This window comes from Pseudarthrobacter sp. lyk4-40-TYG-27 (assembly GCF_030209295.1).
In the GTDB taxonomy this organism is placed as follows: Bacteria; Actinomycetota; Actinomycetes; order Actinomycetales; family Micrococcaceae; genus Arthrobacter.
In genome coordinates this window covers 1-53,246 of record NZ_JARVSH010000014.1, presented here as the reverse complement: position 1 = coordinate 53,246, position 53,246 = coordinate 1, and the positions used below count along the sequence as shown (strand labels likewise).

General features: G+C 67.9%; 50 protein-coding genes. 30 read left to right on the top strand and 20 right to left on the bottom strand.

What is annotated here, in order from left to right:
• The first annotated feature begins 337 nt into the window (after window positions 1-337).
• From QRM96_RS19725 to QRM96_RS19715, 3 genes are read left to right on the top strand one after another with little or no spacing between them, the layout of a single operon-like run.
• Window positions 338-1,096: a LamB/YcsF family protein gene (locus QRM96_RS19725; RefSeq protein WP_133831988.1), complete on the top strand. Its 759-nt coding sequence runs from the start codon at window positions 338-340 to the stop codon at window positions 1,094-1,096.
• Window positions 1,097-1,098: 2 nt separating this feature from the next.
• On the top strand, window positions 1,099-2,748 hold the full coding sequence (locus tag QRM96_RS19720) for a 5-oxoprolinase subunit B/C family protein (protein ID WP_285320655.1): 1,650 nt from the start codon (window positions 1,099-1,101) through the stop codon (window positions 2,746-2,748).
• Window positions 2,741-4,489 (top strand): acetyl/propionyl/methylcrotonyl-CoA carboxylase subunit alpha, encoded by a 1,749-nt coding sequence (locus QRM96_RS19715; protein WP_285320654.1) that lies wholly within the window; start codon window positions 2,741-2,743, stop codon window positions 4,487-4,489. The genes QRM96_RS19720 and QRM96_RS19715 overlap by 8 nt, the downstream gene beginning before the upstream one ends.
• Here QRM96_RS19715 and QRM96_RS19710 read toward each other — a convergent pair.
• A complete protein-coding gene (locus QRM96_RS19710) occupies window positions 4,486-5,490 on the bottom strand; it encodes a prenyltransferase/squalene oxidase repeat-containing protein (protein ID WP_285320653.1) in 1,005 nt (334 codons plus the stop codon). The two genes, QRM96_RS19715 and QRM96_RS19710, sit on opposite strands and share 4 nt — an antisense overlap.
• 68 nt (window positions 5,491-5,558) lie before the next feature.
• Here QRM96_RS19710 and QRM96_RS19705 point away from each other — a divergent pair, with 68 nt between their 5' ends.
• From QRM96_RS19705 to ppsA, 8 genes are all read left to right on the top strand, one after another.
• Complete coding sequence (locus QRM96_RS19705; RefSeq protein WP_018762093.1) at window positions 5,559-6,236, top strand: GntR family transcriptional regulator; 678 nt, start codon at window positions 5,559-5,561, stop codon at window positions 6,234-6,236.
• A 211-nt stretch (window positions 6,237-6,447) separates the two neighbouring features.
• On the top strand, window positions 6,448-7,161 hold the full coding sequence (locus QRM96_RS19700; RefSeq protein WP_018762092.1) for a DUF969 domain-containing protein: 714 nt from the start codon (window positions 6,448-6,450) through the stop codon (window positions 7,159-7,161).
• Window positions 7,158-8,129: a DUF979 domain-containing protein gene (locus QRM96_RS19695; RefSeq protein ID WP_018762091.1), complete on the top strand. Its 972-nt coding sequence runs from the start codon at window positions 7,158-7,160 to the stop codon at window positions 8,127-8,129. Before QRM96_RS19700 ends, QRM96_RS19695 begins: the two co-directional genes overlap by 4 nt.
• 34 nt (window positions 8,130-8,163) lie before the next feature.
• Window positions 8,164-9,261, top strand: a complete 1,098-nt coding sequence (locus QRM96_RS19690; RefSeq protein WP_285320652.1) for a DUF2891 family protein — start codon at window positions 8,164-8,166, stop codon at window positions 9,259-9,261.
• A gap of 196 nt (window positions 9,262-9,457) precedes the next feature.
• Window positions 9,458-9,718, top strand: a complete 261-nt coding sequence (locus QRM96_RS19685; protein ID WP_018762089.1) for a hypothetical protein — start codon at window positions 9,458-9,460, stop codon at window positions 9,716-9,718.
• 227 nt (window positions 9,719-9,945) lie between these two features.
• Window positions 9,946-10,755 (top strand): slipin family protein, encoded by an 810-nt coding sequence (locus QRM96_RS19680; protein ID WP_018762088.1) that lies wholly within the window; start codon window positions 9,946-9,948, stop codon window positions 10,753-10,755.
• Between the two features lie 94 nt (window positions 10,756-10,849).
• Window positions 10,850-11,668 (top strand): pyruvate, water dikinase regulatory protein, encoded by an 819-nt coding sequence (locus QRM96_RS19675; RefSeq protein ID WP_026264675.1) that lies wholly within the window; start codon window positions 10,850-10,852, stop codon window positions 11,666-11,668.
• Between the two features lie 142 nt (window positions 11,669-11,810).
• Window positions 11,811-14,231 (top strand): phosphoenolpyruvate synthase, encoded by a 2,421-nt coding sequence (gene ppsA / locus QRM96_RS19670; protein WP_285320651.1) that lies wholly within the window; start codon window positions 11,811-11,813, stop codon window positions 14,229-14,231.
• Window positions 14,232-14,271: 40 nt separating this feature from the next.
• Here the strand turns inward: ppsA and QRM96_RS19665 are convergent, their stop codons facing one another.
• Both QRM96_RS19665 and QRM96_RS19660 read right to left on the bottom strand, forming a co-directional pair.
• Window positions 14,272-14,778 carry a DinB family protein gene (locus tag QRM96_RS19665; RefSeq protein ID WP_109863600.1) on the bottom strand — a complete coding sequence of 169 codons (507 nt, stop codon included), beginning with the start codon at window positions 14,776-14,778 and terminating at the stop codon, window positions 14,272-14,274.
• A 34-nt stretch (window positions 14,779-14,812) separates the two neighbouring features.
• Window positions 14,813-16,489 carry an FAD-binding dehydrogenase gene (locus tag QRM96_RS19660; RefSeq protein ID WP_285320659.1) on the bottom strand — a complete coding sequence of 559 codons (1,677 nt, stop codon included), beginning with the start codon at window positions 16,487-16,489 and terminating at the stop codon, window positions 14,813-14,815.
• Window positions 16,490-16,613: 124 nt separating this feature from the next.
• Here QRM96_RS19660 and QRM96_RS19655 point away from each other — a divergent pair, with 124 nt between their 5' ends.
• Window positions 16,614-17,510 carry a diacylglycerol/lipid kinase family protein gene (locus QRM96_RS19655; protein ID WP_285320650.1) on the top strand — a complete coding sequence of 299 codons (897 nt, stop codon included), beginning with the start codon at window positions 16,614-16,616 and terminating at the stop codon, window positions 17,508-17,510.
• Between the two features lie 65 nt (window positions 17,511-17,575).
• Here QRM96_RS19655 and QRM96_RS19650 read toward each other — a convergent pair whose 3' ends face one another.
• From QRM96_RS19650 to QRM96_RS19630, 5 genes are all read right to left on the bottom strand, one after another.
• Window positions 17,576-17,833 (bottom strand): hypothetical protein, encoded by a 258-nt coding sequence (locus tag QRM96_RS19650; protein WP_109863597.1) that lies wholly within the window; start codon window positions 17,831-17,833, stop codon window positions 17,576-17,578.
• 98 nt (window positions 17,834-17,931) lie between these two features.
• Window positions 17,932-18,372 carry a hypothetical protein gene (locus QRM96_RS19645; RefSeq protein WP_240617818.1) on the bottom strand — a complete coding sequence of 147 codons (441 nt, stop codon included), beginning with the start codon at window positions 18,370-18,372 and terminating at the stop codon, window positions 17,932-17,934.
• A gap of 258 nt (window positions 18,373-18,630) precedes the next feature.
• Complete coding sequence (locus QRM96_RS19640) at window positions 18,631-19,152, bottom strand: hypothetical protein (RefSeq protein ID WP_018762080.1); 522 nt, start codon at window positions 19,150-19,152, stop codon at window positions 18,631-18,633.
• Between the two features lie 143 nt (window positions 19,153-19,295).
• Complete coding sequence (locus QRM96_RS19635; RefSeq protein WP_285320658.1) at window positions 19,296-20,426, bottom strand: alkaline phosphatase family protein; 1,131 nt, start codon at window positions 20,424-20,426, stop codon at window positions 19,296-19,298.
• Window positions 20,427-20,428: 2 nt separating this feature from the next.
• The gene (locus QRM96_RS19630) at window positions 20,429-21,694 is read right to left on the bottom strand and encodes an alkaline phosphatase family protein (RefSeq protein ID WP_018762078.1); all 1,266 of its coding nucleotides are present in this window, start codon (window positions 21,692-21,694) and stop codon (window positions 20,429-20,431) included.
• 340 nt (window positions 21,695-22,034) lie between these two features.
• On the opposite strand from QRM96_RS19630, the gene QRM96_RS19625 reads away from it, so the two are divergent.
• Complete coding sequence (locus QRM96_RS19625; protein ID WP_109863594.1) at window positions 22,035-23,420, top strand: OFA family MFS transporter; 1,386 nt, start codon at window positions 22,035-22,037, stop codon at window positions 23,418-23,420.
• Window position 23,421: 1 nt separating this feature from the next.
• Window positions 23,422-23,565 (top strand): MFS transporter small subunit, encoded by a 144-nt coding sequence (locus QRM96_RS19620; RefSeq protein WP_018762076.1) that lies wholly within the window; start codon window positions 23,422-23,424, stop codon window positions 23,563-23,565.
• A 134-nt stretch (window positions 23,566-23,699) separates the two neighbouring features.
• Here QRM96_RS19620 and QRM96_RS19615 read toward each other — a convergent pair whose 3' ends face one another.
• Genes QRM96_RS19615 through QRM96_RS19605 form a run of 3 tightly spaced genes read right to left on the bottom strand, consistent with a single transcriptional unit; the run spans window position 23,700 to window position 26,454 of the window.
• Window positions 23,700-24,131: a DUF2177 family protein gene (locus tag QRM96_RS19615; RefSeq protein ID WP_018762075.1), complete on the bottom strand. Its 432-nt coding sequence runs from the start codon at window positions 24,129-24,131 to the stop codon at window positions 23,700-23,702.
• Window positions 24,128-25,996 (bottom strand): AMP-dependent synthetase/ligase, encoded by a 1,869-nt coding sequence (locus tag QRM96_RS19610; protein ID WP_285320649.1) that lies wholly within the window; start codon window positions 25,994-25,996, stop codon window positions 24,128-24,130. Before QRM96_RS19610 ends, QRM96_RS19615 begins: the two co-directional genes overlap by 4 nt.
• Entirely contained in the window at window positions 25,993-26,454 is a 462-nt protein-coding gene (locus QRM96_RS19605; protein ID WP_018762073.1) for a MarR family winged helix-turn-helix transcriptional regulator, read from the bottom strand. The genes QRM96_RS19610 and QRM96_RS19605 overlap by 4 nt, the downstream gene beginning before the upstream one ends.
• 140 nt (window positions 26,455-26,594) lie before the next feature.
• Here QRM96_RS19605 and QRM96_RS19600 point away from each other — a divergent pair, with 140 nt between their 5' ends.
• The 3 genes from QRM96_RS19600 to QRM96_RS19590 all read left to right on the top strand — a co-directional run bounded on the left by QRM96_RS19600 (window position 26,595) and on the right by QRM96_RS19590 (window position 29,264).
• On the top strand, window positions 26,595-27,464 hold the full coding sequence (locus QRM96_RS19600; RefSeq protein ID WP_018762072.1) for a DUF1295 domain-containing protein: 870 nt from the start codon (window positions 26,595-26,597) through the stop codon (window positions 27,462-27,464).
• A 129-nt stretch (window positions 27,465-27,593) separates the two neighbouring features.
• Window positions 27,594-28,181, top strand: a complete 588-nt coding sequence (locus QRM96_RS19595; RefSeq protein WP_240617817.1) for a hypothetical protein — start codon at window positions 27,594-27,596, stop codon at window positions 28,179-28,181.
• Between the two features lie 66 nt (window positions 28,182-28,247).
• Complete coding sequence (locus tag QRM96_RS19590; RefSeq protein ID WP_285320648.1) at window positions 28,248-29,264, top strand: squalene cyclase; 1,017 nt, start codon at window positions 28,248-28,250, stop codon at window positions 29,262-29,264.
• Between the two features lie 27 nt (window positions 29,265-29,291).
• Here the strand turns inward: QRM96_RS19590 and QRM96_RS19585 are convergent, their stop codons facing one another.
• A complete protein-coding gene (locus QRM96_RS19585) occupies window positions 29,292-30,023 on the bottom strand; it encodes a YoaK family protein (protein ID WP_109863589.1) in 732 nt (243 codons plus the stop codon).
• Between the two features lie 165 nt (window positions 30,024-30,188).
• Here QRM96_RS19585 and QRM96_RS19580 point away from each other — a divergent pair, with 165 nt between their 5' ends.
• On the top strand, window positions 30,189-30,455 hold the full coding sequence (locus tag QRM96_RS19580) for a hypothetical protein (RefSeq protein WP_285320647.1): 267 nt from the start codon (window positions 30,189-30,191) through the stop codon (window positions 30,453-30,455).
• Between the two features lies 1 nt (window position 30,456).
• Here the strand turns inward: QRM96_RS19580 and QRM96_RS19575 are convergent, their stop codons facing one another.
• The gene (locus tag QRM96_RS19575) at window positions 30,457-31,683 is read right to left on the bottom strand and encodes an amidohydrolase (RefSeq protein WP_285320646.1); all 1,227 of its coding nucleotides are present in this window, start codon (window positions 31,681-31,683) and stop codon (window positions 30,457-30,459) included.
• A 248-nt stretch (window positions 31,684-31,931) separates the two neighbouring features.
• On the opposite strand from QRM96_RS19575, the gene QRM96_RS19570 reads away from it, so the two are divergent.
• The 9 genes from QRM96_RS19570 (at window position 31,932) to QRM96_RS19530 (ending at window position 42,392) form a co-directional block, all read left to right on the top strand.
• Window positions 31,932-33,188, top strand: coding sequence for a virginiamycin B lyase family protein (locus tag QRM96_RS19570; protein ID WP_285320645.1), 1,257 nt, complete (start codon window positions 31,932-31,934; stop codon window positions 33,186-33,188).
• A gap of 531 nt (window positions 33,189-33,719) precedes the next feature.
• On the top strand, window positions 33,720-34,781 hold the full coding sequence (locus QRM96_RS19565) for a LacI family DNA-binding transcriptional regulator (RefSeq protein ID WP_026264666.1): 1,062 nt from the start codon (window positions 33,720-33,722) through the stop codon (window positions 34,779-34,781).
• Between the two features lie 323 nt (window positions 34,782-35,104).
• On the top strand, window positions 35,105-36,547 hold the full coding sequence (argH, locus tag QRM96_RS19560) for an argininosuccinate lyase (protein WP_285320644.1): 1,443 nt from the start codon (window positions 35,105-35,107) through the stop codon (window positions 36,545-36,547).
• Window positions 36,548-36,613: 66 nt separating this feature from the next.
• A complete protein-coding gene (locus QRM96_RS19555; protein ID WP_285320643.1) occupies window positions 36,614-37,531 on the top strand; it encodes an amino acid ABC transporter permease in 918 nt (305 codons plus the stop codon).
• Window positions 37,528-38,295, top strand: coding sequence for an amino acid ABC transporter ATP-binding protein (locus QRM96_RS19550; protein ID WP_285320642.1), 768 nt, complete (start codon window positions 37,528-37,530; stop codon window positions 38,293-38,295). Before QRM96_RS19555 ends, QRM96_RS19550 begins: the two co-directional genes overlap by 4 nt.
• A gap of 29 nt (window positions 38,296-38,324) precedes the next feature.
• A complete protein-coding gene (locus QRM96_RS19545) occupies window positions 38,325-39,197 on the top strand; it encodes an ABC transporter substrate-binding protein (RefSeq protein ID WP_018762061.1) in 873 nt (290 codons plus the stop codon).
• Window positions 39,194-40,054, top strand: coding sequence for a polysaccharide deacetylase family protein (locus QRM96_RS19540; RefSeq protein ID WP_285320641.1), 861 nt, complete (start codon window positions 39,194-39,196; stop codon window positions 40,052-40,054). Before QRM96_RS19545 ends, QRM96_RS19540 begins: the two co-directional genes overlap by 4 nt.
• On the top strand, window positions 40,051-40,959 hold the full coding sequence (locus QRM96_RS19535) for a polysaccharide deacetylase family protein (RefSeq protein ID WP_285320640.1): 909 nt from the start codon (window positions 40,051-40,053) through the stop codon (window positions 40,957-40,959). The genes QRM96_RS19540 and QRM96_RS19535 overlap by 4 nt, the downstream gene beginning before the upstream one ends.
• Window positions 40,956-42,392: an MmgE/PrpD family protein gene (locus QRM96_RS19530; RefSeq protein WP_285320639.1), complete on the top strand. Its 1,437-nt coding sequence runs from the start codon at window positions 40,956-40,958 to the stop codon at window positions 42,390-42,392. Before QRM96_RS19535 ends, QRM96_RS19530 begins: the two co-directional genes overlap by 4 nt.
• On the opposite strand, the gene QRM96_RS19525 is transcribed toward QRM96_RS19530, so the two are convergent.
• Together QRM96_RS19525 and QRM96_RS19520 are read right to left on the bottom strand one after the other, a co-directional pair.
• Window positions 42,385-42,867: a MarR family winged helix-turn-helix transcriptional regulator gene (locus QRM96_RS19525; RefSeq protein WP_285320638.1), complete on the bottom strand. Its 483-nt coding sequence runs from the start codon at window positions 42,865-42,867 to the stop codon at window positions 42,385-42,387. The two genes, QRM96_RS19530 and QRM96_RS19525, sit on opposite strands and share 8 nt — an antisense overlap.
• The gene (locus tag QRM96_RS19520; RefSeq protein WP_285320637.1) at window positions 42,867-43,283 is read right to left on the bottom strand and encodes an SRPBCC family protein; all 417 of its coding nucleotides are present in this window, start codon (window positions 43,281-43,283) and stop codon (window positions 42,867-42,869) included. The genes QRM96_RS19525 and QRM96_RS19520 overlap by 1 nt, the downstream gene beginning before the upstream one ends.
• Before the next feature lie 360 nt (window positions 43,284-43,643).
• Between QRM96_RS19520 and QRM96_RS19515 the strand changes: the two genes are divergently transcribed.
• Window positions 43,644-44,717, top strand: coding sequence for a N5-glutamine methyltransferase family protein (locus QRM96_RS19515; protein WP_285320657.1), 1,074 nt, complete (start codon window positions 43,644-43,646; stop codon window positions 44,715-44,717).
• A 50-nt stretch (window positions 44,718-44,767) separates the two neighbouring features.
• Here the strand turns inward: QRM96_RS19515 and QRM96_RS19510 are convergent, their stop codons facing one another.
• The 5 genes from QRM96_RS19510 to QRM96_RS19490 all read right to left on the bottom strand — a co-directional run bounded on the left by QRM96_RS19510 (window position 44,768) and on the right by QRM96_RS19490 (window position 50,303).
• On the bottom strand, window positions 44,768-46,309 hold the full coding sequence (locus QRM96_RS19510) for an HD domain-containing phosphohydrolase (RefSeq protein WP_285320656.1): 1,542 nt from the start codon (window positions 46,307-46,309) through the stop codon (window positions 44,768-44,770).
• A gap of 60 nt (window positions 46,310-46,369) precedes the next feature.
• Window positions 46,370-47,125 carry a hypothetical protein gene (locus QRM96_RS19505; RefSeq protein ID WP_285320636.1) on the bottom strand — a complete coding sequence of 252 codons (756 nt, stop codon included), beginning with the start codon at window positions 47,123-47,125 and terminating at the stop codon, window positions 46,370-46,372.
• Window positions 47,126-47,208: 83 nt separating this feature from the next.
• A complete protein-coding gene (locus tag QRM96_RS19500; protein WP_285320635.1) occupies window positions 47,209-47,958 on the bottom strand; it encodes an SDR family oxidoreductase in 750 nt (249 codons plus the stop codon).
• A gap of 65 nt (window positions 47,959-48,023) precedes the next feature.
• On the bottom strand, window positions 48,024-49,682 hold the full coding sequence (locus tag QRM96_RS19495) for a thiamine pyrophosphate-binding protein (protein ID WP_285320634.1): 1,659 nt from the start codon (window positions 49,680-49,682) through the stop codon (window positions 48,024-48,026).
• A 117-nt stretch (window positions 49,683-49,799) separates the two neighbouring features.
• Complete coding sequence (locus tag QRM96_RS19490; protein WP_285320633.1) at window positions 49,800-50,303, bottom strand: Lrp/AsnC family transcriptional regulator; 504 nt, start codon at window positions 50,301-50,303, stop codon at window positions 49,800-49,802.
• 93 nt (window positions 50,304-50,396) lie between these two features.
• Between QRM96_RS19490 and hisC the strand changes: the two genes are divergently transcribed.
• Window positions 50,397-51,488, top strand: coding sequence for a histidinol-phosphate transaminase (gene hisC, locus QRM96_RS19485; RefSeq protein WP_285320632.1), 1,092 nt, complete (start codon window positions 50,397-50,399; stop codon window positions 51,486-51,488).
• Window positions 51,489-51,530: 42 nt separating this feature from the next.
• Window positions 51,531-52,943 carry an amino acid permease gene (locus tag QRM96_RS19480; RefSeq protein ID WP_285320631.1) on the top strand — a complete coding sequence of 471 codons (1,413 nt, stop codon included), beginning with the start codon at window positions 51,531-51,533 and terminating at the stop codon, window positions 52,941-52,943.
• Window positions 52,944-53,246 lie beyond the last annotated feature (303 nt).

The following is a 53,246-nucleotide window of genomic DNA, read 5'->3' as shown; positions in this document are numbered from 1 at the left end:
AACCCCGCAACCCCCGCTCACATCTGAGCGGGCGTTGGGGGAGAAGCTGCAGGATGTGAGCGGGCGTTGGGGTTGGAGCTGCAGGAAGTGAGCGGGCGTCGGGTCCTCCGGTAACGCCCGCTCACCCGTGACGGGTAGCCCGCAACAACTGAGCTGGCGTTTTGGTTGAGGCTGCAGGATCTGAGCGGGCGTTGGGGTTTGACCTGCAGGATCTGAGCGGGCGTTGGGGTTGGAGCTGCAGGATCTGAGCGGGCGTTAGTAAAGGTCGATCGGATTGTTGAACAATCCTGATTTATAGGGCATTCTTGGAGTACCACCAATCCGAGACGGAGATCACATGCCCAGCATCGACTTGAACAGCGACGTCGGCGAATCGTTTGGAAACTGGTCCTTCGGCGATGACGCCGCCATTTTCGAAAGTGTTTCCAGCGCCAACGTGGCCTGCGGCTTCCACGCAGGCGATCCCGTGGGCATCATGGCCACCTGCCAGGCCGCCGCCAAGGCCGGCGTCACGGTGGGCGCCCACCCCGGCTACCGCGACCTGGCCGGCTTCGGCCGCCGGTTCGTGGACATGACCCCGGCGGAACTGACCGCTGACGTGGTCTACCAGATCGGCGCCGTCCAGGCCGTAGCCCTCGCCGCCGGAACCGCAGTCCGCTACGTCAAACCCCACGGTGCGCTGTACAACACCATCGTCAACCACCCCCGGCAGGCCGGCGCCGTGGTGGCCGCCATCCTTGCCGTGGACCCCACCCTTCCCCTCATGGTCCTGCCGAACTCCGAGATCCAGCGCCAGGCCGACGCCGCCGGGCTGCGCACGGTCACGGAGGCCTTCGCCGACCGTGCCTACAACCCTGACGGCACCCTGGTCTCCCGGCGCGAACCCGGAGCCGTGCTGCACGAGGTGAAGGACGTCGTCGAGCACGTCCTGCGCCTGGCCACCGATGGCGTGGTCCGCGCCGTGGACGGTTCACTGGTCCCGGTCAAAGCGGAAAGCATCTGCCTGCACGGCGACACCGCCGGCGCTGTGGCAATGGCCGCCGCCGTCCGCGCCGCCCTGGCCGATGCCGGCATCACCATCCAAAGCTTCGCGTAGCCATGGCTGCCACACAACAGCGCCCGGCCACGGCGCCGGTCCTTACCGCGATCAGGCCTGCAGGAGACCGGGCAATCCTGGTTGAGCTCTCCTCCCTGGACGCGGTGCTCAGCCTCCAGGCACAACTTATGGCGCACCCCAGGCCGGGCCAGATCGACGTCATTGCCGCCGCCGGGACAGTGCTGATCACCGCTGATTCGCCGCATGCCCTGCAGGAGCTGGCCGCGCACGTTCGCGGCCTGGACCTTGACGCGCCCGCGGAGGCCGACAGCACACTGGTCACCATTGAGGTGGTGTACGACGGCGACGACCTGGACGAGGCCGCGGCGCTCACCGGCCTCGGCCGCGAAGGAGTTGTGGCAGCCCACACAGGCCAGCTGTGGACGGCAGCCTTCGCCGGATTCGCTCCGGGCTTCGCCTACCTCACCGGCGAGAATTCCACCCTTGACGTGCCGCGCCGGCGCTCCCCGCGAACCGCGGTACCCGCCGGGGCGGTGGCCCTGGGTGGACAATACTCGGCGATCTATCCCCGGCAGTCACCGGGCGGATGGCAGCTGATCGGACGGACCGACGCCGCACTCTGGGACCTTGAACGGGAAAACCCGGCGCTCATCCGCCCGGGCGATACCGTCCGTTTCGCCGCCGTCCGGGCTCAGGCCACCGTTCGGCGGCACACCGAAACTGCTGCCAGCGCGGAGGCTCACGAGGAACATGCCTCGGCGGGCCTGGCCGTGCGAAAGCCTGGCCTCCAGGCCACCATCCAGGACCTCGGCCGGCCGGGCTACGCAGCCCTGGGTGTCAGCAGCTCCGGTGCCATGGACCGGGGTGCCCTGCGCCGCGCCAACCGCTTGGTGGGCAACCCGGAGGACGCCGCGGGAATCGAAACCCTCTTCGGCGGCCTGGAACTCGAAGCCCTGACCGACCAGGTCCTCGCCGTCACCGGCGCCAGCGCGCCATTGGAGGTGACGTCGTCGAACGATGCCCAAACGACGACGGCGGTGCGGCATCCGGCGTGCGACGCCCCGTTCGCGCTGCTGGCAGGGGAGCGGCTCACAGTGGGTGCGCCCACGGCAGGTCTGCGCTGCTACCTGGCCGTCCGTGGCGGGGTCGCGGGCCCGGCCGCACTGGGCAGCCGATCCACCGACACCATGTCGGGGATCGGTCCCGAACCGCTCACCGCAGGAACCATCCTGCCCGTGCATGCCGCCAAACCGGGCAGCATTGTGGGCAACCCCGAAATCTCACCCCTCCCGGACCAAGGCCACGCCACAGTGCTCCGCGTGGTTCCTGGACCGCGGCAGGACTGGTTCAACGAAGAAACCTTGCAAAGCTTCCTGTCCCAGGAGTGGACCGTGACACCCAAGTCCAACCGGATCGGCCTGCGCCTGGACGGACATGGACTGACACGGAGCAAGGAGGGTGAACTGGCGAGTGAAGGCACTGTCCGCGGCGCCGTGCAGGTGCCCCCGGAAGGCCAGCCGGTCCTTTTCCTCTCCGATCATCCGGTGACCGGCGGGTATCCGGTGATTGCCGTCGTCGTCCACGCTGACCTGGACAAAGCCGCCCAACTTCCGCCGGGTGCCACGGTGCGGTTCACCGCAGCATCCCCGGCAGACCAGCCCGAAACACCGAAGGAAAGCTTCCATGCGTAAAGTCCTCATTGCCAATCGCGGCGAGATTGCCGTCCGGATCGCCCGGGCCTGCGACGACGCGGGCCTGGAGAGCGTTGCCGTCTACGCCGATCCGGATGCCGATGCGCTGCACGTTTCCGCCGCCACCGAGGCGTACTCGCTGGCCGGTTCCCGGCCGCAGGAAACCTACCTGGACATTGAAAAGATCCTGGCGATCGCGGCCACAAGCGGTGCCGACGCCGTCCACCCCGGATACGGCTTCCTGTCCGAGAACGCCGGGTTCGCCCAAGCCGTGATCGACGCCGGCCTGACCTGGATCGGGCCCTCGCCGGACACCATCCGGCTGCTCGGCGACAAGGTCAGCGCCCGCGAGGTTGCCGTCCGCGCCGGTGCCCCGCTTGCACCGGGAAGCGACGGCCCGGTGGCCAACGCCGCAGAAGTCCGTGCGTTCGCGGAACAGGTTGGCCTTCCGGTAGCCATCAAGGCGGCCTTCGGCGGCGGCGGACGCGGCCTGAAAGTGGTCCGGAACCTTGCCGACATCGAGGAAAGCTTCGACTCTGCGGTACGCGAATCCCTTGCAGCCTTCGGCCGCAGCGAATGCTACGTGGAGAAATTCCTGGACCGCCCCCGGCACGTGGAGGCGCAGGTCATCGCGGACACACACGGCAACGTGGTGGTGGTCGGCACCCGCGACTGCTCGCTGCAGCGCCGGCACCAGAAGCTCGTCGAGGAGGCCCCGGCGCCATTCCTTACGCCGGACCAGCGGGCCGCCATCCATGCCTCGGCCAAGGCCATCTGCCGGGAAGCCGGATATGTGGGCGCCGGCACCGTGGAGTACCTGCTGGATGGCTCCGGTTTCCTGAGCTTCCTGGAAGTCAATACCCGGCTCCAGGTGGAGCATCCCATCACGGAGGAAACCTCCGGCGTGGACCTGGTGGCTGCCCAACTGTCCATCGCGGCGGGGGAGGTGCTGCCCATTCTTGACGACCCCGAGCCGCACGGCCACGCGTTTGAGTTCCGGATCAACGCCGAGGACCCGGGCCGCGGATTCCTGCCGTCCCCGGGCACCGTGGATTCCTTCGAGGTGCCCACCGGGCCGGGAATCCGGCTGGATAACGGTGTGCGGGCCGGGTCAACAGTGCCGGGACAATTCGATTCGCTGCTCGCCAAACTGGTGGTGACCGGCGCGGACCGGCAACAGGCCCTCCGCCGCGCCCGCCGCGCCCTGCGCGAGTTCCGTGTTGGCGGGCTGGCCACCGTCCTGCCGTTCCACCGCGCCGTGGTGGAGGCTCCAGACTTCACCGGCACCGATTCCCTGGGCGTTTACACCACCTGGATCGAGAGTGAATTCGCCGCCGAGCTGGAAGCGGACCCCGCGTTCAGCCCCGCCGCACCCGAGGAACCGCGCCGCACCATCGGCATCGAAGTGGACGGCAAGCGGATGGAGCTCGGACTTCCTGCCGTGCTGCTGGATTCGCTGCTCAACGGCGGCGGCCGCGGCCGTCCCGCCGCGGCGGAGGGGAGCGCAACTGCTCCGGCCGGGAAGAACGACGGCGACCTGCTGGCCACCATGGCCGGCACCGTGGTCAAGTGGCTGGCTGAGCCCGGAACACTCGTCGAGGAAGGCGAGGCGGTGCTGGTGCTGGAAGCCATGAAGATGGAAACGGCCGTGGCCGCCCACCGTGCCGGTACGGTCGGGGAGCTGTACGCGGTGCCCGGAGACGCCGTCGGGCCCGGACAGGCGCTCACCACCATCGGTTAGGCGGCCGGCGGTTCACCTGGCGACGGCATGCGCGCGAACACCCGGCAGACCGCGAGGCTGAACCAGAGCTGGAGGTCGTGGAACCGGTCCCGGAGCAGATGGCCGGTGAAGAGCCCCGAGGGTTCCTGGTGAGCGGACAGCCAGTCGCGCGCCCTGTCGGTCTTTTCCGATTGGAGGTTGGGACTGATGACACTGATTGCGTCGAGGGCGGACACGAGGTCCGTCATCCAAAAGGGAAAGCTGAACTCGGTCCAGTCGGAGACGCGGCCCTTGTCCGGGTAGGCATCCGGCTCGAAGAAGCGGCCCGCAAGCAGCGCCGCAGCGTGTTGTGCGGAGGCACCGGCGCGGTGCCCAGGATGGGCCGCATACGCCCTGAGGACTACCCCGGTGATCAGGTGTGAGAAGGGCCGGGCCGGGTCGCCGGTGATGGTCCGCTGGTCGTCGAGCGCGTCGAGGTTTCTTCCCCGGGTGCGGAACGGAAGGGCCCAGCCGCCGTCGTCCTGCCGCGACGCCTCAAGCCAACTGAAGGCACGTTCCACCCGGGGGTCTCCGCTGTAGCCCGCCTTGCTGAGGAGCCCGATGAGGGCCGCCGTGTAGTTGGGAGACACTTGGTTGCCGTAAATCCCCCGAAGATCACCTTCGGCGGACTGGCGTGAGAGGACATAGTCGGCCGCTGCCGCGAGGGCGGGATGCCGGTGCGTGAGCCCGAACATCTCCACCAGGAACCCGAGTTGCCGGTAGGTTTCCAGCAGGTCGTAATCCGTCCGCGCCCGGGGCCGTCTCCCCGGGTAGGTCCACGACCCGTCCGCCGCCTGGCGCCGCAGGATCCGGCGCGGGATCGGAAGGTCCCAGAGTGCCGCTTCAGGCGTTCCCGCCGGGCCGGCGGCAGGGCCTGACGGTGGCGGGGGGAGTTCTTTGGCAGCCCAGTAACGCACAGCCGGGTGCCCGCTCGACAGCAGCGGACTGATCGGGTCGAAGCGCAGGCCGTGCAGCCATGTCATGGTCACCATGATGGCGGAATACGTCAGGCGCGGACAGGGTACCCGTGCCCTGCCGATATCGTGGTGCCATGACGTTTGACGAGGTGCTGGCCGATCTTCAAGCCCAGGCCAGGACCACCAAGCACGCCGAAACCGGGCTGTGGGTGGCCGCACAGCTTCGCAGCCGCATTGAGGCCGGCCAGCTCAAGCCCGGCTCCAAGCTCGCCGAGGAAGCCCTCCGCGAGGCCCTCGGCGTGTCCCGGAACACCCTCCGGGAGGCGTTTGCAGCCCTGCACTCGGAACATATCGTCACCCGCATTCCCAACCGCGGCGTGTTCGTCGCGCACCCCACGGCCGAGGACATCCGCGAGATCTACCGGGTCCGCCGCTTCCTGGAGCCGTCAGCGGTCCTGTGGTCCGGCACGGTCTCCACGGAGCCCCTGGCGGCAATCGTCAAGGCAGCGAGGGCTGCCGCAGCCGACGGCGACATCCCGGGCATGGCCGGCGCCAACCAGGACTTCCACCGCGCCATCGTGGACCGCGCCGGCAGCGAACGCCTGAACAGCCTCATGGACCAGGTGCTGGCCGAGATGCGGCTGGTATTCCATTCCATGGCCGCCAATCCCGCCTTCCACGAACCCTACGTGGAAGACAACGCGAAGATCGTCGAGCTCCTGGAGGCCGGGGAACTGGCCGCGGCAGCGGACTTCCTGGCCGGCTACCTGGAGCGCGCCGAAGCGCAACTGCTCGCCGCCGTCGGCCGCTGACCTGATCCTTTCCGCAGGAGGGGTTGCGGGATTGTTGAACAAAACGCTATGCTGTGGATCACACCGTTGTCCTGCAGCACACACAATCCTGCAGCCCTAACGTGACCGGGGCTCCCGCCCCTCGGCGCCGCCCCACCGACTAAACCTGGGCACGGACGCGCCGGCCCCCACTTTCGCAGACCCGTCACGGGTCCCCTGGGAAGGGATAATCATGCTTGTACTCATCGGGGTGCTGCTGGTGATCGTTGGCTTCGCCATCCGCCTGAACCCCCTGATTGTCGTCACCGTCGCGGGCATCGTCACCGCGCTGCTGGGCGGCATGAACCCCGCGCAGATCCTCGAGTCGTTCGGCACCGGCTTCGCCAGCAGCCGGTCAGTCACCATCTTCGTGGCGGTGCTGCCCGTGGTGGGCATTATCGAGTTCTTCGGGCTGCAGGAGCAGGCCAAAACCCTCATCGGCCGGCTCGCCAAACTGACCGCCGGACGCGTCCTGATCGGCTACCTGGCCGTCCGCCAGATCACCGCCGCCGTGGGCCTGACCAGCATCGGCGGCCACGCACAGACCGTCCGCCCGCTGGTGTTCCCCATGGCGGAGGGCGCAGCGCTGCGCCGCTACGGCCACGTGCCGGAAAAGATCAGCGAGAAGATCAAGGGCCACGCCGCCGGCGCCGACAACGTTGGTGTGTTCTTCGGCGAGGACGTGTTCGTGGCGGTCGGCTCCATCCTGCTGATCACCACGTTCGTGGACACCACCTACCACCTGCACCTGGAACCGCTCCAGCTGGCGCTCTGGGCCATCCCCACCGCCATCGCCGCTTTCCTCATCCACGGCTTCAGGCTGCTGCGCCTGGACAAGCAACTGGACAAGGAATACCGCGAGTTTGAGCTCACCGCCCAGAAGGAAACTGCAGGAGAAGCCAAATGATCAACGTTGAAGCCGTTTACTGGCTGGTCGGCATTCTGTTCGTCGCATGGGCGTCGCTGATCGCCGCCGACACCAACCACCCCCGCCGCTGGGGCAGCTCGGCCTTCTGGGGCCTGCTGGGCCTGTGCTTCTTCTACAGCACCTGGGTCCAGGCAGGAACCGCACCCGCCTGGATCCTGGGCGTCGCCGTCCTGGTCCTGGTGGTACTGGCATCCACCGGCCTGCTGGGCCACGGCAAGCACCGCACCTCCACCGGGCCCGAGCGCGAGGCCTACGCCAAACGCTTCGGCAACAAGCTCTTTATCCCCGCCCTGACCCTGCCCCTGGTCACTGTGATCCTGGTGCTCGCTGCTCCTGTGCTGGTGATCGGCGGCACTCCGCTGCTGGATCCCAAGAACACCACGCTCGTGGCGCTGGCCATCGGCGCCGTAGCCGCCGTCGTCGTCGCCCTTGTCATCCTCAAGCCCAAGAACCCGGCCACGCCCCTCTTCGAAAGCCGCCGGATCCTCGAATCCATCGGCTGGGCCGCATTGCTGCCGCAGATGCTCACCACGCTGGGCATCCTCTTCACCAAGGCCGGCGTCGGTACCGCGGTGGGCACCCTGGCGTCAGGGCTGCTGCCCAAGGGCTCGCTGATCGCGGGCGTGCTGGTGTACTGCATCGGCATGTTCCTCTTCACCGTGCTGATGGGCAACGGCTTCGCGGCCTTCCCGATCATGACCGCCGCCATCGGCTGGCCCGTACTGGTGCAGACCTTCCACGGTGACCCCGCCATCATCTTCGCGATCGGCATGCTCGCCGGCTTCTGCGGCACCCTCTGCACGCCCATGGCAGCCAACTTCAACCTGGTGCCGTCCGCGCTGCTGGAGATGAAGAACAAGTACGGCGTCATCACGGCCCAGGTGGGCACGGCCATCCCGCTGCTGGCAGTCAACATCGTGCTGATGTACTTCCTGGCCTTCCACTAAACCCTCCGCTCATCCCGGCTTTCAAAGGAGCATGATGGACAACGATCTTCGCGTACAGGCGGCCCCGGACTACGCCGCCGTGGTGCTGGGCAACCTTTCGGAGCCCTACCCGCACTCGGCACACCACACCCAGGTGTCCGCCGACGACCGTCCCACGCCGGAGCAGATCCACCCCGCGTTCTACACCTCCTTCGACTGGCACTCCTGCGTCCACATGCACTGGCTGGGGACCAGCCTGCTGGGGGCCGCCTCCGGGTCGCCTTCGTCCGGGGCTGCTCCGCAGGGGGCGTCCGACGGCGGGACGGCGGCTTGGGTGGACGGCCCGACTGCCGCGTCGCTGCGGGAAGCCCTGGGCGCCAACCTGATCCCGGCCAAGCTGGCGGTGGAACGGGACTACCTGCTGGCCAACCCGTCCTGGGAACGTCCGTATGGCTGGGCGTGGCTCACGCGGCTTGCGGCCACCTGTTCCGCGTCCTCCGATGCGCAGATCCGCGAATGGGGCTCCGCCCTGGAGCCGCTGGTGGATGCAGTGGCGGAACTCAGCGTGGCGTGGATGGCCAAGGCGCAATACCCCGTCCGGCACGGGCTGCACACCAACGCGGCCTTCGGCGTGGGCTACATGCTCGATGCCTTCCGATCCTTGGGCCGCGAGGACGCCGCGACGGCGTGCGAGGAAGCGGCGCGCGGCTGGTTCGCGGATGACCGCGGCTGGCCGGGGGACTGGGAGCTCAGCGGCCAGGACTTCCTCTCCGCCGGCCTCAGCGAGGCGGACCTGATGCGCCGGGTGCTTTCCGCGGACGAGTTCGCAGGCTGGTTCGCGGGGTTCCTGCCGGAGCTCTCCACGGCGTCGCGGATCTTGCAGCCGGTGAGCGTGACGGATGAGACCGACGGCTACCTGGTGCATCTGCACGGACTGAACCTGACCCGGGCCGGCCAGGTGGCGCGCATCATCGCCGCCCTGCGCGAATCCTCCAAGCCCGAGGCATCCGCCGCGGCGGCCGTCCTCAGCGAGGCACTCGATCCGCTGTTGAAGGCCGGGCTCTCCGGGCTGGAGAGCGGCGACTTCATGTCCACGCACTGGCTGGCGAGCTTCGCCTGGGACGCGCTGGGATCCGTGGCGGCGCTGGACTGATTCTTCGCTGGCCAGGGCCGCTTTGCCGGTAGGTCCGTCGCCGGCTGACCAGTCACACTCCGTCCAAAGCCTCCGGACCCTGCATGCTGTGCCATGGCGCGTTAGTCTTGCTGCACCACGCCGGCGTGCGTGACCTGGGAGCAGCGGGCAGGGTTGTAATGAGCTGACTGTCCGCCCATGAGCCCGGAGGAAACCGATGCGCCAGCACGTCAGTACATGCCTGCCAGACCCTGCCGTGGCAGGGGACACCGCCACCCTCAAGCCCCGGCGGAAGCGGACCAGGCACCCCCGGCTTGCGGTGGGGGACCGGGTCAGTTTTGCCGAAGGAACCTTGGCCGGCACCGGGGTCGTGGACGCCGTGACCTCCGATTATTCGATCATCTGGGTGTGGACCGATGAAGGCCAGGGCCGCAGGATGTTCTTGCAGGGGTACGGAAGCATCGTTTCTGCGGTTTAGGTTCGACGCCGAAGCCCGGGCGGCCGCGGACGTCCGGCCACGAGCCACACAACTCCGCCCACCACGCCCCAAGGCAACCACAAGGCGGCGCCTGTCGCATTCACACGTCCAGTATGCTCCGGTTCCAAGCTCCCTGACGCCTTTGGTGGGACAATAAGTGCAGGGCCCCTGTCACGGCGCCAGCCAGGTGCCGGCACGGCCCGCGCAAAGACCAGGAGGGGATCCCGATGGACCCCACCACCGTGACTGTCATCGTCCTCGTTATCCTGCTTCTCGTTGCTGCGCGGATGTCCATCCGGATCGTCCGCCAATACGAGAAGGGCGTACTGTTCCGGCTTGGCAGGGTGGTCGGCGTAAGAGACCCCGGCCTGCGGTTGATCATTCCTGTTATCGACCGGCTGCCGCTGGTAAGCCTCAGGATCGTGACCATGCCCATCCAGTCGCAGGGCATCATTACCCAGGACAACGTCAGCGTGGACGTGTCAGCGGTGGCCTACTACCGGGTGGTGGACGCCGTGAAATCCGTCATCGCCATCGAGAACGTGGCCGCGGCCATCGACCAGATCGCCCAGACCACGTTGCGGAAGGTGGTTGGCCGCCATACCTTGGACCAGACCTTGTCCGAGACCGAACGGATCAACGGCGACATCCGCGAAATCCTCGACGTGCTCACCGTCGAATGGGGCGTGGAAGTCACCCTGGTGGAGCTCAAGGACATCCAGCTGCCCGAAAGCATGAAGCGTGCCATGGCCCGCCAGGCAGAAGCCGAACGCGAGAAGCGAGCGAAGATCATTGCCGCCGAAGGCGAGGCCATCGCCGCTTCAGCGCTCGGCGATGCGTCCGACACCATGATGGCGCACCCACTCGCGTTGCAGCTCCGCAACCTGCAGTCCCTGGTGGAAATCGCCGTCGACAAGAACTCCACGGTGGTGTTCCCCGCCCCGCTGATGAGCACCATCGGTGAACTCTCCGCCTTCCTGGCCCGCGAGAACCAGGCAGCGTCCGCCGCCGGGCCGTCCCCTGTGAAAGCGGCCTGACCGGCGAACCGGCCCGCGTACAACCAACGCGTCGGCCGGGCCCGCGCCAGTCCAGACTTCGGGTCCGCACCACAGCGGCCGCTAAAGTCGTGCCATGACCACTGCTGCTCTACGCCCTGTCTACTTCCTCTCGGACAGTACGGGCATCACCGCGGAAACGTTGGGCAATACGTTGCTGACCCAGTTCCCGGTGGCCGACTTTGACCGTGTCACCATCCCCTTCATCACCACGGCCGAGCAGGCACGGGCGGTGGTGCGCACCATCGACGGCCTTGCCGCCACCGGGCCCCGGCCGCTGGTCTTCTCCACCGCCGTCAGCAGCGAAATCCGGCAGATCCTGGCCGGCTGCAAAGGCGTGATCGTGGACCTGATCGGCACGCACGTGGGCGTGCTGGAACAGGCGCTCGGCGCGCCTGCCAGTGGCGAACCCGGCAGGGCGCACGGCCTGGGCAACGCCGCGCGCTACCAGTCCCGGATGGCGGCTGTGGAGTACGCGATGGAGCACGACGACGGCCAGAGCCTGCGTGCCCTGGAGAAGGCGCAGGTGATCCTGGTGGCCCCGTCCCGGTGCGGCAAGACGCCCACCACCATGTATTTGGCACTCCAGCACGGGATCTTCGCCGCCAACTTTCCGCTCGTCGACGAGGACTTCCAGCGGGACGGCCTGCCGAAGCCGCTGCAGCCCTTCGTGTCCAAGTGTTTCGGCCTGTCGTCCAACCCGCTGCGCCTGAGCCAGATCCGCACCGAACGGCGGCCCAGCTCGCCCTACGCATCCTTGCGTCAGTGCGGCTTTGAGTTGCGCAGCGCCGAGCAGCTGTACGTATCCCACCGGATCCCGTACCTGAACTCCGCCACCGTGTCCGTGGAGGAGATGGCGGCCACCATCCTGCAGCGGATGAATCTCAAGCATTAGCAACAATTCACAAACGTGGCGTGGCGCACATGATGTGGAAAGTGCGCGGCAGACCTGCCACTGTTGACAAGGTTTTTCTTCCGGCCGGCACTACCGTGGCGGCCAGCAATGCCTAAGCCACCTCTGCAAAGGAGCAGTAAACATGACCACAGACGTTCTTTGGTTCTCCGAACTCGGGCTTGAGGACTTGGACAAGGTGGGCGGCAAGAACGCCTCCCTGGGCGAGATGGTGCAGAACCTGACGTCCGCCGGCGTCCAAGTCCCGGACGGATTCGCCACCACGGCGGACGCGTACCGCCGGTTCCTGTCCGATTCCGGCCTGGACCAGAAGATCGCCGACCGGCTCGTTGGCCTGGACACCGATGACGTGACGGCGCTGGCGGCTGCCGGCCAGGAGATCCGGTCCCTGGTCCGCGACACGCCGTTCCTGGCGGATTTCGAGGCGCAGGTCCGCGAGGCGTACCAGCAGCTGGTGGACAAGCACGCCGGCTCGCAGGATCTTTCTTGGGCGGTGCGCTCCAGCGCCACGGCAGAAGACCTTCCCGACGCCTCGTTCGCCGGGCAGCAGGAGACGTTCCTTAACGTCCGCGGCATCGAGAACATCCTGCAGGCCATCAAGGACGTCTTTGCCTCGCTCTACAACGACCGCGCCATCGCCTACCGCGTGCACCACAAGTTCGAGCACGCCGAGGTGGCACTCTCGGCGGGCATCCAGCGCATGGTGCGTTCCGACGTCGGCGCTTCCGGGGTCATGTTCACCATGGACACCGAGTCCGGCTTCCAGGACGCCGTGTTCGTCACCTCCTCCTACGGGCTGGGGGAAGCAGTGGTCCAGGGCGCCGTGAACCCCGATGAGTTCTACGTGTACAAGCCCGCCCTGGAAGCCGGCCGGCCGGCCATCCTCAAGCGGGGCCTGGGCGAGAAGGCCCTCCAGATGACCTACACCACCAACAACGAGATCGGCCGCACCATCGACTTCGTGCCGGTGGAGGAGTCCCAGCGCTCGCGCTTCAGCCTCACGGACGACGACGTCGAGCAGCTGGCGCGCCACGCCGTCGCCATTGAGAAGCATTACGGCCGCCCGATGGACATTGAGTGGGGCAAGGACGGCATCGACGGTGGACTGTACATCCTGCAGGCCCGCCCGGAAACCGTGCAGTCCCGCCGGGCCCCCGGCAGCATGAGCCGGTTCCGCCTGAACGCGACCGGCCCGGTGCTGGTGGAGGGCCGCGCCATCGGCCAGCGGATCGGCGCCGGCAAGGTCCGGATCCTCACCGCGATCGACCAGATGGCCTCGTTCCAGACCGGCGACGTCCTGGTGGCGGACATGACCGACCCTGACTGGGAACCGATCATGAAGCGTGCCTCCGCGATCGTCACCAACCGCGGCGGACGCACCTGCCACGCGGCCATCATCGCCCGCGAGCTGGGGATTCCCGCCGTCGTGGGCACCGGCAACGCCACTGACGCGCTGGCCGACGGCCAGGAGGTGACCGTCTCCTGCGCCGACGGCGAGACCGGCACCATCTACGAGGGCCTGCTGGACTTCAGCGTCGAGGAGACCGGGGTCACCGATCTGCCCGAGGCGCCGGTGAAGGTCATGATGAACGTCGGCACGCCGGAACAGGCGTTCACTTTTGCGCAATTGCCCAACCACGGTGTGGGGCTGGCCCGGCTGGAGTTCATCATCAACCGGCAGATCGGCATCCACCCCAAGGCGCTCCTGAACCTGGACAGCCAGCCGGAGGAGGTGGCCGCCGAGATCCGCGGGCGGATTGCCGCGTACGACAGCCCCCGCGACTACTACATCAAGCGACTGGCAGAGGGCGTGGCCACCATTGCCGCCGCCTTTGCGCCTGAACCGGTGATTGTTCGCATGTCCGACTTCAAGTCCAACGAGTACGCCAACCTCATTGGCGGCCCGGCGTACGAACCGCACGAGGAGAACCCGATGATTGGGTTCCGCGGCGCGTCCCGCTACCTGGAACCATCCTTCCGGGACTGCTTCGACCTTGAATGCGGGGCCCTGTCCTTCGTCCGCAACGAGATGGGCCTGACCAACGTCAAGCTGATGATTCCGTTCGTGCGGACACTGGACGAGGCACGCGGCGTCATCGACCTGCTCGCCGAGAACGGCCTGCGCCGCGGCGAAAACGGCCTTGAGGTCATCATGATGTGCGAACTGCCTTCCAACGCGCTGCTCGCCGACGACTTCCTGGAGTACTTCGACGGCTTCTCCATCGGCTCGAACGACATGACCCAGCTGACCCTGGGCCTTGACCGTGACTCGGCCATCGTGGCCAACAGTTTCGACGAGCGGGACGCGGCAGTGAAAAAGCTGCTCAGCATGGCCATCAAGGCCTGCCGGGCGCACGGCAAGTACGTGGGCATCTGCGGCCAGGGCCCCAGCGACCACCCGGACTTCGCTGAATGGCTGGTGAAGGAAGGCGTCAACTCCGTCTCCCTGAACCCGGACACGGTGGTGGACACCTGGCTGCGGCTCGCGGGCGCGGCGGAAGACTCGTCCGCCGGGGCAGTGGCTGCCGCGGCCGGCGCAGCCTGACCAGAGCGCCGGAAGGTGCATGGGCGGTCCCGCCGCGGTGTCATCGCCGGGACGGGACCGCCAGCACCTGCTCGCGCAGGATGTCCGCGTGGCCGCAGTGCTGGGCCAGTTCCCGCAGCATATGAAGGTACACCCAGCGCAGCGGAAGCGGGCCCCGCCGGTTGCCGGTGAGCACATCGTCCAGGCCCAGCCCGGCCGCGGCCGCCCGGGAAGCGGCGCACGCCTCCCGGTGGGCTGACCGGACGGAGGCCACCGTGTCGGCGTCGTCAAGCATGAACGATTCGTCCGGGGTGGCCGGGATGCCGATCTCACTGCGCGCGCGGCCCGTGACGGCTTCGTCGAACCAGACCTTCTCCACGAAGGTGGCGTGCTTCACCAGGCCCAGCAGCGTGGTGCGGGACGGAACCAGCCGGCGCCGGGCCTGCTCTTCGGTCAAGCCGTCCAGGCAGTCGTCGAGCGCAGCCCGGTGCTCGTCCAGGAAGAACTCGAACTGGGCACGCAGCGGCTCGGAAATCACGTCGTCCATGGAACGGGGGAGGATGGCCATACGCCGACCCTAGCAAGCCGGAAAGGATGCGCGGCTACAACGCCCGGGCAAGGGAACGCCCCACCGTCCTGCCGGTGAAAATGCAGCCGCCCAGGAAGGTGCCCTCGAGGGCGTTGTATCCGTGGGCGCCGCCGCCGCCGAACCCGGCGGCCTCCCCGGCGGCGTACAGCCCGGGAATGGGGGCGCCTTCCTGGCCGAGGGCCTGCCCGGACAAATTCGTCTGGATGCCGCCGAGCGTTTTCCGGGTGACGACGTGGAGCCGCACCGCGATCAGCGGGCCCGCCTTCGGATCCAGGATCCGGTGCGGCTTCACTGTCCGGAAGAGCCGGTCACCCAGGTAGCGGCGGCTGTTGCGGATGCCCGCCACCTGGGCGTCCTTGGAATAGGCATTACGGATCTCGGCGTCGCGTTCCCCGATCTGGCGCCGCAGCAGCGCACCGTCCAGCAGCGGTTCCGCGGTGAGCCCGTTCATGCCGCGGACCAGGTCCGGCAGGTTGTCCGCCACCACAAAGTCCGCGCCGTGCTCCTTGAACGCCTCGATGGGACCGGACGCGCCCCGGCCCAGCCGGGTCTTCAGCAGCAGCTTGAGGTCCCGGTTGGTAATGTCCGGGTTCTGTTCGGAGCCGGAAAGGGCGAACTCCTTTTCGATGATCCGCTGGTTGAGGATGAACCAGGAATGGTCGTATTGCTGGATGTCCGGGGTGGTCCGCAGCAAGCGGAGGGTGCCCAGCGTGTCGTAACCGGGCAGGCCGGGGGAGGGGAGCCGCCGGCCCAGAGCATCGAACCACAATGAGGAGGGGCCGGGCAGGATCCGGATGGCGTGGTCCGGCCAGATGGGATTCCAGTTCTGGATCCCCTCGGTGTAATGCCACATTCGGTCCCGGTTCACCAGCCGGACTCCGGACCCGTCGGCGATGTCCAGCATCCGCCCGTCCACATGCTGCGGCACCCCGGTGACCATCCTGCGCGGCGGTGTCCCCAGCCGGTCCGGCCACCAGCGCCGCACCTGCTCATGGTTGCCGCCGATCCCGCCGGAAGCGATCACCACAGCCTGCGCCCGCAACTCAAAGTCCCCAACAATGTCCCGGTTGGAGGACACCCCACGCGGCGACGCATCAGGTGCCAGCACTGCGCCACGCACCCCGGTGACCGTACCGTCGTCGTACGTTAAACCGTCCACCCGGTGCCGGAAGAAGAACGTGACGCTGCCCGCCGCGGCCGCCTCCCGCGCCTTGTCCGCGAACGGTTCGGACACCCCGGTGCCGGTGCCCCACGGGACGTGGAAGCGGGGGACCGAGTTGCCGTGGCCGCCGGCCCTGCCGTCTCCGCGCTCGGCCCAGCCCACCAGCGGCGTGAACCGGATGCCCTGCTCCTGCAGCCAGGCGCGCTTGTCGCCGGCGGCGAACTCCACGTAGGCGCGGCCCCACTGGGCGGCCCATTCGTCCTCCGGGTGCGGTCCGGAAAGCCGGTCCCATTGCGCTGAGCCCTGCCAGTCCTGCCACGCCAGGTCGAAGGAATCCTTAACGCCCAGCCGGCGCTGCATGGGGGTGTCCACAAGGAAAAGCCCGCCCAGCGACCAAAACGCCTGGCCGCCCAGGTTGGCCTGATTCTCCTGGTCCAGGATGGCGACGCGCTTTCCCGCACGGACCAGCTCGTTGCAGGCCACCAGCCCGGCCAACCCGCCACCAATGATGATCACGTCCGCGTCCATGCGTGCCTGCCCGGCGGGTTGTCCACTCATCGTCCCACTCTGCCATCCGAACCGGCCGTCGGAAACCAAGGCCGCGGGTTAGGCTGGAGCCACCCGCACCAGGAACCCGGAGAACACGTACGCCATGGCTGATGACGGAGCACCTGCCGCACCTTTCGACCGTGCCGTCCTGATCTTCAATCCCGGCCGGCCTGGAATGGGCCAGCGGATCGAGACGTTGCAGCGGGAACTGGCCACCGACCTGCCGGGGCTGCCCGTTCACCTGTTGCCAACGGAATTTGCCGGCCACGCCCGTGAACTTGCGCGGGGGGAGGCGGGCCGCGGCACGCCGCTCATCCTGTCCGTCAGCGGCGACGGCGGGTACAACGAGGTGGTCAACGGCGTGATGGACGTGCTTGGCAGCAAGGCCGTATGCACTGTCATTCCCGCCGGTAATGCCAACGACCACTACCGGAGCCTGCCGGTGCGAACCTTCGCGGAAGCGGCGTCGGCCGGTGTGGGCCGGCGCGTCGACCTGCTGCGGATCACGCTCCGCACCGGAACGCAGGAACGGGTCCTGTACGCGCATTCCTACGTGGGGTTCGGGCTGACCTCGTTGATGGCCATCGGCATTGAACAGGGCGGGAAGGGTAAGGTACTGGAGCTCGTCTCCGTGGCCCGCACCCTCTCGAGGTTGAAGCCCTTCGAACTTGTCCGGGACGACGGGGCCACCGCCCGGTTCGACAGCCTGATCCTGGCCAACGTGTCGCGCATGGCCAAGTACGGCACCGTCAGCGAGTCGCATTACCCGGACGATGGGCGGTTCGAAGTGGTGACGCTGCCCCACGCCGGGTTGATGAAGATGGCCCTGATGACGCTCCGCGCGGTCACCCTGGGGCTGGGGCATCAACCGAGCGTCAGCCGCTATGCCTTCTCCACCAGCGATACGGTGCCCTGCCAGATTGATGGTGAGGTGGTCTACGTCGAGGCGGGAACCCATGTCCTGGTGGAAAGCGCCAAGGGAGCCCTGGCCACCCTCTGACGCCTCAGGTCGGAGTGACGCGCGGGCCGGGGTACCGCCGCCGGGCGGCAGTACCCCGGGACCAGCTACGGCTGCACGGAGTCGAAGAACGTGTAATCCGGATTCGGCCCGGCCTCATGGGATTTCATCCTGATAAAGTCCACGTCCTCCCGGGACAGCGTGGTCTCACCGTGGGGATCTCCGTTGGCTCCCTCGCCGGCGGCTGCACTGATCTGGGCGGAAATTGTCCGTGGCAGAATCATGCAGCCTGGGTTCGCCAGCAGCCATTGGGTGACCGGAGCGGGAAGCAGGTTCCACTGGTCGCGAATACTGATGTCAGTCATGGGGTGTGCCTTTCGTAATGGTGTCAAGGACGCCCCCAGGCCCGGGATGCGCCGGTGCCGGCCGCGGTTTACGCAGCCGGCACACGAGGAGGAAAGGCTTAATCGAAGTGGATGTCTGCGGCCGCCTTGCGCAGCGACTCAAGGCGCTCTTCTTCCACCAGGCCCAACGCTTCGAGTTCGTCGGTTCGGTGGGTCCGTTCCTGGGCGGCCTGGGCTGAAATGTCGCGCAGGATCACGCCTACAAGATGGGCCAGGCCTGCTTTGAGGTCCACCAGGTTGGTGTTGGTGATCAGGAGGCGGCGGTCTGAGACGCGGAGTTCCACATCGCTGTACCCGGCGTCGGCCAGGCGCTGTTTCGTCGCTTCGCCGTGCAGCAGCTCGATTTCGCGGGGCTGCGGCCGGCGGGAGAATACGGCCGGAACGGTGTACCGCGTGGGGCCTTGGGCGGTGCCCAGGTTCGGTGGCAACGCGGATGCGAGGACTCCGCTGACCGATAGCGCCGAGTCGGCGCGTATAACAGAGTCTTGGATGGTGGTCATGGTGTCTACCAGCGTTCTGAAGGGTGCACTGCCGGATCCCGGGACGCGGGGCGGAGTGGCTGGGGCAGGGGATCCGGGGCCGGATCGGCTGCAGTGGAGGTGAACGGTGTTAACCCGTTCCGGCCGGTGTTGTGGTGCGGCCCCTCGTCGTACCGATTCCCTGGTGTGCCGGCGTCGAGGCTACTCGGTACGGCGCGCGCCGGCGGCCGTGGAAGGCAACCGGGAATCGGGCTCATTTTCGGGGCAACGGATGTCCTGTCACGATGTCCCGAGATACTTTGAGTCTACGCTCATCAGCGACTCTTCCGGGCCGGGATGCGGAACCGGCCCGCCGAAGGTCGGACGCCGGCCGGAACGGTAGGCGGAATCAATCACGGATGCGAGTTCGTCCAGCACGGTGTGGTTTCCGGGGAGCACCACGTGGGCCAGGAATTCCGATTCGAGGGAGGCGATTCCCGCGGCCACGGCTCCGAGTTTGGCGTCAATGGCCAGGGCCAGGGCATGCCATGATTTGCGGTTGGCGCGTTCGAGGATTTTCGCGTTGGCTTCGTGGACCCGGCTGTCCGCGATGTCGCCACGAATGGCCAGGGCGCCGTCGGACTGCAGCAATGGCATGACAATCCGGAATTGCCGTCCGGTGCCCCTGAAAGCCACAGCGCTCCGGTCCCCTCGCTGGGTGAACAGGATGTCCGTTGCCCCGTAGTCCGTGAGCGCCTGCCTGATGTGCTTCCGGGAAGCCTCGCTGCTGAAGGAGTCGCCGCGGGTGTAAGGGCTTGTCATCTCCTAACTATGCGCCTCGCCGCCACCCTTTCCTAACGTCGCCATAACGCATCGGCCGCGGAACAGCAATGGACCCGGCAAACGCTGCACTGCAGTCCGTTTGCCGGGTCCATTCGAGGGGAGGCATGCAGCCCCGGTCAGGCTCAGACCCCCGCGTTGTACACGTCCAGGCCAAACCGGTTGAGCCCGGGCGTCCCGGCGTACCCCAGGTACGGCAGCCCGAAGGTGTCCTCGATGCTGGCGAGCAGGCTGTAGTGGTTGTACGGCGTGGTGGACCAGGTTCCGCCCTTCGTGAAGGGGGAGAGGACCAGCGCGCCGACGCGTCCGCCGCCCATGCCCGTGATGCCTGGCAGGGCCGCGTTCGGGCCCGGGCCTTCGCCGCAGCAGGCACTGGCGTCCGACTGGGGCCCGTCGGATTCGTCGAAGGCGATCACCAGGACGCCGTCCTGCTTGAACGCCGGAGAGTTGGTGATGACCGGAACCCATTGCTTGAGCCAGGCGTCAGCGCTTGCCAGGCCGCCGGGCTGCCCGTCCACGCAGGGGGAGTCGTGTCCGTCGTGGCAAAGGTTGGGCGTGATCATGGACAGGTTGGGCGTGGTGGCAGCCGAGGCGAGGTCCGTCTGCAAGGCGGAGAGGTCGACGTCGTTCTTGGCGCAGTCCGGTGAGCCGGTGATCCCGGCGAAGTAGACGAACGGGTTGTGCCGGGCGGCGTACTGGTCGCCCACCTTGGCTTTCTGGGTGTCATCGACGGCGCCCAGGGCCGGGTGCCGGCAAGGGGTGCCCATGTCCTCCATGTACCCCTTCCAGGATTTCCCGGCGTCTTTGAGCTGCCCGGCCACCGTGGGAACGCTGGCCGGGAACACGCAGCCGTCGCCGACTGCTTGGCCGGGGCTGGCGGTGCCGCTGCCGACGAACGGGGTGTAGGTCTGGCAGTCGGCCTGCATCTGCGGGTTGGGTCCCTGGCCGGAAATCTGCGCCACGTAGTTGGGCTGGGAGTTGTGCGCCGTGCCGTAGTACTGGTTCAGCAGGACGCCTTGGCTGCGCAGGGTCTGGGAAAGATAAGGAGCGGCCGACGCCGGGCCCCAGGTTTCGTCGTAGCCCTTGTTTTCGAGGTTGATGACGAAGACGTGGTTGGCGCCGGGCAGGTAGCTGGAGGCCGCCGGCGCGGTGGCGGGAGCGGGGGCGGCGGCGGCCGGCTGTGACGGCGTTGCCGCCCCGCCGACGATGGCGGCGGCGAACACGGCGATGGCCGCTGCGGCGGCACGGAGTTTCATTGTCACGGGAGTTTCCATCCGTCGGCGAGTGCTTTCTGTTTCAGTCCAGACCATTCCTCTTCCGGCGGCGGACCCACCGGGGAGCAGGCGGGGCCGGCCACGAATGGCGGAACGAGGTATCTCGGGGCGGCCAGGTTGGCAGGGGTGCCGAAGTCCAGGACCTCTGCAATATTGCGGGCGGCCTGGTCACGCTGTGTGAGGGGCGCCAGGTTCCAGCGCCATTCGATCGCTTTCAGGACCGAGGTGTGGTCGTAGACATCGTGGGCGACGTACCGGCGCCGCGCCCTGGGCGAGACCACCAGGGACGGCACCCGGAAGCCCCGCAGGGCGGTGTCCGGGTTGGTGTCCGGGGCGGTGGCCGGGGGCACATGGTCGTAGAAGCCGCCCCATTCGTCGTAGTTGACCACCAGCAGGGTGGTGGCCCAGCCCGGCCCTGACGTCACGGCGTTGTAGACCTCGGCCAGGAACGTTTCTCCGGAGCGGATATCGGCGTGCGGGTGGTCATCGCCGGAGGTCCCGGAGCCTTCGTCGGTGAACCGTGGATCCACGAAGGACACCGCCGGCAGCGCCCCGGCGGAGCAGTCGGCGAGGAACTCCGCATAGGGGTGGGAAATGCCCTGGTACTTGGCTCCCCAGAGTGCGGTGAACGGGATGTCGCCGTAGTAGTACTTACCGGATACGCCTGCGCTGGCCAGCCGGTCCCAAATCGTGGGAAGGGTACTGGTGGCGGTGGAGTTGTGGATTCGGTCGGTGGCGGCGGCGTGCTGGTAGAACCGGTTGGGGTAGGTCTCGGCCATCGTCGCGGCGAAGTAGCGGTCGCAGACAGTCCAGTCGGGGCCGGCCTGACGCCAGAAGTCCAGGTCTTCGGCGCCGTAGTAGCCCACGGCGAACTCGTCGTTTTCGCCGGCCCGGAGCCAGCCGTCGTTCTTGCCGTTGTTGTATTGGATCCGGCCGCCCTCGTAGGAGTGGTCAGGATCCGGGTGGCCGCAGCCCTGGAAGTCGGTCAGGTGGTAGGTGGAGTGCGGGATGCCGTAGCGGTCCCGGAAGGTCAGTCCGGACTGTGTGCCGTCGGACCCGGGCAGCCAGCCGAGGAAGTGGTCGAAGGAGCGGTTTTCCATCATTACCACGACGATGTGCTCGATGCCGGAGTCACCGGGAGCCGGGAGGGCCGGCGGGGCCGCGGCGGCTGCCCGCAGGGTGCTTCCGGCGGCCAGGGTGGTGGCAGCCGCGGTGCCCGCTGCGAAGAAGCGGCGTCTGGAAAGATTCACGTCAGATTCCTTGTCCGTCATGGAGGACGGCGAAGCGGGCACGCCCCCCACGATGGGCCGATCGCCGGACCGTAAGTTACTGGTCGGTATATTTCGCGTTCACCAGTAGATCACGGCGACGTTACGGCCCGGGCCCAAACCGGGGTCCGTTCATGCAGAGTTCACCGGACGTTCGGCGGCTTGAGGCGCGTCCCGTGGTGCCGCTCGCCGTATATTCACTACCGGTCGGCGCGCCAACAGTACGTTTGCTGATGATTTGCATGATGATTGCCGGAGGCAACGGGCCGGGCCCTTCGCCGCTGGACACCGTCGTCTTCCACCTAGCAAGGGAATCATCATCATGGGCTTCCTGGACCGTGACCGAACCATCGCCCCGCCGGGCTTCAACCGCTGGCTTGTCCCGCCGGCAGCGCTCGCTGTCCACCTCTGTATTGGCCAGGCCTATGCCACCAGCGTGTACAAAACCGCGCTGGTCAAGCATTTCGGCGCCAGCTTGACCGAGATCGGGGTGATCTTCTCCATCGCCATCGTGATGCTGGGCCTCTCCGCGGCGGTCATGGGCACGTGGGTGGACCGGAACGGTCCGCGGAAGGCGATGTTCACCTCGGCCATGTTCTGGGTGGGCGGCTTCCTGGTCGGCTCCCTGGGCATCTTCACGCACCAGCTTTGGCTGGTCTACCTGGGTTACGGCGTGGTGGGCGGCATCGGGCTTGGCATTGGCTACATTTCGCCGGTGTCCACGCTCATTAAATGGTTCCCGGACCGCCCCGGCCTGGCCACCGGTATGGCGATCATGGGCTTCGGCGGCGGCGCGCTGATCGCCAGCCCCGTGTCCCAGGCCCTGCTCAAGGCCTACGATCCCAACTCCGGTGCGCAGGGCTGGGTGGCCAGCGGCGATGCCGTGGGGAAGCTCTTCCTGACGCTCGCCGTCGTCTATCTCGCCTACATGCTGTTCGGCGCCTTCACGATCAAGGTCCCCGCAGACGGCTGGCGCCCGGCCGGGTTCGACCCCGCTAAGGTCAAGGCCGCCAAGCTGGTCACCACGGAGAACGTCTCCGCCAAGAACGCCATCAAGACCCGGCAGTTCTGGCTGGTATGGGTGGCGTTGTTCTGCAACGTCACCGCCGGCATCGGCATCCTGGAGCAGGCGGCGCCCATGATCCAGGACTTCTTCCGGAAGGCCGACGGCGGCTCCCTGGTCAGCGCCGGCGTCGCCGCGGGCTTCGTGGGGCTGCTGTCCATCGGCAACATGGCAGGGCGGTTCGCCTGGTCAGCCACCTCGGACATCACCGGCCGCAAGCGGATCTACATGGTGTACCTGGGCGTCGGCGCGGTCCTGTACACCGTGCTGGCGCTGGCCGGTGCCACGGCCACGTTCCTCTATGTGGTGCTGGCGTTCCTGATCATTTCGTTCTACGGCGGCGGTTTCGCCACCGCCCCGGCGTACCTGCGGGACCTGTTCGGGACGTTCCAGGTGGGCGCCATCCACGGCCGGCTGCTGACGGCCTGGTCAGCGGCCGGGGTGGCCGGTCCGCTGATCGTCAATGGCATCCTGGACGCGCAGGGGAAACCGGGCCAGCTGACCGGCGCGTCCTACCAGCCGGCCTTGCTGACCATGGTGGCCCTGCTGGTGGTGGGCTTCGTGGCCAACCTGCTGGTCACCCCCGTCGACGCCCGATTCCACGAACCCCGCCCCGCGCGGCACGAACCAGCCATGGAGGCCTGAGATGACCACAGCACATACCCACAGCGGGCAGGAACCGGTCCAAAGGTCCACCGGCAGGCTGGTCCTGGGCTGGATCCTGGTGGGGATCCCGCTGGCGTACGGGGTGTTCCAGACGCTGACGCAGGTGGCGGCGCTGTTCGGGTGAGCCCTGCGCGCCGTCCCGCGTCACGCAGGGCAGGCTTTAGCAGGGGCGGACGACGGCGGGTCCCGGCTTTACGGGATTCCGCCGCCGTTCCTGGGTCTAAAGCGTGCTGTCCGTGACGCGGGCGCCACGAAGACTCAGGCTGCGGCGGGGCGGGCGAGCCGGCGCCGCAGCAAGGTGGCGGTGGCCCAGGTGACGATGCTGCAGGCCGCGGCTCCCCAAAGGATGTCCGTGACGGCCACCAGGGCAGGGAAATCCTTCAGCACGGCGAACCCGGTCAGCGCCCACGTGGCGTAGGTGAAGAACCCGAACAAGGCTGCTCCCGTGACGCGCTGGCGTACCGTGGCGTCGGGGGTATTGGGGCGGACGCCGTAGTGCACCATTCCGGCGACAAAGATGACATAGAACAGCACGGCCCCGGCCAGGTTTGCCTTGGGAGCGAGCAGGCCGCCGATCTGGTTTTGGTACAGCGGGTTGGCCACCAGCAGGATCCACGCCACGTCCAGGACGGCGAAAATCACGGCACTGACAACGTAGGCGGTCAGCCAGTTCTTGGTGCGGGGGTTCATGCTTGGCTCCTTGAATCGGTGTACAGGTGGTCCACGAAATGCCGGGCGCGTTCGGCAAACACGGTGCGTTTGAGTTTCATCGTGGGCGTGACATTGCCGTGCGCCTCGTTGAGGTCCGCCAGCAGCAGGACAAATTTGCGCACCTGTTCGGACCGGGCCAGCCGGGCGTTTGCGGCACTGACCGCCTTGCCCACCACGCTGAGCAGCCGGGCGTCCTCGATCCGGACGGCGCCGCCGTCATCCGGAATCTTGAGCCCGCTAAGGTCTGCAATGCCTTCGCGCTCGGCCCACGCCGTCACGGACTCCGGGTCCAGCAGCACCAGGCCGCCAAGGTAGGGCTTGCCTTCGCCCACCATGATGGCGTGGGCCACCAGGGGATCGCCCTCCACATAGCCTTCCCAGATGGCGGGTGTGACGGTCTTGCCGCCGGCGGTCACAATCACGTCCTTGATGCGGCCTTTGAGGGTGAGCCGGCCGTGGGAGTCCAGTTCGCCCAGGTCCCCGGTACGGAAAAACCCGTCCACGAACGCTTCGTCGTTGTCGGAAACGCGGCGGTACCCGGCAAACACGCCCACCCCGCTGGCCAGCACTTCGCCCTGATCGGAGATCCGTACGGTGGTGCCGGGCATGGGGACGCCCACGGACCCGGAATGGATGGCGCCGGGAAGATTGCCGGTGAGCGGGGCTGTGGTTTCGGTGAGTCCGTAGCCTTCGATGACGGGCAGCCCGAGGCCCCGGAAGAACAGGGACAATTCTGTGTCCAGTGCGCCGGCGCCGGACAGCAGGTAGTCAAGGCGTCCGCCCACCAGCGCGCGGAGACGCGCGTAAAAAACACGGTCGAACGCGGCCCGGCGGGCCCGCAGGCCCAGCGGGGCACGCACACCGGGGTCGGCGTCGTGCGCTTCCGCGAACCTGCCCCATTCCACCGCGGTGCGCTGCGCCAGCGCCCAGACCCGGCCCAGGTGCTTTTGCGCCGCGGCGGCCGCAGCGGACGCCTGGATCTTCTGCAGGACGCGGGGCACCACCACCAGGAACGTGGGCTTGAGGGCGCCCAGGGCCGGCACCACTTCACGGGGATCGGCGAGGTGTGCGATGCGCATGCCGTTGGCCAGGCAGATGAGCTGCAGGCCGCGGGCCAGGACGTGCGCCATGGGCAGGAAGATGATGGTGTTGCCGCCCTCGCGGACCACGCTGGTGTAGGCGGCGCCGACGTTGAGGATCTGGCCCACAAAGTTGCCATGGGTGATCAACGCGCCCTTCGGGTCTGCGGTGGTGCCCGAGGTGTAGACGATCGTGGCCACGGACTCCTGGTCCGGCAGCAGGCGCCGTTCCTCCACGTCGCGGTCCGGAACGTCGGTGCCCAGTTCCACCAGCGCCTGAAGGTCAGCTCCGGGGCGGGCATCCATGGTCCAAATGCCCAAGTTTGGAGTTCCGGTCCGGGCGTACCCTTGCTCCAGCAGCGCGGCGTGCGCTGTGGTGCCGGCAATTGCCAGGCGGACGTCGGCGTCGGACAGCACGGCGGTCACTTGGGGCTGGGCGGAGGTTTCGTAGATGGGGACCACGACGGCGGCCGCGAACCACGCCGCCATGTCCGCCACCGCCCATTCGTACCGGGTGGGGGACATGATGGCCATGGTTTCGCCGGGTTGCAGGCCGGCCGCGATCAGGCCCTTGGCAAGGGCCCGGACCTCAGAAACGAACTGGCGGGTGGTCACCTGGCGCCAGGGGGCGGTGATGTCGGCACCGTTGGCCCGCACCTCGAAAGCGACGTGCTCCGGGGAGGTGCGGTACCGGTGCATTAGAAGATCGGTGGCGTTCCGGTGGGTGGACAGGTCGGCCAGGGGCGGCGAGGTGAACTCTCTCAAGGGGTGTCCTTCTCGGAAAGGGAATGCAGATGGTCCTGCATGAGGGTCAAGGCGACGTCCAGGAATCCGGCGATGGCTGCCTGTTCGTCCGCGGGGAGCGTGTGGATGTGTTGGTTGGTGGCATCCATGAGGGGGAGCATCAGGTGCCGGATCCTGTCGGCGGCGGCGGGGGTGGCGCTGACATGGACATGCCGCCTGTCCTCGGCGGAGCGCAGGCGTTCAGCGTAGCCGCGGGCTTCGAGCCGGCCGACAATGGCGGTGGTGGTGGCCGCGGTGGCGCCCAAAGTTTCCCCGAGAGCGCCGGCGGTGAGCGGTCCGGAGTGGACCAGGGCGCTGAGTGCCCGGTAGTCCGTGAGGTTCAGTTCAAGATGGCGGGCCACCTCGCGCTCTGTCTCATTGGCGAGGTTGAACAAGTTCTGGAGCGCGGCGGCGGCCGGATGGTGCAGCGGTGCGTCCACGGGTCCTCCTCCTTGGCCTTCCCATATTGTAGTTATTGTCCTCTAGTGATCAAATAGATTTGAATACATGAGAGACTAGCAGGATAAGAGGGTATCGTCAGCGCAGGATCGCGCTGGGGCCCCGGGAAAGGAGCCTGTCCGTGAATGGAAGCAGCCGCAAGGCGCTCGTCAGTACTGTCATCGCCGTGGTGGTGGCGGTCCTCATCGCCCTCGCCGGAAGCCAGGGAGGTTCCCGGATTGGCGGGTTCCCGGTGTTTGCGCTGGGGGTTGCCGCGGCGTTCGTGATCCAGTGGCTGGTGTTCATTCCCAGCTTCAAGGCGCAGACCGAGAAGTTCTATGACCTCACCGGGGCCCTTACCTACATCTCCATCACCGTGTTCCTGGTGCTGGCTTCCCCCGGCGTCGATGCGCGCGGCCTGCTGCTGGCGGCCATGGTGGTGCTGTGGGCCGCGCGCCTGGGCAGCTTCCTGTTCCTGCGGATCAGCAAGCACGGCAAGGATGACCGGTTCGATGAGCTCAAGCCGGACTTCCTCCGCTTCCTGAACACCTGGACCATCCAGGGCCTGTGGGTGGTGCTCACGGCGGCGCTGGCATGGGTGGCCATCACCTCTGACAAAAAGGTTGGCCTGGACGGGTTCTTCTGGGTGGGCCTGCTGGTGTGGGCCGCGGGCATCACGGTGGAAACCCTGGCGGATATTGAGAAGAACCGGTTCAAGGCAGATCCCGCCAACAAGGGACGCTTCATCAATACCGGGCTGTGGTCAAAGTCCCGCCACCCGAACTACTTCGGCGAAATCACCCTGTGGGTGGGGGTGGCCATCATCGCGCTGCCCGTACTCCAGGGCTGGCAGTGGGCCGCGCTGATCTCGCCGGTGTTCGTGGCCCTGCTGCTCACCAAGGGCAGTGGCGTCCCGCCCCTGGAGAAGAAGGCGGACAAGAAGTGGGGCGGCCAGCCGGACTACGAGGCGTACAAGAAGAACACGCCGGTGCTGGTGCCAAAACTTAAATAGCGCCCCGGAAGGACGTACGACGACGGCGCGCGCCCCGGGTGCCGATGTACGGGCCGGCGGCCCGGCAAGGGAAGATCTCCCCATGCCGGCTGCGGGTGGGCAGGGGATGGTGCCGCCTAAGCTGTGGTCATGGAGATAACACCCTCAGCTTCCGCGGCCCCGATGAAGTCCTTGCTCTACTGGCGCAAGAGCATGATCAACGGAGCCAGGACAGTACCTGCCATCGTGGCCATGGACAGCGCGGGAACGTTCAGCATGCATGATGCTGACGGGGTGCCGGTATTTTCCGTGCCGGCAGCCCAGGCGGCGGTCCGGTTCACAAGCATGGGGACGATGGTGGTCACGGCGAACGGCCGGAAGTACGACATCGTGGGCGTGGGCGCGTCCTTGTCGCCCAGCCCGTCCTCCTGGCAACTCGCGGAGATGGCCGCCGGCGCGGATGGCCGCACGGACCCTACCGGCCTGAGCCGCACCGGTTCCGCCGGGGCCGCCATGAGCGGCGCGGGCGGCCTGGGTGCTGTGGCGGGCGCGGCCGGCGGAGCCGCCATGATGTTCGCCTACTACCAGGGCCTGGACGCCATCAAGGCATGGCAGGAAGCGCTCCCCAACGCCGGAGCCACGGTGCAGAAGAGTTCGATGAAGGCCGGACTCTACATTTCGCTGGGGGTCGTGGCCGCTGTGGTCATCGGCCTTGTGGTGGCGCTGAGCCTCAAATAGTCCACACCCCGGCCGCGGCGCTGGACTTCAAACAGCCCAGTCCCGGGCCGTGGTAGTCTCCCCGCTATGGCCGTGGACCCTGAATTGCTGGACTGGCTGCTCGACTCCGATCCCGCCCTGCGATGGCAGGTGCAAAGGGATCTGGGAGGCGCCCCGCCGTCCAGCTGGGAAGCCACCCGGGCCAAAGTTCGGACGGAGGGGTTCGGGGCCAGGCTCTTGGCGCTGCAAGACCCGGACGGGCAGTGGGCCGGCGGCGCATACTTCCCGGCGGACTTTGACTTCGAAGGCCCGGAGGCCTCGGCCGACGCCGGCCAGCCGTACACCGCCACCACCTGGTCCTTGAACATGCTGCGTGAGTGGGGGCTGGAGGCGGACGCACTCCGCGGTACCGCCGAAAAGCTTGCCGCCAACAGCCGGTGGGAATACCAGAACCTGCCGTACTGGGAGGGCGAAGTGGATTGCTGCATCAACGCATTCACCCTGGCCAACGGTGCGTGGCTGGGTGCGGACGTGGCCGGGCTTGCCGAGTGGTTCCTGGAGCATCAGCAGGACGACGGCGGCTGGAACTGCGAGTGGGTGGAAGGGTCAACGCGGTCCTCGTTCCATTCAACAATCAATTCCCTCAAAGGCCTCTTGTCCTACGAGGCAGCCATTGGCGGGTCAAGGGAGCTCCGGGCCGCCAGGAACCGTGGCCAGGAGTATCTGCTGGAGCGGCGGTTGCTGTACCGGAAAACCACGGGCGAGCCTGTGGCGACCTGGGCGTCGCGGTTCGTCTATCCGTTTCGCTGGTTTTACAGCGCGTTGAATGCGCTGGACTACTTCCGCGCCGCCGCGTTGCACGACGCCGCGGCGCCCGATCCGCGGCTGGCGGAGGCCGTTTCGTTGGTCAGGTCCGCCCGGCAAGCTGACGGCACGTGGGTCCAGGAGCGGCGCCACCCCGGCCGGGTCTGGTTCGAAACGGACGTTCCACCGGGCCAGCCGTCCAAGTGGCTGACATTCACCGCAATGAGGGTGCTGGATTGGTGGGACCAGGGCGGCGCCGTGGCTCCGGCCGTCGCTGCCCCCGCCCCAGACCGGCGGTAGGTCAGGCGGGGTTCGTTGGGCCACGGCTCACGACGGCGGGACCCGGGTTGCTGCCGGCGTCGCCACTTCGTGCCCGTGTTTGGGGACGGTGGTCCGTCCGAACAGTGCCACGCCGAGTGTGAGCAGCGCTGTCAGCAGGACCCCGAGGCCCAGGTGGAGATGCACGCAGCCCGCGCCGACCGCGGCTCCTGCCATGATCAGGCCCACTGCGGCAAGGCGCCGGCCCCAGAAGGGGTGCGTGCGGGCGCCAAGGTGGGAATCGGCCGCCAGGCCGGTGATGGTGGAGGTGACCACCACGGTGGGGACGTCCTTGACGTTCAGGTGCCGGGCGGTGGCGGCCTGCACGCCCATGGCAACGGCCAGGGTGCCGGTGATGGCTACGGTGGCGGTTTCGCTGCTCCTGGGGTTCGCGCCGCTGAGCAGGAGGATGGCCACGGCCGCCATGACGGTGCTGACGCCCGCCAGCAGGACGGTGGTGCGGTGATTCCAGCCGGACTTGGTAGGCCGCAGTGCCCGTCCCGCGATGAGGGCGCCGGTCATGAACCCGGCCAGGGCACCGATGGGGCCCAGGATGGGGAGGTTGTCCGCGCCCAGCAGGGCCATGCCCAGGATCACCACGTTGCCGGTCATGTTCGCCGTAAACACGCGGTCCAGGCCCAGGTAGCCGACGGCGTCGAGCACCCCGGTGGAGAACGTCAGGACCAGCATGAGCACCAGGTGCAGCTTGGCCGGATTGGCGGGGGAGGTGCTGGCGGGCATGCGGGTGCCTTTCGGGGTCCGGGTCCGGAGGGGATGCGCGCGTGGTGGGGCGGCTCTTCCAGTATGCGCCGGACCGTCGCCGCCCGCGGAACCCGGGGTGCCGCCGTCGGGCGTCGCGGAGGGGTGGCAGACTTGAGGCTGATCCCACGACCGAAAGCAGCCCCCTTGATTACCTTGCACCAGGACGCCGAAGGCTTTATCCGGATGAGCCGGCACTACCCGGCCGGTATCCGCATCCGGATCGCTTTCGCCGATGGCAGCACCGGTGAATTCTCCGGCCGGACCCTCAACAACGCCTACGATGCTGCGCTCGCGGAATTCCGGGCCAAGAACGGGCTCGACGCGCGGGGGTTCAACCGTGCCCCTGCCGGCCGGACCAACTCCGGCACCACTGTGGACTACGTTCCGGTGCATCCTGGCATGGGGGAGTAGCTCAGGCCAGCTGCAGCCCGTCCGCCACCACGGTGCCGCGGTGGATCACCGTGCGGCCGGGGAGCTTGTCCATCACGGCGGCGGTGACGGTGTCGCCCTCTAGCAGCACCAGTTCCGCGGGCTCGCCCACTGCCAGGCCGGGCCGGTCCGCCACGGAACCAAGCCGCTGTGCCGCGGGGTCGATGATGCTTGCCCCGCCAATGGTGGCCACGGCCGCACAGTGCTCGATCAGCCCATCCGCCCGGAACTTGTTGGTGAACGCCAGCTGCCAGGTCCGGTCCAGCATGTCCGCGTTGCCGTAGGGGGACCAGTAGTCGCGCTGGCCATCCTCGCCCAGGCCCACCCGGATGCCGGCGGCGGTGAGCCGTTCCAGCGGCAGCGGGGACGCGGGCGCAACCGTTGCCACGGAGACGTCCAGCTCGGCCATGTCCGCCAGGAGCTCGTCGAGTTGGGCGTCCGGCAGCTCACCGAGGCAGAAGGCATGCGAGATGGTCACCAGCCCCTGCATGCCCAGCGCCTTGGTGCGTTCCAGGATCAGCTGGGTACTGAACAGGCCCAGCTGGCCCGGCTCGTGCAGGTGGATGTCCACGGGCTTGCCGTACTTTTCGGCCAGGCCAAAGACGATGTCCAGGTGCCGGACCGGGTCGCGGTCCAGTGCGCAGGGGTCGATCCCGCCCACCACGTCCGCGCCGAGCTTCAGCGCCTCCTCCAGTACCTCGGCGCTTCCGGGCTCTCGAAGCAGCCCGGCCTGCGGGAACGCGATCACCGCGACGTCCGCCCGGCTGCGGTGCGTTTCCCGGGCGGCGAGGACCGCCTCAAAGCGTTCCAGCCCGGCGTCGGCGTCCACCTGCGCGTAGCTGCGCACCCGGGTGGTGCCGCGCCCGATCATCGCGCCCAGGGTGTGCGTGGCCCGCTCGGTGATGGACGCTTCGGCGTCGCGCCAGTTGTTCCGGTCGTTGAGCATCATGTTCCACACTCCGGGCGTTCCGGTGTGCGGGCGGAACGGCAGCCCCAACCGGGTGGAATCGAGGTGGACGTGGACGTCGGAAAAGGACGGCAGCAGGATCCGGCCGCGCCCGTCCACGGTGGCGGCGGGCTTGGAGTCCGGGCCTCCTGGAGCAGTCCCGGCCACGGCAACAGGCCCGACGGCGGTGATCACCCCGCCGTCGAGCGTCACGTCGGCGGCGTCCCCGCCCCAGGGGCGGACGTTGTGGAGGACGAGGGTCATGGGCGCGGTCCTGTCATGGGAAAGTCGGCGGCAGGGTTCGGACTTCAGTTTAGGGCCGGCGGCGGAGGGTACGACGACGGGCCCCACCCGGGTGCCAGGAGCCGCCTGGTGCCGCTTGGTGCCGTGCCCCGGCCGGTCCGGGCGGCAAGGCTTCCTGATGGCGGTGCGGCCCGCCACTGAGTCTGCTGCGCCGTGTAGGTAGGATCGGAGGACTGCCGCGGGGGTCGGCAGGAATTTGGGGGAACACCGTGATCCATCAGCCGCTTCGCCGTGCCGCCGGCGCGGTCTCCTCTGCCGGGATGGCACTGCTGGCCGGCGCCGCGCTGGTCCTGGCCTCCGCCGTCGTGCCCCCGCCTGCCGCCGCCGCCGACGCCAAGTCGCTTGACGCCGTCGGCCAGCCCCTGGGCATTGCCACCGGACCGGACGGCACCCTGTACGTCAGCGACGACGCCTATGCCGGGGTTGTCAACGCCTACGCGCCCGGGGAGACCGCACCGTCCCGGACCATCAAGACCGGGCGCGGCCCTACCTCGCTGGCGGTGACCGCCGACGGGACCCTGTACGTGTCCCAAAGCGAGGGCGCCCAGTCCCAGATCGGCGTCGTTGCCCCGGGCGCCGGCGAGGTTTCCCTGGTGATGAAGGTGTCTTCCGGGACCCACTGGCTGACCGTGGGCCCGGAGGGATCGCTGTACGTGGTGAATCCGGACGAGCACTCGGTGTCAGTCGTCAAGCCGGGCGACGCGTGGGTCCAGCGGACCATCCAGGCCGGCCCGCATCCGGTGAGGCTGGCGGTGGCCAAGGACGGGACAGCCTACGCCGTTAACGAAGCCGCAGGCACCGTGACCGTGATTCCGGCCGGTGCGCCGTGGCCGTCGCACACCATCGACGTGCAAGCCGGGGCCCACCCGCACGGGATTGCCGTCGCGCCGGACGGGACCGTCTACGTTGCCAACATCATGACCGCCGATGTGGCGGTGATCGAACCGGGCGGGACCACGGTGGCGCGGCGGATCCCCGTAGGCCAGGCGCCGCAGGAGGTCCTGGCCGCCGCGGACGGGACCGTGTACGTGACCAACAGCATGGACGATACTGTGTCCGTCATCGCGGCCGGTGCTGCCGCCGCGCAGACGGTTGCCGCCGGCGATGATCCGGGCCGCATGGCCCAGCGGGCTGACGGGTCCGTGGTGGTGGTCAACAGGCGGAGCAGATCGCTGACAGTGCTCGACGCCGGACAGGCCGGCGCTGTTGCGGCCCCGCCACGGGTGGGGACGAGCCAGCGGAAGCAGCGGCCGACGGCGGCGCATCAGACGGTGCGGTTGTTGCCAAGGCGTCCTTCAACGTACCCGTTGCGGCAGTTGCCGCTGTGGCGGGTGTTGGGCTCCTCGCCAGTGCTGCGCTCCTTGTGGTGGTGCTCAGGCGGCGCAGGAAGACCGGCGGTGCCGATGCCGCCGAGGCCTGGGCGCTGGACTAAGCCCGGCTCCCAGTCCGGGGTGCCGGGCTGGTAACTACTGCGGGCACTGCCTTGACGCGAGGGCGGCGAGATCGTGGATCAGGCGCCGCACCTCATGCTCCCGGTTCCGTGCCCTGGAAGGCTGACCCTGGATGGGTGTGAGCTTGGTGCGTGGGGGAGCAGGGACAGGCCGCCGGTGGGCTGCCGGTGCCGCCGGTCGCTGCTCCTTGGACACCGCTGGTTTGGCTGTGCCTGCGTGCTCTGCCGCATCCGATGCGTTGCAGCTTGTGCCTGAAGATTCATCCGTGAATTTCAAGAGGGACCCCCTTGGGCGAGCTTGTCTGAACACCATAGGGACCTGTGCTGCGGCGGGGAAGGGGATTTATCCATGACGGGGATTAATTGCGCGAATCTTGAGATCACCCCGTGCGTGCCGGTCCTCGGCCGGCCGGAGCTGGGCCGTGACCCGGCGGGAGGTTGGCGCTTCCCGGAGAAGAGCTGACAACTGCTGCGAAGCATATCAATGAAACCGGTGTCAATAGACCCCTTTTCCATCCGGCTGAAAATTCTGGGGTAAATTTCTTGAATGGAATCTCGACGGTATGGCAGCGCTACCTTGCTGGATGTCGCGCGCATGGCCGGCGTCTCCCGGTCCACCGCGGCCAGGGCGCTCGGCGGCTACGGCTCGGTAAGCCATGAGCTGCAGTCGATGGTGGCGGCTGCTGCCGAAGCGTTGGGTTACCGGGGGAACGCCCTGGCCCGGAGCGTGAGCTCCGGACGCTCGCACACCATCGGGGTGGTCATCAGCGACATTGAGAATCCCCACTTCGCCAAAGCCGTCCGGGGCATGACCGATGCCGCGAAGGCAGCCGGGTTCGACGTCATCCTGGCCAATACGGATGAGAACCTGGACGCCGAACGGGCAGCCGTCCAGGTGTTCCTGGACAAGCGGGTGGATGGGCTGATCGTAGCCTCCACGAGTCGAAGCGACTCCGCGCATTTGCTGGACGTGGTGCGGATGGGCCGGCCGCTGGTCCTTTTCGACCGGCGCCCGGACAACGTGGAAGCCGACTGGGTGGGGACTGACTGCTATGCCGACGCCACCGCGGTCATGGAGTACCTCATCGGCCGCGGCCACACGAACATCGTGTTCCTTTCGGCCACCACAAAGACGCCGGAGGAGCTGGAATCCGGGCATCCGCTGCCCATTTCCACCATCGCGGACAGGGTGCGCGCCGTCCGCACGGCCGCCCGGGCAGCGGGGATCCGGTACGAGTTCATCTCCGACGCCATGTCCCCGGAGCGGGCCCACGAAATTGTTGCCTCCCTCCTCCGCCGCCCTGACCGGCCCAGCGCCGTCATTGCCTCCTACAGCCGCCTGGCGCTGCCGGCGTTCCAAGCCATCCGGGAGGCAGGCATGGAGGTTCCCCGGGACATCTCCCTGGTCTGCCTGGACGACGCCGAGTGGATGACCGTCAGCAGCCCCGAGGTGACGGCCGTTGCCTTGCCCGCTTATGAGTTGGGGCTGAAGGCGGCGGAGGTCCTGGTTGGCCGGATCGAGCACTCGGGTCCGGACCAGAGGGACCATCTGCTGCCGGCCACGTTCACGGAGCGTGGCTCCGTGGCGAAAATTCCCGCGGGCGCGTAACGGCAGGGCAGCTCCTCCGGGGGCTCTGCGCCGCGCGGCGTCCGGTTCGTTCAGTGTGCCCTGGTGCTTCGTCGCGCCTTCCGGACCCGTAACAATCACCGGGTTCTCAGGTCACCTGGAGCGGAGGAGTGGTCAGGATACCGGTGTCTCAGCCACAATGATTTATTCTCTGAAACCGGTGTCACAAAATCGGTGTCATCAAATTAATAGCCGCGAAACAAAGCGGAAATCATTGACAGTTAGGGTTTACCCCAGAAATACTTTCGTTGCACGAAGTGATACGGATCACTTCCCGGGCAGTCTTCCCAAGGAGCTAGACGCATATGCAAGAACAGACAAAGCTGTGGGGCGGCCGGTTTGCTGGTGCCTCCAGTCCCGAACTCTCCCGCTTCTCACGGTCCGATCCGCGCTACTTCCGGATGGCCCCCTACGACCTGCATGGTTCCCGGGCCCACGTGCGCGAACTCAACCGGTCGGGCCTCATCGATGACGCCGAACTCGCGCTGTTCCTCGACACGATCGATCTCCTGGCCAGGGACATTGAAGCGGACCTGGTCCACCCGCAGGAAGCGGACGAGGACGTCCACACGTTCCTGGAGCGGCTGCTGATCGAACGCATGGGTCCGGTGGGCGGAAAGATCCGCGCCGGCCGCTCCCGGAATGACCAGGCCGCCAACGACCTCCGGCTCTACATGCGGGACAAGGTCCGGCTGATCGCCGACCTCCTGGTGGAACTGGCCGGGGCACTGGCCTCCCAGGCAGACCGGCACCTCCACACTCCGGTCCCGGGATTCACCCACCTGCAGTCGGCGCAGCCCGTTGTGTTCGCGCACCAGCTGCTGGCCCACGCCCAACCCCTGGTCCGGGACCTGGACCGTTTCCGGGACTGGGACCGCAGGGCAGCCGTCTCGCCCCTGGGCGCGGCAGCGCTGGCCGGATCCACCTTCGCCCTGTCTCCGGAACTCGCCGCCCTGGACCAGGGCTACGATTCGAGCGCGGAAAACTCGATCGATGCCGTGGGAAGCCGCGATGCCGCCATCGAATTCCTGTTCGTCTGCTCCCTGACGCTCATCGATATCTCCCGGCTCTGCGAGGAGATCATCTCCTGGGCGTCCCAGCAGTTCCGCTGGATCACCATGGACGATGCCTACTGCACCGGCAGCTCGATCATGCCGCAGAAGAAGAACCCGGACATCGCCGAACTCGCCAGGGGCAAGGCCGGCCGGGTCCTGGGGGACCTCATGGGGCTGATGGCTTCGGTCAAGTCGCTGCCGCTCGCCTACAACCGGGACCTTGCCGAGGACAAGAACGCGGTCATCGACGCGGTCGAGACCATCGAGGTCGCCCTGCCCGCCCTGTCCGGCCTGGTACGGACGTTCTCGGTCAACGTCGAGGAGGTCCGCCGGCAGGCAACCGCCGGCTACACCCTGGCCACCGAGGTTGCCGACTGGCTGGCGCGGCAGGGAATTCCGTTCAGCGAGGCGCACGAGATTTCCGGAGCGCTGGTGCGGTTCTGCGAGTCACACGGCCTGGACTACGACGACCTCACTGATGAACAGCTCGCTGCCGTGGATTCCCGGCTGACGCCGGATATCAGGGAGGTCCTCACCCTTGAAGCTGCCCTCGCCGCCCACTCCGGGTTTGGCGGTACCGCCCCGGAACGAGTCGCCGAACAACTGACGCGTCTCCGGGCGAAGCTTGACCAGGCACGAAGCTGGGCGGCCGACTACCAGGGGCTTCGCGTTCCGTCCGGCGCAGCGGGCTGACCCGTGGCGCCCACCAACGCAGGTCCCCGCGGCGACCTTACAACCCTCCACGATCAGGAAAACGCCATGAAGACTCAACCAGCGCCCAGCATCACAGGCACTGCAGCGGCAGATCTGAAAATCGTCCCGCGCCGGCATATCGGGAGGTGGATTGGTGCCGCGGCCGTAGTGCTGCTCCTGGTCTGGCTGGCCGTCTCCTTCTCACGGGCCAAGATCAACTGGCCCACCGTGCAGGAATACCTGGCTGTTCCCGTCCTGATCCAGGGAATCGGAGTAGCCCTAATCCTCACCGCCGTCGCCATGGCGATCGGACTGGTTCTTGGCGTGGTCACCGCCGTGATGCGCCTGTCGAAGAACCCGGTGGTCTCTGGCGTTGCGTGGCTTTACATCTGGGTCTTCCGCGGCACCCCGGTGTACCTGCAGCTGTTGATGTGGTTCAACCTGGCCCTCATTTTCCCGGTGATCGGCATCCCGGGGCTCTACTCGGGCCGCATGATCGACATCCTGACCCCCTTCGTCGCCGCCTCCATCGGCCTGGGGCTGAACCAGGGCGCCTACACCTCCGAGGTGGTCCGCGGCGGCATCCTCTCCGTTGATGAGGGGCAATTGGAGGCCGCGCAGGCTGTCGGGATGACCCGGCTGCAGGCCATGCGGCGGATCGTCCTGCCGCAGGCCATGCGGGTCATCATCCCGCCCGTGGGCAACGAGGTCATCGGGATGCTGAAGACCACATCGCTGGCTTCCGCGATCGGCGTGAGCGAGATCCTTTCCGAGGCCCAGCACATCTACTACGTCAACAACCGGATCATGGAGCTCCTGATCGTCTGCGCCGTCTGGTACCTGGGCGCCGTGTCCATCCTGAGCATCGGGCAGTTCTACCTGGAGCGGTTCTTCGCCAAGGGATCCTCAAGCCGGCAGCTGCCCATGACGCCCCTCCAGCGGCTGTCGAGCATTTTCGGTACCAACAGGAAGGCAAAGTCATGACCACCAACGTTCTGGTCCGCGCCGAAATCGTCCACAAGAGTTTTGGCCTCAACGAGGTCCTCAAGGGCATCAACCTCGAGGTCAACAGCGGCGAGGTGGTCTGCCTGCTCGGTGCCTCGGGGTCCGGAAAGAGCACCTTCCTGCGCTGCATCAACCACCTGGAAACGCTGTCCAACGGGCGGATCTGGGTGGGGGACAAGGTGGTGGGTTACCGCCAGGACGGCAACCGCCTCTTTGAGCTCTCGGACAAGGAAGCCGCCCGCCAGCGCCGGTCCATCGGCATGGTGTTCCAGCGGTTCAACCTCTTCCCCCATATGACCGTGCTGGAAAACATCATCGAAGGCCCGGTCCTCGTCAACAAGGTCAAACCGGCCGAGGCCAAACGGCACGCCTCCGAACTGCTGGCCCGGGTGGGCCTGGAGGGACGCGAAGGGTCCTACCCGCGGCAGCTCTCCGGCGGCCAGCAGCAGCGCGTGGCGATCGCCAGGGCCCTGGCCATGAAACCCGAGCTGATCCTCTTTGACGAACCGACGTCGGCACTGGACCCCGAACTGGTGGGCGAAGTGCTGGACGTCATGAAGGACCTGGCAAAGTCCGGCCTCACCATGATCGTGGTGACCCACGAGATTGGCTTTGCCAAGGAAGTGGCCGACCGTGTGGCGTTCATGCACGGCGGCGAAATCGTCGAAATCGGTCCTCCGGCCGAGGTCCTGGGCAACCCGCAGCACGAGCGGACCAAAGCCTTCCTTTCCCGCGTCTTCTAAACATCACCCCAACCCCTTTGGAGCCATCCATGAAGAAGTTCACCACGGCCGCCCGCGTTGCGGCCATCACCGCAGTTGCCGCGTTCGGCCTCACCGGCTGCGTCGGCGGCGCCGAAACCACCGCGGACACCAGCGCCGGCAGCACCGGCTTGCCCCAGGCCATCAAGGACGCCGGGAAGATCAGGATCGGCCTGTCCCCGGACTTCCCGCCCATGGAATTCCGCGACTCCGACAAGAAGCTGGCAGGCGTGGACATCGAGCTGCAGCAAAAGCTGGGCGAGGCGCTCGGGGTTCAGGTCGAAGTGGTGGAATCTCCCTTTGACCAGCTGATCAACTCCGTCCAGACCGGCCGCGTGGACTTGGTCATGTCCGGCATCTCGGACACCGTGGAACGGCAGAAGACGGCCGACTTCGTTGACTACTTCAAGTCCCAGGGCCGCCTCTACACGTCGGGCACCCGGGCAGGTGAGTTCAAGCAGGAGAGCGATCTATGCGGCAAGACCCTCGCGGTAAGCGGCAAGACCGATTACTTCGAACAGGTGAAAACCCTAAGCAAGACCATCTGCACGGACAAGGGCCTCCCGGAACTGAGCATCCTGCCCACGGACTCCGGCGCGGCCGCGCGGCTGCAGATCGACCAGGGCCGCGTGGACCTGGCCGCCCAGGGTGCCGAGAACCTCGCCTACTTCGACAAGACGGATCCCGGAAAGTACGCGGCCGTGCTCGATCCGCTGCCGGCCAAGCCGTTCGGCATCCTGATGCAGAAGGACAACACCCAGCTGGCCAACGCCGTCAAGGACGCCCTGACCAAGGTCACGGACAGCGGTGACTACCAGAAGATCCTGGACAAGTGGGGCATCGGCTACGGCGCCATGAAGCCCGAGATCAACGGGGTTAAGTGAGCCAGCAGTCCCTGGAGGCGGGGGCGGCGGTGCGGTGGCCGGAAGGCAACCGCAGCGCCGTCGCCCTGGCCTTCGATCTTGACGGGCCCACCGGCGATGCCATGCTGAAGGGCACCATCTGGACCCGGCCGGAGTACTTCAGCCAGGGTGCCTACGGGCCGTGGCGGGCCCTGGACCGGATCCTCCGGCTGCTGGACGCCCACCAGGTCCCGGCAACCTTCTTTACCCCCGCCTGGGTGGTGGAAACCTGGCCCGAACAGTGCCGGCGGATCGTGGAGCACGGCCACGAAGTAGCACACCACGGCTATAAACACGAAAAGTACTGGGACCTCAGCACTGACGAACAGCGGCAGGTGATCGAGACCAGCCAGCGGATCTTCCAGGACGTCCTGGGCGCCATGGCCGTCGGTTTCCGCACCCCGTCCGGTGACTGGCGTCCGGAGACCCCCGCCCTGCTCGCGGAGATGGGCTTCCTTTACTCCAGCTCCATGCGGGGCGATGACCGGCCCTACCTCCATGCCGGCGGGAAGCTCATCGAGATCCCGGCCAGGTCAGACATGGACGATTACGCCTCCCTGGCGTACACCACCAACCCGGACTGGCCCTCCGGCGGGGACCGGATCGCCGGCTACGAGCCCACCCTGGACAACTGGACCAGGGAGTTTGACGGGTACCACGCCGAGGGGCTGTGCCTTTCCACCATCTTCCATCCGAAGGTGGTGGGGAAGCCCGGCCGGGCAGCGCTCCTGGACCGTTGGATCCAGCACATGAAGGAGGCCGACGGCGTGTGGTTCGGCACGTGCGCGGAGATCGCCACCTGGTGGCAGCAACAGCACGGAACGGAGCAGGCAGCATGACGTTCACGCACGAACCGCCGGCGGGCCGTTGGCCCGGGGCGAACCGGTGCGCCTTCGTGGTCACCGTGGGATTTGAAGCGGAACTGTCGGTGCTCGCGGCGGCACCGGACGCCGTCGACCGCGCTAAAAGCCTGTCCGTTGGCCAGTACGGCGCCACCCGCGGCGTGGACCGGCTCCTGGCGGAGCTCGGGCGCGCGGGCACCACGGCGAGCTGGTTCATTCCCGGGGCCAACCTCGGCACCTACCCGCGCCAGGTTGAAGCCGTGGCGGCGGCCGGGCACGAACTTGCCAACATGGGCTGGGCGCTGGAGGACATGGGGCTGCAGCCGCGGCCGGAACAACTGGACAGCATCGGCCGGGGCCAGGACGCTTTCGAGGCGCTCCTTGGCGTGCGGCCGCAGGGCTTCCGGGCGGGCCGCGGATCAATGGCGCACGGCCTGCCCGCTGAACTGCTGGACCTGGGGTTCACCTGGTCCTCCTCGTGGCACGGCGATGACCTGCCCCATTTCCATGCCGGCCGCGCTGCAGGACTGGTGGAGGTCCCACGGCACCACGAACTGGACGACTTCCCCTATTTCGTCTTCAACCTGGATCCGCCCATCCCCAAGGGCAGCCCGCGGATCGCGTCCAGCCGTGAGGTGCTGCGCAACTGGATCCTGGAATTCGAGGCCTACCGCGCCGAAGGACTCTGCTTCGTCCTGACCCTGCATCCGGAGATCATCGCCACTCCCGGGCGGATCGGGATGCTCCGGGCGTTCCTGGACCACGTCCACTCATACGGCGACGTCTGGCACGCCACCGGCGGGGACGTGGCCCGGTGGTGGCGGGACACCGCCGCGCCCAACAGCCCTTCCCACCCGGCAGAAATCTTCCATTCCCTCACACCTGAAGGCACCCCGGCATGAGCCCAGAGCGGACAGCATCAGAACGCATAGCGGACTTTCTCACGGCACTGCGCCCGGAGGACATCCCTCCCGCGGTCCTGCACCGGGCGAAACTCCACCTGCTGGACACCCTGGGCGCAGGCATTGCCGGGGCGGCGTCGCGGGAAGTCCACCTCAGCCGGTCAGCGCTCGCCGCAGCGCACGGAACCCCGTCGCCCGGAACGGGTTCGGCGGTGTGGGGCACGCCCTCCAGTCTGCCGCCGCTGGCGGCCGCCTTCGTCAACGGCGTGGCGTGCCACGCGTTTGAGCTGGACGATTCCGGCGGGTGCGACCATTCTGGAGCCGTGGTGGTTCCGGCTGCGCTCGCCGCCCTGGCCGTCCGGGCCGGCGGTTCCGCGGGCGGAGCGGACGACGGCGGCACGGGAGTTGACGGCGGAAGGCTCCTTCACGCCGTCGTCAGCGGGTACGAGGTGGGCCGCCGGGTGCAGGACGCCCTGGGCGGCTACGACCCGGTGAACAACCAGGGCTGGCACTCCACTGGGGTAACCGGCACGTTCGCGGCCGCGGTGGCGGCGGGCGTGGTCCTGGGGCTGGATGCGCCGCAACTGGTGTCCGCCATCGGCCTGGCCGGCTCCTTCACCGGCGGCACCTGGGCGTTCATCGGGGACGGGGCCATGTCCAAGCGCATGCATGTGGGGCGTGCGGCCGAAGCCGGTCTGAACAGTGCGCTGCTGGCCAAGGCCGGATTCACGGGGCCGCGGGATGTGTTCTCCGCTCCGTGGGGCAGCTTCCTCAAGCTCTACGGCCAGCCGGGTGATGTCCGGGAGTCACGGCTCTTTGACACCCTGGGGGAGGACTGGCAGGTCCAGCGAGCGTCGATCAAGCCGCACGCCACCTGCCGGAGCACCCACTCGGCCATTGACGCGGTCCTGTCGCTCCGTGACCGGGGGATCACCGCGGAGGCAACGCAGAAAATCACGGTGCGGACCAGCGCCCTCATCGCGGACATGTGCGGCACCGCCGATGTCCGTTCCCTCGTCTCGACCCAGCTGAGCATGCAGTTCGCCCTCGCCGCGGCGCTGATGCACGGCACTGTGGGACTGGACCAGGTGGCGGAGCAGGGCCGGAACGATCCGCGGCTGAGGGAGCTGATGGGCCGCATCCACGTGGACGTGGACCCGCAGCAGCATGGCGGATCGGCCGAACCCTTCCTCACCGTGCAGACGGACACGGACTCGTTCGGGGTGCAGGCGGTCAAGGCAAAGGGGGCCGCCACCAACCGGCTCAGCGACCAGGAGACCATCGGCAAGTTCGAGGGGCTGGCCGGCACCAGGCTGCCCGGCCACCGCGTCAAAGCCATCAGCCGGCTGGTGCTGGGCCTGGAATCCGCGGCCGACGCCGGCCCGCTCCTGGGGCTGCTCGCGGCAGATTCGGAGCCCGCCGTCCTTACATAGCCCGTGCCTCGGGTTCCGTGTGGTCACCGCCGGCCGTTGGCGGTGTGCCCGGCCCGGGCCGGGCCAGGCGCTGGAGCAGGGACACGGCATCGTCCACGGGCACCGGCTCGAAGAACTTGGCGTCGGCGAGTTCGACGGCCGCGATGGCCCGGGGAGCCAGCTCGGCTCCGGCGCCGGTGACGCGCAGCCGTTTGGCCCGGGTGTCCGCCGGGTCGACTTCCCGCTCGATGAGTCCCTTCGCTTCCAGGGCGCGCAGGACCTGGGAGGCCATCTTGACGTCGGTGCCCGCCTGCCGGGCGAGGGCCAGCTGGTTCGGGTGCTCGCCCTGGTTGTTGAGCCACCAGGCGCAGGCGAGCAGCACGAACTGGACGTGGGTCAGGTCGAGCGGCGCGAGTGCTGCGGCGATGTCCCGCTGCCAGCGCAGGGTGGCGTGCCAGAGCAGGAATCCGGGGCTTTCGCCGGGGTTGAGCGGCATCAGCCGCCTGCCATCTTGACCAGCGCGGCCATGGTTTCCGGCCAGTCCGCGGTGATGCCGGGCCCGATCTGCGGGCCGGCTTCGTCGGCGCCGTCGCCGGTGATCTCCATCCGGTACACCACCCGGATCCGGTCCCCGCCGGCTGGATCGATGCGGTGGGTGGTGTGCAGGAGCAGGCCGCCGAAGCGGGCCTCGTCCACGAAGCGTTCGTTTTCGACCGCCTCGGCGATGACCAGGGGGATCGGATCGTCCCCCGGAGGCGTCATCAGGATTTGGGTGCCTTCAGCGAAGGGGCCGTTGATCTCGATCGTCTCGATCTCCCCGTTCCAGGCGCCCCAGTTCTCGACGTCGGACCAGAGCCGCCAGATGGCCTCTGGCGTGGCGTTGGTGTCGATGCCGTGCTCGTATTCCCACATGGTGTCCTCCTCGGAAGATGGTCTATACAAAGATTATCTGTGCACGGACTATTTCTTGTCCAGAGGGAAGCCGCATGTTTTACCTGTACCCTGACACAGTAGGTTTTGGGCTTCAGCGCCCTCCATTCACTCATCCCGCGTTTGTTGCCGGCGGACGGTCTGGTCTCCTGGCACCGTCCCCTTCGACGTCGTCGAACCCCCGCTGTAATCGGCCCGAATCCGATCGCACCCAACATCTTGGAATGGAACTTCATCCCTACTGGCACCCCAGCTCCGGCGGAAGTCCCGCCCTTTGACCCCACCCCTTTAAACACAGCCGCGGCGGCCGGGCACGTGACCTGGAAGGACGCCGGCACCGGGATGTCCGCGCGGTGGCGGTCGGCCAACGGCAGGCCGGCGCCCGGGCGGGTGGAGGTGGTGGACGACGCCCTCACGGCCGACGAGGCGTACCGCATGGCATCCCAAGGGATCGCGATGCTCTGGCACGGAGACTTCCACAACGCGCGGCAGATCCTCAACGCCCTGGACCGCCGGATAGGCGCCGGAAAGAAGGCCGCAGGAACCCCGGCTGAAAGGTTCTACCGGCACCGGCAGGCCGCCTCGCACCGGGCACGCATCCTGGGCCTGCTGCTGATTCCCCTTGATCCGGGTCCGGTGGTGCCGCTGCGCCGCGCACCGGACATCGGCGAAGCCGCCGCGGAAGCGTACGGAGACATTGCAGAGTCTTCCGTGGTGTCCCTGCATGAGCTCGTGGGGGCCATCGGCGCTCACGAGTGGCGGCGGACCGGGGTCTACGTCGATGCCCTGCAGGACCGCATCCACCCGCATTATGGCACATTCTTCCCTACCCGCAGCGAGTACGTGGATCTCGTGGCAGCGGCCGCGCTGCCCGCGGACACGCTCGCGTTCGACGTCGGAACGGGCACCGGAGTGCTCGCCGCCGTCCTCGCCCGCCGCGGCGTCCGCCGCGTGGTGGCGACGGACAATGAACCGCGTGCCATTGCCTGCGCCGCGGAGAACTTCCGTAACCTCGGAGTCGACGACCGCGCCGAGGCAGTGCTGACCGACATGTTCCCGCCCGGACGGGCACCGCTGATCGTATGCAACCCGCCCTGGATCCCGGCCACGCCGCATTCCAGCCTGGACAGCGCCGTCTACGACCCCGGCAGCAGGATGCTGTTCCGCTTCCTGGTAGAGCTCCCCGGCCACCTGGAGCCGGCCGGTGAAGGCTGGCTTGTCCTGTCCGACCTGGCTGAGCACCTGGGCCTGCGGTCGCGGGCGGACCTGCTGGCCGCCATCGCAGCGGCCGGGCTGACGGTGACGGAGCGGCTGGACACCAAGCCAACGCATCCTAAGGCCTCGGACCGCGACGATCCCTTGTTCGCGGCGCGCTCGGCCGAAGTCACGTCACTGTGGCGGCTGGTCAGCCAATAGTCACAAGGGATGTGTCCCGGGCCAGCGCGGACTGGTCCAATTGGGCTCTCCTATTCGGTCAGGCCGTTCCTGATCGCGAACAACGTAGCCCCCACCCGGTTGGTGGCGCCGATCTTGGTGTAGATGTGCTCCACGTGGTTGCGGACGGTCTTCCGGGAAAGGAAGAGGCTCTCTGCGATCTGGGCCGGCGTCAGGCCGCGGCACAGCATCCCGAGGATTTCCACTTCGCGCGGGGTGAGGCCGCCCACGGCGGCATGCGGGCGGCGGGGCTGCTGGCCGGCCGCCACGAGCACGGCCTCCACCGCTTCGGGGGCGAGCCTCCCGGCCGAAACCTCCTGCCGCAGCCGGGCCGCCGCGTGGACCGGCGTCAGAGCCGGCCGGTGCGGGCGTGGCTCCACGGAGGCATGGTAGGAGTCCGCAGCCGCCAGGATCCGCTGCTTGATCCCCAGCTCGTTTCCGCCAATCCCGCGGGGATAACCGGACCCGTCGAGCCGCTCGTGGTGTGAGCCAGTGAGGGCCGCCTCGCCCTTCAGCCCGGGAACGCGGCTGAGGATCCGTTCGCCCAGGTACGGGTGCATGCGGATGCGTTCCTGCTCCAGCGCGGAGAGTGGCTCTTTCTTGTCCCACACCTGGTTGGACACCCCCAACCGGCCCAGGTCGTGCACCCATCCCGCGCGGCGGAGCTCCCTGACGTCGTCCGCCGGCAGCCCGTGCTCCTCACCGGCGGCGGCCGCGAGCGCCGCCACGGCGCGGGAGTGTCCGGCCGTGTAGGGGGACTTGAGGTCTGCGAAGTCGCCGATCGCGCGCAGCACCGTGTCCAGCTGGCTGCCGGACAGGGGAGCGTCGGTGGGAGCGAGGTCAAGGGCCGCCTGCCAGCAGTCGACGTCGAGGAGTCCTTCGGTGAGTGCCTCGGCCTGGTCGATGAACAGGGCAGCCAGTGCGGGATCGAACTGGCTGCCGCGGCGCGCCCGCACCATGGCCACCGCAACGGCCACGCCCTCCGTCCGCAGGAACACCTCGGCGGTGTCGGCCAGGTGCATGATCCGCATTTCCAGCGGGATGTCCGGCCCCGCGACTCCCTCCGGCAGCCCTTTGCCGTCCCACCGCTCAAAGGTGTGGGTGAGCAGTCCTGCCACGCCGTCGTCGAGCCCTACACTGCTGGCCAGCACCCCGGCGGAGACGCAGTGCGAGGCAATCATGGTGCGTACCGCTCCGCTGCCGGTCGCCGCGAAACGCGTCCAGCGCGCGAGGCGGGGGAGTGGCGGGAGGCCGGCGCCGGCGTGGCTGAACATGCCGGCGTACATGGGCAGGCCGTGCTGGTCGCGGCGGTAGTAGTCGGCGCGGAAGCCGATATCGTCCGTGAACAGCGCGGCGAGCTCAAAGGAATCCGCGTGGCAGCCGATCCAGGCCAGCTGGTTGGCGTAGTAGATCCTGCCCTGGCCTGCGGCATCCACACCTGCCGCCGCAGCGATCCGCAGCGCCAACAGGGACGCACGCAGCATGTGCTCCATCGGCTGCCCCAGCCCCAGGTCGATGGCGAGCGACAGCGCGGCCAGGACTTCGCTGCGGCGGGGCGCAGCCGGAGACTGCATCACACCTGCCATTCTAGGAAGCCGCCGGCCGCCGCAGTAGGGACCGCGCGCCGTCGGCCGTTATGCCGCCTGGCTTCTCCCGGTCCGTCCCTGGACGGCGCCTGGTCCGGCGGGATGGGCGGTGGAGGGGAACCTGACGCCCACCTGCGCGCCGAACAGTCCACGCTGCGGAAGCCAGAAGTCCGCCAGGTGGTCCTGGACCTTGAGGGGGCCGGGCCGTCCGGCGCCCTCGCCCAGGACAGTTGCCCTGGAATCGGTGACCAGCCACAGCTGCCGGGGCTGGGCCTGGAACGTCTGGCCGTTGGGCACCCGGCCGGACATTTTCATCCGGCCGGCGCCGAGCAGCGGCCCGGCGAACGCCCCCATGGCCCTGAGGACGGGCTCGCTGCGCCACAACCTTTCGGGCATCCGCACGGCCATGGCGGTCAGCATTTTCGTGGCCGCGGAGGTGCCCAGCTGCAGGTCCCAGTCGAGGACTCCCGGGACCGTGATCACGGCGCTGGACGGGCCGCTCCAGGTGATGTCGACGTCGGTCTCCACCGTGCGGTGGAACGCCAGCCCGAAGTAGCGGGCGCAGCTGAACTGCGGCGGGACGTTGGCGTAGAGGGTCCATTCGCCGCCGGGCGAGCGGTGCCAGACGGAGCGGTAGCCGGGGCCGACGGAGCTCACCGGGAAATCCCGGAACGCCAGGTAGTGGCCGCTGGCGAAGGGCAGCCCGAAGACGGCGCTGCCGGCGAAGTGCTCGGCAGGGTCCTCGGGAAGGTCGGCAAGTTTGGGTGTTGCCTGTGCTGATGACTGCGGCTGGTGGATGGTCATGGCCGCCTCCTTTTCTCCATGCCTTGAGATTAGGAGCGGGCCGCGGCAGGGGCATGGGGCAGTTGCCCCATTTAGCGTCGGTTTTACGCGGTACCGATCGCGTCGAGCCACTCCTGGAACGTCTGGCGTCCGACGGCGGAGCCCGGCGCCGGGATCAGCGCGCCTGTGCGCATGGCCGTGCCCATGGGGCCCGGGACGCGGAGCGGAATGATCCGTTTCTTCTGCCCCGTCTTGGCCAGATAGGCCGAGACCAGGTTCTTGAGCTGTTCGGTCCGTGGGCCGCCGAGGTCCGGGAGCCGTCCCTTCGGGCCGGCCTCGGCCGCGTCAACCAGGGCCGCGGCCACCTCTTTCGCCGCCACCGGCTGGGTGACCATGGTGGGCACGAAGGCCAGCGGGCCCACGGAGGCGGCCTTGATGGACATCGGCACGAACTCGTGGAACTGGGTGGACCGGAGGATGGTCCAGGGAACGCCGCCGTGCCGGACTTCGTCCTCCTGCACCAGCTTCCCGGCGTACAGTCCCGAGTTGGCTTTATCGATGCCCACAATGGACAGCACCACGTGGTGCTTTACGCCGGCCTTCTTACCGGCCGCCACCAGGTTCTGGGTGGCGCTGGTAAAGAAATCCACGGCCTTCTTGGTGGACAGGACCTGGACGCCGGAGACGTCGATGACGGTGTCGACGCCCTCGAGTGCCCGGTCGAGGCCGCGCCCGGTGATGAGGTCCACCCCATCCGCGCGGCTCAGGCTGACCACGTGGTGCCCGCGCTCCCTGGCGATGGCCACCACGTAGCGTCCTACTGTCCCGGTTCCCCCTGCAACGGCGATTCTCATGGTTGGAATCCTATGCGGGATGACTGACAAAAACGGGTGCCCGCCGCGTGGCGTCCCGACGGACCCTACCCCGCCACTGCCGCCTTCGCCGCCCGCATCGCGTTCATCCACTCGGACAGCCAGGGCGCGCGGATGGTGGACGTGATCCGGCAGTCCGCAACAAACGTTCCGTGGGCGCCGGCGTCGATCCAGTCTTGCAGCGCGGACAGGTCACCCAGCGAGCGGATGACAGCAGACTCGGCACCCAACGCCCGGGCAACGCCACTGAAGTCCACTTCCGGGATCAGCATCGGCTTCTCGGTCAGGCCCTGCGACCCGTACTGGTGGATCTCGGCACCGTAGGCGGCGTCGTTGTAGATCACCACGATCGCGCTGCGGGCCGTGCCGATGAGCGATTCGAGGTCGGACAGGCCCATCAGGAAACCGCCGTCGCCGGAGGCCAGCACCAGGGTGCGGCCGTCCTCCAGCGCGCGGGCGGCCCCGACGGCGCTGGCCAGGCCCAGCCCGATGGTCTGGTACGCGGTCCCCACCATCACCAGGTCCTGCGGCCGCGGGATGTTCCAGTACATGGGCGCCCAGCCGATGAAGTGGCCGCCGTCCTGGACCACCGTGCGGCGCTCCGGCAGCACGGCGTCGAGGGCGGCGGCGAGGGCGCGCGGGTCCAGCCGGCCGTCCTCAGTCTCGGCCGAACCCACGTCATGCCCCGCCCCCGCAGCCAGTCGCCGGGAAGCTTCCGCCCGCCAATCCGCCAAAGAGGCCTCGCCGTCCAGCAAGGACAACAGACGCGAAGCAGCAACCTTCGCATCTGCCTGAACGAACAGGTCCACCCGCGGGTTGGTTGGCTGCAGGGCGGTGTCGATCTGGATGACGGTGCTGTCCGGGCCCAGCAGGTGCCCGAACCGCATGGTGAACGGGCTCAGGCTGGCCCCTGCCACCAGGACCACGTCGGCCTCGCCCATGAGCCCGGCCGCGGTGTCGGTGCCGAATCCGCCGGCCACGCCCAGGTACCCCTCGCCATTGAGGAGGTTGAGCGCCAGGGCGGTTCCGGCGGTCAGTGCGCCGAGCCGGTCGGCGAGTTCGCGGAGCTCCGGGCCGGCTCCGGCGAGTTGCGCACCCCGGCCGGCCAGGATCAGCGGCCGCCTGGCACCGGCGAGGAGGCGGGCAACCTGTCCAAGGCCGCCGTCGACGTCGTCCGTCACCTTTGGTGCCGCCGGTTCCGGAAGGTCCTCGTCCGCAGCCTCGAGTGCGGCGAGGTCGTAGGGGATGGCAAGGACGACGGCGGTGCGCCGGGTCAGTGCGTACTCCACCGCCTGCCGGGTGATGGCGCCCGCGGCGTCGCGGGTGACGGTGAAGGTGGCCGCGCCGAGGCCGGTGGCGATGGCGGCCTGGTCAACGTCCCAGGGCCGGTTGCCGGTGGTGGGGGCGTCGCCGGTGACCAACACCACCGGGGTCTGCGCCTGGACGGCCTCGGCGAGGGCGGTGAGTGCGTTGGTGTAGCCGGGGCCGTAGGTGGTGGTGCCCGCGGCGAGCCGTCCCGAGGTGCGGTAGTAGGCGTCGGCAGCGGCGATGGCGGCGCCCTCGTGCCGGACGGGGGAGAAGCGGAGGCCCTGCTTCTCGGCGGCGTCCAGGAAGTGGACGTTCCCGTTGCCCATGACGCCGAAGACGTCGCTGACATAGCTGCTGAGAACCTGTGCCACGCGGCCGGCGACGGTGATTGAAGTCATGCAGGCATCGTGTGGCCTGCATCTCACGTTTGCAATACCGTGGAATGCCGCTGGGACTTTTGGCAGCGCAAGGCACTCACAGTGACAATTTGCCCACCTGTGGGCGCCCGTCACCTGCTACTCTGCAGTGCGGGACTCCTCCTTCGACAGCCGGCTGATCAGCCCGTCATACCGCGGCGGCATGAGTTCCAGGATGGAGATGGCGGTGCTGGTCCGCTCGATCCCGTCGATTTCCAGGATCTCGTTGGTGATGCGGTAGAGGTCTGCCGTGCCGCGGGCCACCACCTTGGCCATGAGGTCCGCATCGCCGGTGGTGGCGTGCACCTCGATGACCTCCGGGATGGCGGCGAGCCCGTTCTCCACCGAGCCGGTCCGCGTCTGGCTGATGGACAGCGAGAGGAAGGCCATCAGCTCGTAGCCCAGCGCGGCGGGGTCCAGCCTGCGGCTGAAGGACCGGAGCGCGCCGCTGCGCTCCAGCCGCGCCAGCCGGGCGTGGACGGTGTTGCGCGCGACGCCGAGCGTCCGGGAGAGTGCCAGGGCACTGGCTTCGGGGTCCTTGTCCAGGGCAAGGATGATCCGGCCGTCGAGGGAATCGAGGGTGCGAGAGGTTGCGATGGTCATATTTTCACCAGAGGTACTAGAAGTTGAGCAGAAGTCCCAAGCACGGAAGCGTACCTTGCATTGTGGCCCGGGTCACTTCCATGATCGGTCTTCATGACTCCAGATCAACTCCTGGCCGAACCCGCCACGGCGCTGCCCGCCCTCCGCCGCGCCGTCACCGGACTTCCCGCCTACGTCCCGGGGCGCCGCGGCGCCGGCGCGGACATCGCCGCCCTCGCCAGCAACGAAAGCCACTACGACCCCCTGCCCGCCGCCATTGCTGCGGTGGCCGAAGCGGCCGGCAGGATGAACCGCTACCCGGACATGGCCGCCGTCGAACTCCGTGAACGGATCGCCCGGCACCTCGGCGTCACCGTCGAAGAAGTGGCGGTGGGGCCTGGCAGCGTGGGCGTCCTGCAGCAGATCGTCACCGGACTGTGTGACGCCGGGGACGAGGTGGTGTTCGCGTGGCGGTCCTTCGAGGCCTACCCCATCCTGGTGGAGCTGGCGGGCGCGCGGGCAGTCCGGATCCCGCTGGACGACGCCGAGGGCCATGACCTGGACGCCATGGCCGCCGCCGTCACCGAGCGCACCAAAGTCATCCTGCTCTGCACACCCAACAATCCCACCGGCGTGCCGATCAGCCACGGCCGGCTCGAGGCCTTCCTGCGGTCCATCCGCTCCGACGTCCTGGTGGTGATCGACGAGGCCTACGTGGAGTACGCCGAAGGCGGCCCCGATTCCCTGGCGCTCTACCGCCGGTACCCGAACGTTTGCATCCTGCGCACCTTCTCCAAGGCCTACGGGCTCGCTGGCCTGCGGGTGGGCTACGCCTTGGCCGCGCCGGCCATCGCGGAGGGGCTGCGCCGGACCGCCCTTCCGTTCGGCGTGAGCGCGCTGGCCCAGAAGGCGGCCATCGCGTCGCTGGACGCGGGGGAGGAGATGGAAGCGCGGGTTTCGGCGGTGAAGCAGGAGCGCGCACGGATGGCCGTGGAGCTGGCGGCCCAGGGCTGGAAGCTGCAGCCGAGCCAGGGCAACTTCCTGTGGATCCGCGCCGACGAGCAGCTGCTGGCGAGTCTGGTGGATGCGTTTGACCTCGCGGGCATCATGGTGCGGGCGTACCAGGGCGACGGCGTGCGGATCACCGTTGCCGACCCCGCCTCCAACAACCGCGTTCTCCGGCTCCTCGAAACCCACGCGGCCTGAACTTTTATGCCCAACAGTTACCAACAACTAAGAGGAATCCCCATGGAACAACAGACAACGACGTCTGCCCGCCCACTCGGCGCAGCCCTCAAACCGCGCCAGCTCACCATGATGGGTCTGGGCAGCGCCATCGGCGCGGGCCTGTTCATCGGCTCCGGCGCGGGCATCCAGGCTGCCGGCCCGGCGGTGCTGATCTCCTACCTCGTGGCCGGCACCCTCATCATCCTGGTGATGTGGGCCCTCGGCGAGATGGCTGCGGCCAACCCGGACAGCGGCGCTTTCTCCGTTTACACGGCGAAGGCTTACGGGCCGGTGGCGGGTGCAACCGTCGGCTGGCTCTGGTGGCTGCAGCTGGTGGTGGTCATCGCGGCCGAGGCGCTCGGCGCGGCGGGCCTACTGGCCACCATCTTCCCGGCGCTGCCGGTGTGGCTGATGGCCTTCGTGTTCATCGTGGTGCTCACCGCCGTGAACCTCACCAGCGTGAAGAACTTCGGCGAGTTCGAGTTCTGGTTCGCCCTGCTCAAGGTGGCGGCGATTGTCGGGTTCCTGCTGGTGGGCTTTGCCCTGCTCTTCGGCTGGCTGCCGGGCGTGCAGTCGCCGGGTCTTTCCAACTTCACCGGCGCCGGCTTCGCGCCCAGCGGTTTCGCCGGGATCGCCACGGCGCTGTTCGTGGTGGCGTTCGCGTTTGGCGGCACCGAGATCGTGTCCGTGGCGGCAGCCGAGACCGCGGAGCCGGCGCGCAGCGTGAAGAAGGCAGTCCGGACGGTGCTGTGGCGCATCCTGGTGTTCTACATCGGTGCCATCTTCGTGATCGCGGCCGTGGTTCCCGTGGGATCGGCCGGGCTGAAGAGCCCGTTCGCCGCTGTGCTGGACGCAGCGGGCATGCCGGGTGCGGCCACCGCGATCACCCTTGTGGCCGTCGCCGCACTGCTCTCTGCCCTCAACGCCAACCTTTACGGTGCTTCGCGGATGGCCTACTCGCTTGCCGAACGCGGTGAGGCGCCGCGCCTGCTTGCCTCGGTGTCCAAGGCCCGGGTTCCCGTTGTAGCTGTGCTGGCCAGCGTCGCCTTCGGCGTTGTCACGGTGGGACTGGAGCTGGCCTTCCCCGAGAAGGTCCTTCCTGTTCTGCTTAACATCGTGGGCTCGACCTGCCTGCTGGTGTGGACGTCCGCGCTCCTTGCCCAGCTCGCCCTGCGTCTCCGTGCCGACCGCGAGGGGACGGCACTGCCTCTCCGGATGCCCGGGTTCCCATGGCTGACGGGCCTTGGCCTGGTTATCCTTGCTGCGATCTTTACGGTGGGCTTCATCGGCGAGGATTCCCGCCCGCAGCTGCTGAGCACGTTTGGGCTTGTGGCGCTGCTGGCGGTGGCGAACTGGTTGAACCATCGCTCCGGGAAGGTACCGGTCGTTGTCGAAGTCTCGGAGGGGGACAAACAGCCGGTGCTCATCGACTAAAAAGGCATGCGAGCCACTCCATGACCGTAGAGGGCGCGTCCGGTTTGACCGGGCGCGCCCTTTGCGAACGTGCGGGTCCTGGTCAGTTGTCCCGAAACTAGTTCGAGTAAAGACGCACGGTGTTGCGACAAACCTTCACCTCCAACGATTCCGGCAGGCTCGTCGGGCTGGGGACGCTGATGCAGTTAGCGCTAGTCCAAGCATCGAGCGGTGAGCGGGGGGGGGGGGGGGGGGGGGGGGAGGGTTTTTGGGGGGGGGGCTTTTTTTTACCCGGGGGGGGGGGGGGGCAAAAAGAAAAAGAGG

What these genes read in the sequence shown, in the direction of transcription:
- QRM96_RS19725 (WP_133831988.1), top strand. Translation starts at nt 338, where the DNA reads ATGCCCAGCATCGACTTGAACAGCGACGTCGGCGAATCGTTTGGAAAC.
- QRM96_RS19720 (WP_285320655.1), top strand. Translation starts at nt 1,099, where the DNA reads ATGGCTGCCACACAACAGCGCCCGGCCACGGCGCCGGTCCTTACCGCG.
- QRM96_RS19715 (WP_285320654.1), top strand. Translation starts at nt 2,741, where the DNA reads ATGCGTAAAGTCCTCATTGCCAATCGCGGCGAGATTGCCGTCCGGATC.
- QRM96_RS19710 (WP_285320653.1), bottom strand. Translation starts at nt 5,490, where the DNA reads ATGACATGGCTGCACGGCCTGCGCTTCGACCCGATCAGTCCGCTGCTG.
- QRM96_RS19705 (WP_018762093.1), top strand. Translation starts at nt 5,559, where the DNA reads ATGACGTTTGACGAGGTGCTGGCCGATCTTCAAGCCCAGGCCAGGACC.
- QRM96_RS19700 (WP_018762092.1), top strand. Translation starts at nt 6,448, where the DNA reads ATGCTTGTACTCATCGGGGTGCTGCTGGTGATCGTTGGCTTCGCCATC.
- QRM96_RS19695 (WP_018762091.1), top strand. Translation starts at nt 7,158, where the DNA reads ATGATCAACGTTGAAGCCGTTTACTGGCTGGTCGGCATTCTGTTCGTC.
- QRM96_RS19690 (WP_285320652.1), top strand. Translation starts at nt 8,164, where the DNA reads ATGGACAACGATCTTCGCGTACAGGCGGCCCCGGACTACGCCGCCGTG.
- QRM96_RS19685 (WP_018762089.1), top strand. Translation starts at nt 9,458, where the DNA reads ATGCGCCAGCACGTCAGTACATGCCTGCCAGACCCTGCCGTGGCAGGG.
- QRM96_RS19680 (WP_018762088.1), top strand. Translation starts at nt 9,946, where the DNA reads ATGGACCCCACCACCGTGACTGTCATCGTCCTCGTTATCCTGCTTCTC.
- QRM96_RS19675 (WP_026264675.1), top strand. Translation starts at nt 10,850, where the DNA reads ATGACCACTGCTGCTCTACGCCCTGTCTACTTCCTCTCGGACAGTACG.
- ppsA (WP_285320651.1), top strand. Translation starts at nt 11,811, where the DNA reads ATGACCACAGACGTTCTTTGGTTCTCCGAACTCGGGCTTGAGGACTTG.
- QRM96_RS19665 (WP_109863600.1), bottom strand. Translation starts at nt 14,778, where the DNA reads ATGGCCATCCTCCCCCGTTCCATGGACGACGTGATTTCCGAGCCGCTG.
- QRM96_RS19660 (WP_285320659.1), bottom strand. Translation starts at nt 16,489, where the DNA reads ATGGACGCGGACGTGATCATCATTGGTGGCGGGTTGGCCGGGCTGGTG.
- QRM96_RS19655 (WP_285320650.1), top strand. Translation starts at nt 16,614, where the DNA reads ATGGCTGATGACGGAGCACCTGCCGCACCTTTCGACCGTGCCGTCCTG.
- QRM96_RS19650 (WP_109863597.1), bottom strand. Translation starts at nt 17,833, where the DNA reads ATGACTGACATCAGTATTCGCGACCAGTGGAACCTGCTTCCCGCTCCG.
- QRM96_RS19645 (WP_240617818.1), bottom strand. Translation starts at nt 18,372, where the DNA reads ATGACCACCATCCAAGACTCTGTTATACGCGCCGACTCGGCGCTATCG.
- QRM96_RS19640 (WP_018762080.1), bottom strand. Translation starts at nt 19,152, where the DNA reads ATGACAAGCCCTTACACCCGCGGCGACTCCTTCAGCAGCGAGGCTTCC.
- QRM96_RS19635 (WP_285320658.1), bottom strand. Translation starts at nt 20,426, where the DNA reads ATGAAACTCCGTGCCGCCGCAGCGGCCATCGCCGTGTTCGCCGCCGCC.
- QRM96_RS19625 (WP_109863594.1), top strand. Translation starts at nt 22,035, where the DNA reads ATGGGCTTCCTGGACCGTGACCGAACCATCGCCCCGCCGGGCTTCAAC.
- QRM96_RS19620 (WP_018762076.1), top strand. Translation starts at nt 23,422, where the DNA reads ATGACCACAGCACATACCCACAGCGGGCAGGAACCGGTCCAAAGGTCC.
- QRM96_RS19615 (WP_018762075.1), bottom strand. Translation starts at nt 24,131, where the DNA reads ATGAACCCCCGCACCAAGAACTGGCTGACCGCCTACGTTGTCAGTGCC.
- QRM96_RS19595 (WP_240617817.1), top strand. Translation starts at nt 27,594, where the DNA reads ATGGAGATAACACCCTCAGCTTCCGCGGCCCCGATGAAGTCCTTGCTC.
- QRM96_RS19590 (WP_285320648.1), top strand. Translation starts at nt 28,248, where the DNA reads ATGGCCGTGGACCCTGAATTGCTGGACTGGCTGCTCGACTCCGATCCC.
- QRM96_RS19585 (WP_109863589.1), bottom strand. Translation starts at nt 30,023, where the DNA reads ATGCCCGCCAGCACCTCCCCCGCCAATCCGGCCAAGCTGCACCTGGTG.
- QRM96_RS19575 (WP_285320646.1), bottom strand. Translation starts at nt 31,683, where the DNA reads ATGACCCTCGTCCTCCACAACGTCCGCCCCTGGGGCGGGGACGCCGCC.
- QRM96_RS19565 (WP_026264666.1), top strand. Translation starts at nt 33,720, where the DNA reads ATGGAATCTCGACGGTATGGCAGCGCTACCTTGCTGGATGTCGCGCGC.
- argH (WP_285320644.1), top strand. Translation starts at nt 35,105, where the DNA reads ATGCAAGAACAGACAAAGCTGTGGGGCGGCCGGTTTGCTGGTGCCTCC.
- QRM96_RS19555 (WP_285320643.1), top strand. Translation starts at nt 36,614, where the DNA reads ATGAAGACTCAACCAGCGCCCAGCATCACAGGCACTGCAGCGGCAGAT.
- QRM96_RS19550 (WP_285320642.1), top strand. Translation starts at nt 37,528, where the DNA reads ATGACCACCAACGTTCTGGTCCGCGCCGAAATCGTCCACAAGAGTTTT.
- QRM96_RS19545 (WP_018762061.1), top strand. Translation starts at nt 38,325, where the DNA reads ATGAAGAAGTTCACCACGGCCGCCCGCGTTGCGGCCATCACCGCAGTT.
- QRM96_RS19535 (WP_285320640.1), top strand. Translation starts at nt 40,051, where the DNA reads ATGACGTTCACGCACGAACCGCCGGCGGGCCGTTGGCCCGGGGCGAAC.
- QRM96_RS19530 (WP_285320639.1), top strand. Translation starts at nt 40,956, where the DNA reads ATGAGCCCAGAGCGGACAGCATCAGAACGCATAGCGGACTTTCTCACG.
- QRM96_RS19525 (WP_285320638.1), bottom strand. Translation starts at nt 42,867, where the DNA reads ATGCCGCTCAACCCCGGCGAAAGCCCCGGATTCCTGCTCTGGCACGCC.
- QRM96_RS19520 (WP_285320637.1), bottom strand. Translation starts at nt 43,283, where the DNA reads ATGTGGGAATACGAGCACGGCATCGACACCAACGCCACGCCAGAGGCC.
- QRM96_RS19515 (WP_285320657.1), top strand. Translation starts at nt 43,644, where the DNA reads ATGTCCGCGCGGTGGCGGTCGGCCAACGGCAGGCCGGCGCCCGGGCGG.
- QRM96_RS19510 (WP_285320656.1), bottom strand. Translation starts at nt 46,309, where the DNA reads ATGCAGTCTCCGGCTGCGCCCCGCCGCAGCGAAGTCCTGGCCGCGCTG.
- QRM96_RS19505 (WP_285320636.1), bottom strand. Translation starts at nt 47,125, where the DNA reads ATGACCATCCACCAGCCGCAGTCATCAGCACAGGCAACACCCAAACTT.
- QRM96_RS19500 (WP_285320635.1), bottom strand. Translation starts at nt 47,958, where the DNA reads ATGAGAATCGCCGTTGCAGGGGGAACCGGGACAGTAGGACGCTACGTG.
- QRM96_RS19495 (WP_285320634.1), bottom strand. Translation starts at nt 49,682, where the DNA reads ATGACTTCAATCACCGTCGCCGGCCGCGTGGCACAGGTTCTCAGCAGC.
- QRM96_RS19490 (WP_285320633.1), bottom strand. Translation starts at nt 50,303, where the DNA reads ATGACCATCGCAACCTCTCGCACCCTCGATTCCCTCGACGGCCGGATC.
- hisC (WP_285320632.1), top strand. Translation starts at nt 50,397, where the DNA reads ATGACTCCAGATCAACTCCTGGCCGAACCCGCCACGGCGCTGCCCGCC.
- QRM96_RS19480 (WP_285320631.1), top strand. Translation starts at nt 51,531, where the DNA reads ATGGAACAACAGACAACGACGTCTGCCCGCCCACTCGGCGCAGCCCTC.